This window comes from Amycolatopsis sp. CA-161197 (assembly GCF_050942255.1).
Classification (GTDB): Bacteria; Actinomycetota; Actinomycetes; order Mycobacteriales; family Pseudonocardiaceae; genus Amycolatopsis.
The window spans coordinates 9,729,874-9,786,172 of the sequence record NZ_CP192059.1 but is presented as its reverse complement, the minus strand read 5'-3'; the positions used below and the strand labels follow the sequence as shown (position 1 = coordinate 9,786,172).

Sequence of the window (56,299 nt, the reverse complement as noted above, 5' to 3'; positions counted from 1 at the left end):
CGGGAACGCCGCGACCATCACGACGCCCATCAGCAGCATCGCCGTGCCCGCCCAGAAGAGCGGCACGGTGTCGTACGCGGTGCCCGTGTAGGCGAGGTTCTTCACCGGCCCCTTGGGCGCCGGGCCGCTGGCGGCGGGGGGAGTCACGCCGGTCGTGCCGCAGACGACGCCGCCGGTGGGGGCGTAGGCGCGCGCGACCTGTTCCCCCAGGGACAGCTGCGCCAGGGACGACGGGAGGTTGTCGCCGGCGCCGGCGGGGAGCAGGGTCTTCAGGTTCTTCGTCGGGAGCACCTGGAGGTCGAACAGCCGTGCCGACGCGCCGAGCTGGTAACCCTTGTACGGCGTGGTCGCGGCGGAGCCCTTCTGGTCCAGACCGGCGATGGACAGGCGCAGGACGCCGAGGTCGAGGACGGTGCCCGCGGTGTCGCCGACCTGCTGGATGCCCTTCGTCAGCGTCGACACGAGGCCGCCGACGACGGGGATCGAGTTGAGCTGCCCGAACTTGTCGCTCAGGCCCGCGAGCGGCAGGCCGATCGGGATGTCCTCGGTCGGGTGCGCCGCGTCGAGCGTGTACAGCGTCTTGCCGCCGGCCTGGATGGTCAGCACGGGCGCGGTGTAGTCGACTTTCGAGGTCTTCTCGTCGCCGGTGGAGGTGACGGTGAGCGTCGGCTGGCTGGCGACCTTGATCGACAGCTCCAGCGGCGTGCCCTTGAGGATGTCGATGTCGGCGGCCTGCAGCGTCGACGACGACTGCACCGCCTTGTTCTTCGACCCCGGGATGTCCACGAGCTTCACCTGCGAACGCGACGACAGCGTGTTCGGCAGGCTCAGCAGCGAACCGGTGCCGTCGGCCGCGGTCTGGCCGCCGCCGGACAGCAGGCCGCCGAGGCTCTGCAGGCCCTTGGCCGGGTCGAAGCCCTGGGCGAGCTGCGTGCCCTGCGGCAGGTTCAGTCCACCGTTGCCCAGCAACGGGATCTGCGGCAGCGACGGGATCACGTTCAGCAGCGAAAGGCTCGCCACCGACGTGCTCGCGTCGGCGATCGTGTCCACGCACGGGCCCAGCGAGTCGCTCCAGCGGGCGTGCGCGGTGCCGTTCAGCACGCCGATGTTGAGCAGCGGGTTCGACGGTGCGTTGAGTCCGCCGGACAGCGGCTTGGGGTTGTCCGGCAGCGCGGTCTGCACCACGCTGCCCGGCGTCTGCGGCGCCTGGCCGCCCACGGCCACCCCGAACGGCGACGCCTGCGCGATCGACTTCTCGTACGCCAGGTACGCCTCGGAGTTCGCCGATGCGCTCGACAGGCCCATCCCGGCCTCCAGCGCCGACTGCTTCGGCAACGTCTGCCCGAAGCCGGGCAGGATCGTCGACGTCGGCACGGAGTTCGGCAGCAGGCGCAACACGCCCAGCGCCGTGCCCGCGTCGCCCACCGCGTGGCCGAGCGGCTGCGGCCCGATCGGCGCGGACGCCGGGGCCTGCGTGGGGTTCGCCGGCTGCGGAATCGGCGTCGTCGGGATCTCCTGCGCGCTCGCCGGCGCGGCGATGAGCAGCAGCAACGCCGCTGCCGCGGGCAGGGCCACCGCGCGGGGCAGTCTTCGCCGCATGTGCCGAGTCCTCCAGGTAGGCCGGGCGGGGAGTGAGACCGAGGTCATAGGACCCTAACGACGCGGCCCCCGCAAGGTGACGCCAACGGCCTCCGCTACACTTGTTCCCGTCGGACGGCGCCAGCCACCCGACATGCCGCCTTAGCTCAGTCGGCCAGAGCGATTCACTCGTAATGAATAGGTCGGGGGTTCGATTCCCCCAGGCGGCTCCGCAGGTCAGGGCCCATCCGAGACACCTCGGGTGGGGCCTGACTCGTCTGGTGAGGGTCTAACTAAGTGTCTAAGCTGCCGGGTCGGTGGGCGGAGGAAGCGTCGCCGGTTCACCCGTCAGGGGGAAGACCAGTCCTCGCGACCGCGATGACGCCCCGCTTCCGCGGCGCGAGCGGACACCAAACTTCGAGGATCGGTCGGTCAGCGATGAGCCCGATGACGCCGAAGCCGATCCCAGCAGACGCCGTCCGCTCAGCGTCGCCAGGAGCCCGTGCGCCGCTGAAGCCGCCGGACTCATACAGGCCGACGTCGTCAAGACGATCCAGTGTCTCCACAGCGTGGCGGACAAGTACCTCAGTGGCGCGCAGCTGTCCAGCCTTGTCGGGGCCGGGCGAGTAGATTCATCACGAGCGGGCCGGCGTGGTCAGTCTGCCGAGAGACAGCAGGCCGAGTCCCCGCGCGTCTCTGGAACACGCGTGTTCAGAGTTTCCTTACTTGTTCAAGGCAGCCCGTCTGTTGGTGGCCAGTTTGGACTCCCCGCTGGCGGCCAGTTAGTGGGGAGTTATCTGGCCATGCTCCCGGTTACGTAGCGTGGCTCTCGGCAGGCGTGGCCTTAGCCCGTGGAGAGCTGCCCGCCCATCGGCTGGAGTGGCTTCGATCTGTCGTTGCCAAAGTCGAGGGACGACCACCATGTCGCCAGTCTTGGTACCAACTGACACCGGCGCAGAAGTGGAACGGGTTATTGCGCGGTTCGTTGGGCCGCGGCCGCGTTCCTGAACGCGCGACTCGCGGCATGTGCGGACGTTGGCTGTCCAGAGTCACACCGGTCGTGATGACGATAATGAGGTCATGAGCTTCGATCTGGTGGTCTTGGCCTTGGAGGTCGGCGACGACGCCGGCTCTGCGCGTCGGATGTTCGAGCGCTGCGTCGACGCGGGCACGCACGACGCCGGTGAGCTGGACGCGCGCATTATGAGCTTCTATGAGCAGTTGCAGTCGGTCTATCCCGACCACGGCCCGGCTGGTGAAGCCCCTGACTGTCCGTGGAATTCGATGCCGCTTTCGGTCGGTATCGACCATGTGATCATGCATCTCGGGTCCGGGGCTCGAAGCGTACCGGCGATTGAGACGGTTCTGCGCTTGGCCGCACTGCACGGATTAGCCGTGTACGACCCGCAAGGCGACGACGTCTACCTGGCATGACAACGGACGAACGTCCGCTTGTCGGCAGAAGAGGGCGTTCGCGTCAAGACGAGACTGGCGCGTGGGCGCCGCTAGCGAGAACGTGTTCTTACGACGACGCCGAGCCGCAAGGTAGTCCTATCGCTGGCAACACGGTGGTCCCTTGGCAACTGACGGATCCCTGTGCCACTGCGCCGCGCCGTGCTGGCGGTCGAGGCGCAAGCAACGTCGCGGCATGAGTAGCGCGGCCGCGGCGCCGACGAACCTGCTGCGATCACTGACTGTGAAACTGGCCGCCAGCGGGGAATCGAACTGGCCGTCCGTGGGTGGCCGTCCATGGGGAACGCTCACCGGCTTTGTGCGTTTCTGCCATCACGGTGCGCGCCGCGGCGAAGGCGCGCTCCCAGTCATCCGGCGCGGGGCGGGCGAAGCTGTAGGTGCACTCGGCTTTGCGGAAGTTCCTGGCCATGAACTTCTGGTCGGCCACCGACCGCTGCCATTCGCTGTACACCGCCGAAACCGCGGAGCCGCGAACTTTGTGCTGCTGCCGGACGCTCGCCCAGGCCTGCTCGCCTCGCACCGTAGTTGATCAAGGTCGGTAGGCTCCCAGCGGTTCACAGCGTGCTCAAGCAGGCCGTGCTGATCCACGGCGTCGACACGCCGGCCGCGTTCTACGCCGGGCAGCGCGGGGAGATCTCGCCGAAGGCGGCGAAGCTGACGACGACGATCTCGACCGTCAACACCGCGCCGGCGATCACGCCGTACGCAGTGGAGCCGGAAGAGCCAAAAGACAACCGCTGAGTCGGCCATCCGGCCCGCGGCTTCGGACCGGAAAGCCGATCCTGCCGCGAATGCGCCCGGATTTACTCGGTGGCATGAACGAAATCGGGAAAACCGCGATCTGGTTCGCGGCGATCGCGGCGGCACTGGCGACCGTCACCGCGTGTGCGCCGGACGGGCCGGAGCACGTCAAGAACGTCGCCTACGACACGGGCGCCCTCGGCAAGGCCGACGCCGATGCGCGCCTGCCGGCCTGGGTCCCCGACGACGCGACGGCCGTCACGGAAGCCATCCGCACCACCGGGTCCGAACGGATCCTGCGCTACACGCCGGGCGCCTCGGGCCTGCCCGCGACGTGCGTCAAGGGTCCCGCGTCGGCGACCCCCGCGACCCTGTCGGCCGATTGGTGGCCCGCCCGCCAGGAACGCCGCACCGACCGCGTCTGCGACACCGACTGGCACGTCGTCACCGACCAAGGGCTGATCTACGCGTACAAACCGGAGACGCTCGACCAGCGTCGGTGAAAGACGGATCGGGCTGCCGAGGCGTGGTGCCCGGCAGCCCGATCCGTGGAGTCCGAAGTGGTCAGTCCTCTGGCGGGGTCAGCTCGATCACCGTGGCGGTGGCTTCGCCGCGCGGGGTGCGGTAGGTGATCTTGTCGCCGGCCTTGGCGCCGACCAGGGCGAGGCCCAGTGGGCTGTCCGACGTCACCGAGTCGAGGTCCTCGCCGGGGAGGGTGACGACGTTGAGCACTTCCTCATCACCGTCGGCGAAGCGCAGGGAGACGCGCGTGCCGTCGGGAAGCAGGTTGCTGTTGTAGGCGCCGTGTTCGAGCTTGGCGGCGACGTCGGAGATCTGGCGCTCCAGCCGCGCGGCGGCCTCGGCCCGGTCGATCACGTCGGCCTGGTCGGCCGCGTCCCCCGTGCGTTCCTGCTCGCCGGGCTGCGGCGCGAGCGCCGCCCGTTGCGCGCGCAGGTCGGCTATTTCCTTCTCCAGCTGGCGGCGCGCCGCCTCGCTGAGCCCCTTGTCCCCTGAGATCACCATGCCGGGCATTGTCCGCTGTGCGGACCGGGGTGGCCAATCCGCTTTTTCACCCGAGAGGGCGCGATGGGACGTCTGCCCTAGGATTCGGGGCTGTCGTCCTGAATAACGTAACGAGGATCACCGTGACCGCCGTACCCGGCCGCAGCGCGCAGCTGTCGCCCAACCAGCTGCAGAAGCAGGAGCAGATCGTCGAGGCCGCACGAGTCGTGCTCGCCAGAGACGGGCTCGCCGGTTGCACGGTACGCGCGATCGCCGACGCGGGCCCGCTCACGAAGAGCGCGATCCATTACTACTTCGCCGACATCGACGTGCTCATCGACCGCGCGATGGCCGCCCACATCACCACTTTCGCCACAGACCTGCGTGCTGTCGGGGAGAAGTTCGACGACCCGCGCGAGCGCCTGTTCGAGGTGACCAAGGCGTACCTGGCGGAATTCGCGGAGCGGCCCAACGGCGCGTTCCTGTGGTTCGAGTACTGGATCGCGGCCGGGCGGGCGCAGCACCCGCAGGCCATCGACGCGATGCTGACGTCGATCACCGAGCTGTTCGCGGAACTGCTGGCGCCGCTGGACGTCGACGATCCGCGGGCGCGCGCCCGGGCGTTGCTGAGCTACCTGCTCGGCGCCGTGGTGCAGCAGCGGGTGCGGCCACGGCCGTTCGAGAGCCTGCGCGGTGACGTCGAGGCGCTCTGCTTCGCGGGTTATCGCTGACGCCACTTAGGGTGCTGGCATGCCTCTGTTCTCCTTCGAGGGCGCCAGCCCGCAGGTCCACCCGGACGCCTGGATCGCCCCCACCGCCACCTTGATCGGCGATGTGACCGTCGAGAAGGACGCTTCGGTCTGGTACGGCGCCGTGATCCGCGCCGACTTCGGGCCGATCATCATCCGCGAGGGCGCGAACGTGCAGGACAACTCCGTGATCCACTGCGGCGGGACACTGACCGAGGTCGGGAAGAACGTGACCGTGGGGCACCAGTGCCTCGTGCACGACTGCACCATCGGCGAGCAGGCGCTGATCGGCAACGGGTCCACCGTGCTCGACGGGTCCATGATCGGCGCGCGGTCGCTGATCGCCGCGGGCTCGACGGTCACGCCCGGCACGGAGGTGCCCGAGGAAGTGATCGCGATGGGCAGCCCCGCCAAGAAGTTCGTGCCACTCACCGACTCGGCGCGGATGTGGGTGGAGCACAACGCCGGGATCTACCAGGAGCTCGCGCGACGGCACCGGGAGGGCTCCAAGCCGGTCTGACGTGCACTAAACTTCGGCACGCAGCTGCGACTGGCGCCATCAGAGGTGGAGCACCACCGGGAAGCGACGACGAGGCCGGCACCGCGCGCCTGGGTGCCCCGGCCGGTTCAGAACCGGAGACGTGATGACACACCAGCCCTCCCTTTCGACGCTCGCCGCCGCCGACCCGCAGATCGCCGGGCTGGTCGAGGACGAAGCGAAGCGTCAGCACGACAAGATCCGCCTGATCGCGTCGGAGAACTACGTCTCGCGCGCGGTGCTCGAGGCCACCGGCACCGTGCTGACCAACAAGTACTCCGAGGGCTACGCCGGCAAGCGCTACTACGAGGGCCAGCAGTTCATCGACCCCATCGAGAACCTGGCGATCGAGCGCGCGAAGTCCGTGTTCGGCGTGGACCACGCCAACGTGCAGCCGTACTCCGGCTCCCCGGCGAACCTGGCCGCGTACCTGGCCTTCGCGCAGCCCGGCGACACCGTGCTCGGCATGGCCCTGCCCGACGGCGGCCACCTCACCCACGGCTGGTCGGTGTCCGCGACGGGCAAGTGGTTCAACGCGGTCCGCTACGGCGTGCGCAAGGAAACCGGCCGCGTCGACTTCGACCAGGTGCGCGACCTGGCCCTGGAGCACCGCCCGAAGCTGATCTTCGCCGGCGGCACGGCCATCCCGCGCACCATCGACTTCCCGCGCTTCGCGGAGATCGCGCGCGAAGTGGACGCCGTACTGGTGGCCGACATCGCCCACATCGCCGGCCTCATCGCGGGCGGCGCGCACCCGTCGCCGGTCGGCCACGCCCAGGTCATCACGACCACCACGCACAAGACCCTGCGCGGCCCTCGCGGCGCGATGATCCTTTCGGACGCCGCACACGCGAAGGCGATCGACAAGGCCGTGTTCCCCGGCCTGCAGGGCGGCCCCCACAACCACACGACTGCGGCCATCGCGGTCGCGCTGGGTGAGGCTGCGCAGCCGTCCTTCGCCACCTACGCGCAGACGATCGTGGCCAACGCCGCGGCCCTGGCGTCGGCGCTGCTCGACCGCGGCTACGACCTCGTCTCCGGCGGCACGGACAACCACCTGCTGCTGATCGACCTGACGAACAAGAACGTGGCGGGCAAGCCGGCCGCCCAGGCCCTGGACCGCGCCGGGATCGAGCTGAACTACAACACGGTGCCCTTCGACCCGCGCAAGCCGTTCGACCCGTCGGGCATCCGGCTGGGCACCGCGGCCATCACCACACGGGGGCTGCTGCCGGAGCACCAGGTGCAGGTGGCGGAGTGGATCGACCGGACGGTGGTGGCCGCGGCCGGGTCCTCTCCAGACGCGGAGCTGGACCGGATCGCCGCTGAGATCCGGGAGTTCCTGGAGCCGTTCCCGATTCCGGGTTACATCGCCTGAGTCTGCCTTTCGCTGGGCGAATGGTCCCCTCGTGCTTGGTGGTTGGCGCGGGGGGACCTTTTGCGTTTGTGGGTGTGGTGCGAGGGGACCGTTCGTGCCGTGGTGGTGGTGCGGGGGACTGTTCGCGCCGCGGACCTGGCGCGAGGGGACCGTTCGGGCCGAGGTTTGGTGCGAGGCGTCCGTCGGTGCCGTGTTGACGTCGCGAGGGGACTGTTCGCGCGGCGAGTTAGTTACGAGGGGACCGTTCGAGCTCGAAGGTTTGGCGCGAGGGGTCCATTGGTGCCATGTCGACGCCGCGAGGGGAAATGTTTGTGCGCCGTCGGCGTTGCGAGTGGACCGTTCGCGGAGCGGACGCGGCGCGAGCGGACCGTTCGTACGGTGTCGATGTTGTGAGGGAGCCGTCGTTCCGGCGGGCGCGGGCGTCCAGCTGTGCCGAGCGTTCGGCGGGACCGCTCGTGTCGTGGGCTTGCTGTGAGGGGACCGTTCACGCCGCGGGCTAGGTCCGAGGGGTCCCCTGGCGCCGTGTCGGTGTTGCGAGGGGACCGTTCGTGCTGTGCCGGCGGCGCAAGGTGAGCGGTCGTGGCGGTGGGTAAGAGGGTCGGTCGGGTTGGCGGTCGTAGCTGTCCAGTCGTGCCGAGCGGGTGGTGTGAGGGGACCACTCGCGCCGCGGACCTGGCGTGAGAGGACGGCTCGTTTCGCGGGTTTGGCGCGAGTGGACCGTTCGTGCCGTGGTGGTGGTGCGAGGGGACCGTTCGCGTGGCGAACGGGCCCGCCGGCAGCTGGGAGCGGAGCCGTCAGAACGGAGCGAGTCGGCGGCGGGCCGGGCGATGATGAGCCCATGTCGCCTCTTCGCCTGCCGGCCGTGTTCCTGCCGACGGGGCTCGTCGTGCGGTATCGCGCCGTTGATCGGGAGTTGGTCGGGTCTGCGTTGGTGGATACGCCGCGACACCTCGATGAGCTGGCCGCGGACATCGCGCGGCGCGGGATTCTCACGCCGCTCAGACTGGGGTTCAACGAGGAGTTCGCCATCCTGGACGGCAATCACCGCATCGCCGTGGCGGTGAGGCTGGGGCTGGGCGAGGTGCCCGTCGCGCTGGTGGAGGAGCCGCGGAGTCCCCGGCCGGGTCATGCGCGGCCCATGCGGGAAGCCGACTTCGCCCTGCTCAGAGGGCACCTGTAACTCCCTGCGAGCAGCGTCACACCCTACTTGCTTGCCTCATGCAAGCTTTCCGAGAACAGTTGCGCCCTGAAAGTAGTTGATGGATACAAGCAACTGCTCGACCAGACTTGAGGGAGTACCAAGATGACCGCCACCATCACCGCGGAAGGGGGCACCGGCAAGCTGTCGCACCGGCAGATCCTCACCGTGTTGTCCGGGCTGATGCTCGGCATGTTCCTGGCCGCGCTGGACCAGACCATCGTGTCGTCGGCGATGAAGACGATCGCGGACGAGCTGCACGGCCAGAGCCTGCAGGCGTGGGCCACGACGGCCTACCTGATCACCGCGACGCTCTCGACGCCGCTCTACGGCAAGCTGTCCGACCTGTTCGGGCGCAAACCCATGTACCTCACGGCGATCTCGCTGTTCCTGGCCGGCTCGCTGGCCAGCGGGTTCGCGAGCTCGATGTACGAGCTGGCCGCGTTCCGCGCGTTCCAGGGCCTCGGCGCCGGTGGGCTGATGTCGCTCGCGCTGGCGATCATCACGGACATCACGGCGCCGCGGGAGCGGAGCAAGTACCAGGGCTACTTCATGGCGGTGTTCGGGATCTCGAGCGTGGCGGGACCGGTCGTCGGCGGGTTCTTCGCGGGGCTGGACTCCTTCGCGGGCATCACGGGCTGGCGCTGGGTCTTCCTGGTCAACGTCCCGATCGCCCTGGCCGCGCTGGTCGTGGTGAGCAAGGTGCTGAACCTGCCGCACACCCGCGTGCAGCAGCGCGTGGACTTCCTCGGCGCCGGCGCGCTGACGCTCGGGCTGGTGCCGCTGCTGATCGTCGCCGAGCTCCTTAAGGAGAAGCCGCTTTCGGACAAGTCGGCGATGGAGCAGCGTTCGGAGCAGGAAGCGCTCGCGCTGGCGCACTGAAAAAGATCAACGAAAGGGCCGTTCACCCCAACCCGGGGTGAACGGCCCTTTCGCGTGTTTTCGGTCGCTCTCAGTGAGCGGGACCGTCGACCTCTTCCTTGGCCAGCCGGTCCTGCTCACGCTGGTACGACCGCGAAATCTCGGCCTCGGCCTCCGCGCGGCCCACCCACGACGAGCCCTCGACGCTCTTGCCCGGCTCGAGGTCCTTGTAGACCTCGAAGAAGTGCTGGATCTCGAGCTTGTGGAACTCGTTGAGGTGGTGGATGTCGCGCAGGTGCTCCAGGCGCGGGTCGTTGGTCGGGATGGCCAGCACCTTGTCGTCCGGACCCTTTTCGTCGGTCATGCGGAACATGCCGATGGCGCGGCAGCGGATCAGGCAGCCCGGGAACGTCGGCTCCTGCACCAGCACGAGCACGTCGAGCGGGTCGCCGTCCTGGCCGAGCGTGTCGTCGATGAAGCCGTAGTCCGCCGGGTACTGCGTCGCCGTGAACAGGGTCCGGTCCAGCTTGATGCGACCGGTCTTGTGGTCGACCTCGTACTTGTTGCGCTCCCCCTTGGGGATTTCGATCGTGACGTCGAACTCCACGGCCGTCCTCGCTGCTTCTCGAATCTCGGTATCCCACACGTCGTGGGCGGCAACCGTAATCACCTCATTGACGTCACTAGTGTGGACTACGCGCTGCCGCCGGGTCCCATGGATGTCGGCTAGGCAGCATGTGACCTTGGCCCCTTCCGGGCAGGTGAGAAGGAGTGGTGGGTGCCGGACAACGACCAGCCGATGTGGCCCGAGGGTGACGAGGACACGTCGTCGCGCACCGGTGGCGCGACGGCGCGCTTCCCCATCCCCAAGCCCGGCCAGACCGTCACGGACCGGCTCGCCGTGCCGAACGTCACACCGCCCACGGGTTCTTCACCGGGCTCCGGCGAGCGTCCGCCGGGGTCTTGGTTCAAGCCGAACGTGCCTCCTGAACTGATCCCGGGGCTGAACACTCCGGTCGAGAAGCGTCCCGGGCAGCCGGGTCAGCAGGGACAGCCGAGCCAGCCGGGGCAGTCCGCGCAGATGCGACAGCCGGGACAGCCGCGGCAGGACCTCGCCGACCGGCTGGGGCCACGGCCGGGCGAGCAGCCGCGAGCGCCACAGGCCCAGAACCAGCAGACGCCGGGGCAGCAGCAGGGCGAGCGGAGCCAGACCCAGCAGGGGCAGGGCCTGTTCGGTCAGCAGGATCAGGGCAGCCAGCCCCAACAAGGCCGGCAGTCGCCGCAGGGGCCGGGCCGCCAGCAGCCCGGCAACGCGCCGTGGGGCCAGCAGCAAGGTCAGCCGCAGCAGCAAGGCGCGTCCCAGCAGGGCCGGCAGCAACAGGGTCAGGGCCAGCCGGGACAGGGCCGGCAAAGCCAACAGCAAGGCCTTTGGTCGCAAGGACTGCCACTGGACCGCTCGGAGGGGCAGCGGTCCGAGGGGGAGAACCAGCCGGGGCAGCAGGATCGCCCGGAAGGTCAACGGTCGCAGTCCCAGCAAGGGCAGCAGGACCGTCCAGACGGCCAATGGCTGCAGGGGCAGGCCCAGCGAGGCCGCCAAGACGGCCATGGGCCGCAGTCCCAGAACCAGTTGGGGCAGCAGCAGGATCGGTCGGAGGGGCAGCGGCCGCAAGAGCGGAACCAGCAGGACCGCGCGGAGGGCCTGTGGTCACAGGGTTCGAACCAGTCAGAGCAGGCACAGGACCGCGCGGAGGGCCTGTGGTCGCAAGGTCCGAACCAGCCAGAGCAGGCGCAGGACCGCGCGGAAGGCCAGAGGCCGCACGGGCAGCAAGGCCGGCAGCAGGACCGCACGGAAGGTCAGAACCAGCCGGGGCAGAACCAGCAGAGTCAGGAGCTGTCCTCGTCGGAGCGGTCGCAGCAGGGGCCGTCCGATCAGTCGACTCAGCAGTTGCGGGTGCCGCCGGCTGTGCCCTGGGTGCCGGTGGAGCGGCCGGCGCGTCCGGGTGAGGGCGAGCGGAACCGCGACGAACAGAACCGTGGCGATCAGGGTCGCGGAGAGCAGAACCAGGGCGACCAGAACCAGAGCCAGAACGAAGAGCCGCGTCTGGGCGGGGCGATGTTCCAGGCTGCCGAGCCGTCGAAGGAAGAGGCGGGCGAGGGCGCCGGACCGGCCAACAGCGACAGCGGCACCGAGTACATCGACGTGTCCAAATGGGACGTCTTCCGCAATGAGCAGAAGCGCGAGGAACCCCGGCGCCAGCAACAAGACCGCCAGCAACAAGACCGCCAGCAACAAGACCGCCAAGAACCCGAGCGCCAGAACACCGAGTCCCCGCGTGAAGAACGCTGGGACGTCTTCCACACCAACCAGAGCGGCAAGGAACCCGAAGGCCCGCGCGAAGCACCCCAGTGGGACAGCCTCCAAAACCCAGGCCCCCGCGGCCTGCCGGAGCCACCGCGGGGTGCGGTGCCACCGGCGTCGGGGATGCAGGCGCGCCCCGTGCGGATCGAGCCGTCGGGTGGGCAGTTTCCGGCGGAGGCGACCGTCGGGATCGAGCGCCCCGCCGAAGGGTTCGCCGGCGGCTACGACGACCAGGAAAGCGGTGAGGCGCAGCGGGAGACCCCCGCGGATGAGCCGAAAACCAAGAGGGGCAAGAAGAAGTTCGTCGTCCTCGGGCTGGTCGTGGTGCTGGTGCTCGCGGCGGCCGGGGTCGCGTCCGCGATGCCGCAGGTGTCCAACCGGCTCGGCCTGCCGTGGGCGCCCAACGCGCCGAAGGGCGACAGCCCCGACCCCGCGTCCGTGACGCTCGCGTTGCACGGCCCGGAGACGTCGGGCCAGGGCCCGAGCGCGAGCGGCGTCGCCTCGGCGCTGGCCGGGCCTGCCGGTGCGTCGGCGCTTTCGCAGCTCAGCGGCAGCGTGATCGACCCCGCGACCGGCTCCGTCCTGTGGGACCACAGCTCGGCCGCGCCGCTGACCCCGGCGTCGACCACGAAGATCCTCACGGTGTCGGCCGCGCTGCTGTCGATGGACCCGACGAAGCGGATCGTCACCAAGGTCGTTCAAGGCTCGACGCCCGGCACGGTGATCATCGTCGGCGGTGGCGATCCGTCGCTGACGGCGCTGCCCATCGGCACCGACTCGCCGCTGTACCCCGGTGCGGCCCACGTGGACGACCTCGTCGCCCAGATCAAGAAGGCCGACCCCAGCGTCCAGAAGGTGCAGGTCGACGTCAGCGCCTACTCCGGCCCCACCACCGCCCCGGGCTGGGAGCCCGGCGACGCGCCGTCGACCTACGGCGCGCCGATCGTGCCCGCGATGGCCGACGGCGGCCGCCTCAACCCGTCGGTCGACGAGACGCCGCGGTCGGGCAACCCGGCGACCACGCTCACCCAGCTCGTCGCCGACAAGCTCGGCGCGCAGGCCGCCGGCACCGCCAAAGCGCCCGCCGACGCGAAGGTCGTCGCGCAGGTGCAGTCGGCGCCGTTGCCGGACCTGGCGTACGCGCTGCTGCAGATCTCCGACAACGTCCTCGCCGACGCCCTCGGCCGCCAGGTCGCCATGACCGCGGGCGCCGAGGCGTCGTTCTCCGGCGCGGCCGCGTCCGTGAAAAAGGTGCTGGCCGACCACGGGTTCGACGTCACGGGCCTGCAGCTGTCCGACACGAGCGGCCTGTCCAACCAGAACAAGGTGCCCGCGCGGCTGCTCGCGCAGGTGCTGGCCGAGGCCGCGGCGCCGGACGGCAAGAACCCGGACACCCCGAAGCTGCGCCCGCTGCTCGCGGGCCTGCCCGTGGCCGGCAGCCCCGCCGGCACGCTCGCCAGCCGCTACGCCACGCCGAACTCGGCCGCGGGCAAGGGCTGGGTCCGCGCGAAGACGGGCACGCTCACCGGCGTCAACACCCTCGCCGGCTACGTGCTCGACAGCGACAACCGCGTGCTCGCGTTCGCGTTCATGTCCAACGGCTCGGAGAAGAACCCGGGCCAGGCCGCGCTCGACGTGCTCGCAACCACCCTGCGGAAGTGTGGCTGCAACTAGGCGAATCGGTTGCGGATTCAGTCGGGCAAAGTGCCCTCGTGCAGGTAGCGTCGGACAGGTGAGCCAGGAAACCGAGACCCGACGGCGGCCGATGGTCGACTGGGACCTCGCGGCGTCCACCGGAGCGCGGTTGGTGCGCGGTGGTCCGCAGGTGCCGAAGGAAGAGGCCGCGCGCGCGGTCACCGACCTGCGTGACCTCACGGCCGAGGCCGAGGGCCACGTGCGGGAGCTGACGGGCCTGGGCAGGGACCTGCCGCTGCTGCCGGGCACGGTCGTCGACCGGCCGGGCTGGGTGCGCTCCGCCGCGTCGGGGCTCGAAGCGCTCACGGGCCGCGCGCTGCCCGAAGCGCAGGGCGGCCCGCTCGGCCCGATCCTGGCGTCGGGCGCGGGCGTGCAGACAGGACTGGTGCTGTCCTTCCTCGCTTCGCGCGTGCTCGGCCAGTACGACCCCTTCGGCGGCCCCGAACGCGAAGGGCAGCTGCTGCTCGTCGCGCCCAACGTGGTCGCCGCGGAGCGCGCGATGAAGGTGCACGCGCACGACTTCCGGCTGTGGGTCTGCCTGCACGAGTGCACGCACCGCCTGCAGTTCACGGCCGTGCGGTGGCTGCGCGACTACTTCGCCGACGAGGTCGAACGCCTCGTCACCGGCATCGCCGGCCACTCCGCCGACGGACTGTCCGACCTCGTGGGCCGCCTGCCCGAGGCGCTGAAGCAACGCGGCAAGGGCATCGGCATCGCCGAACTGCTGCAGTCGCCGTCCGAACGCGCGATCTTCGACCGGCTGCTGGCCCTGTCGACGCTGCTCGAAGGCCACGCCGACTACGTGATGGACGCCGTCGGCCCGCAGGTCGTGCCCACCGTCGACGTGATCCGCTCGCGCTTCAGCGCGCGGCGTCAGGGCGGCGGTGTCTTCGACCGCATGCTGCGCGCGTTGCTCGGGCTCGACGCGAAGATCCGCCAGTACGAAGAAGGCGCGAAGTTCACGAAGCACGTGGTGGACGCCGTCGGCATGGAGGGGTTCAACGCGGTCTGGCGGTCGCCGAACACGCTGCCGACCCGGGCCGAGATCAGCGATCCCGCGGCCTGGGTGCGGCGCCTGCACGGGTGAGCGCGCTCGCGGCGGTCCGCCGGGCCGTGCGGGAGTTCCTGACGACGCACACGCCGCCGCCGGAGGTGTGCGTCGCCGTGTCCGGCGGGGCGGATTCCCTTGCCCTGGCGGAAGCCACGGCATACGTCGCGCGCCACCTGAAGCTGCGTACGCGAGCGCTGATCGTCGATCACGGGCTTCAGGACGGCTCCGCCGAAGTCGCCGCGCGAGCCGCTGTGGCCGTGAAGGAGCTCGGAGTGGATGCGACGGAGATCCTCACCGTCGACGTCACCGGCAAGGGCGGCCCCGAAGCCGCCGCGCGCACCGCGAGGTACCGCGCGCTGCGCGAAGCAATGCCCGACGGCGAAGGAGGACTCGTGCTCCTCGGCCACACCCTCGACGACCAAGCCGAAACGGTGCTGCTCGGCCTCGGCCGCGGCTCCGGACCGCGGTCGCTGGCCGGCATGCGCCCGCTCGACCCGCCGTGGGGCCGGCCGCTGCTCGGCGTCACGCGGGAGCAGACCCGCGGCGCCTGCGCCGAGCTCGGCGTCGAACCGTGGCAGGACCCGCACAACGCCGATCCGCGCTTCACCCGCGTCCGCCTCCGCACGGAAGTGCTGCCGCTGCTGGAAGACGTGCTCGCCGGTGGCGTTGCGGCCGCGTTGGCCCGAACGGCCGCACAGCTGCGTGACGACACCGAGGCGTTGGACACAGTCGCGGACAGGATTCTCACCCGCGCGGGCGGGCCCGAAGGGCTGGCCGTGACAGTGCTCGAAGCCGAACCCGCGGCACTGCGGAGACGGGTTCTCCGCAGGTGGCTGCTGGGCTCGGGCGTGCGCGAACTCACCGACGCGCACCTGCGCTCGGTCGACGCGCTCGTGGCGCGCTGGCGCGGGCAGGGCGGCGTCTGGCTGCCGGGCAACTTGGAGGCGCGCCGGTGCCGTGGCAGGCTCTCGCTGTCCGGACCCGAACCCACCACCCGAGGGGAATGACCGTGTACGAGGGCGAGATCGCCTCCGTGCTCATCACCGAGCAGCAGATCAAGGACAAGATCGCGGAGCTGGCGGCCAAGATCGCCGCGGACTACCCCGAAAACGGCCAGGGTGACCTTCTCCTGGTGGGCGTGCTCAAGGGTGCCGTGATGTTCATGACCGACTTCGCCCGCGCTCTGCCGGTGCCGACGCAGCTGGAGTTCATGGCCGTGTCGTCGTACGGCTCCTCGACCTCGTCGTCGGGTGTGGTGCGCATCCTCAAGGACCTCGACCGGGACATCGCGGGCCGCGACGTGCTGATCGTCGAGGACATCGTCGACTCCGGCCTCACGCTTTCGTGGCTGCTGAAGAACCTCGCGAGCCGCAACCCCGCGTCGCTCGAGGTCGTCTCGCTGCTGCGCAAGCCGGAGGCCGTGAAGGTCGACGTGCCGGTGAAGTACATCGGCTTCGACATCCCCAACGAGTTCGTGGTCGGGTACGGCCTCGACTACGCCGAGCGCTACCGCGACCTGCCCTACATCGGCACACTGGACCCGCACGTCTACACGTCCTGAAGCCGGGGCTGAACCTCGCGGGGCCTTCGAACGTGTCAAAGGTGGTAACGCGCAGGCGGTGTTGCGGCGATCACACACAGCGGGGAACCTGGGGTTCGCCGATCGCGTCATAGGTGCCGACCTGGTGCGTTAACCTATGCGAAGACCTACTGCCAAGCGAGCGGGGAGCTCGCGCGGGGGAACGGAGAGAGGGCAATGGGCAACAGCAGCTTGGCCGATGCCAACGCGTTCAAGAGCGCCGCTGTCAACGGCCAGGTCGGCATCGACCCGGACGCCGCGCAGACCGCGCTCAACAAGATCCGCACGGGCAAGGACGCGGTCGAAGCCCTGCTCAACAGCGCGGGTTCGCTGGCGCAGCCGCCGAAGCTCGGCGCGAACCCCGTCGGCCAGGCGATGGCCGAGAAGTTCGTCCAGCGCGCCGACGGCGGTGGCGACTCCTACTCCGCGGCCCTGCAGAACCTGCTGAGCCAGTATGAGGCGGCCGAGCAAGGCATCCTCACCGCTATGGCTCGCTACCACGAGTTCGATCAGTCCGCGGCCGACCCGTTCCGCAAGGCCTGACGAGGGGGATCACGAAGTCATGGCTGGAAACCACGACAGCAGCAGCTACGGCCAGCAGCCGCCGGCGCAGAACGCGCCCGCGAGCGGGTCCGCGGTTCCGCTCGGCGACAACTCGGTCTCGCAGAACATCGTCGACTCCGCGCGCGGTCGCGCCGGCGGGTTCGAGATGGGCGGCGACCGGGCGATCGCCAACCCGCCCAACTGGAACGCGCAGGAGAGCCACCAGCTCTACAACGGCGCGATCACCGACAACGACCCGGGCACGGCCGAGGCCACCGGGCAGCAGTGGACCAAGCACGGCACCGAGCTGAAGACCGCGTCGGACGACCTGTTCAACGCCGTCGCCGAGCTCGGCAACGCGTGGGTCGGCGAAGGTGCCGCGGGTGCGCAGGGAGCGCTCGTGTCCATCGCCAACTCGGGCACGCAGGCCTCCGACGCCGCGCACACGATGGCCGACCGCCTCGCGAAGCAGGCCGCGGCCGCCGCCGAGGTCAAGAAGATGCCGGCGCCGCTCGACTACGACCCGAAGCAGGCCATGTCCGCGGCGCTGGCCGGCGGTCCCGCCGCGCTCGCCGCCGACCAGAAGGCCCAGGCCGACGCCGCCAACGACGTCAAGGCCCAGCAGGTCGCCTTCTTCAACGCCTACACGCAGTCGATGAAAGAGGTCGACAACACGACCCCGAGCTTCGGCCCCGACTCGCTCGGCATGAAGCCCACGCCCACGCACTTCAACGGCAACGACTTCGGCAACGTCGGCGCGGTCTCGGCGCCGGTCGGCGCCGGTGCGCTCGCCGCCGGCAGCTACGGCGTCGGCGGCGGTGGCACGGGCTACTCGGGCCACTCCGGCAGCAGCGCGGCCGCGGGGACGTCCGGTGCGGGCGGCCCGCTGGTCACCGGCAACTCGGGTACCTACGGCACGTCGGGCTTCGACGGCGGCCTGGCCGCTTCGGCAGGCGCGGGTGCCGCGCCCGCCCCGGCACCGGCTCCGGCCGCGCCGGCCGTGTCCGCCGGTGGCGGCGGTGGTGGTGCCGCTTCGGCGCTCGGCCTGAGCGCGCTGGGCGGCGGTGCCGGCTTCGCGAGCGCCAAGCTCGGCCAGGGCTCGCGCAGTGGCGCGCGTAAGAACGAGGAGAGCACGTCGGCGGCCGCCGAGCACCAGAGTGCCCAGGGCGCCGCGCCCGCGCAGCAGCAGGGCGTGGTCTCGGCCGGCGGCACGATCGGTGGCCAGACCCCGCCGGGCATGAACCCGATGGGCGGCGGCATGGGTGGTGGCATGGGCGCCCACGGCGGCCAGGGCCAGGAGGACCAGGAGCACACCCACGCGTCCTTCCTCATCGAGCCGGACCCGGACGACGCCTTCGGTGCCAACGAGGCCACGCCTCCGCCGGTGATCGGTGCCTGGTCGGACGACGACGACAACTGACGGACTTCCCGCGGGCGCGCGGCCTTCCCGGCCGCGCGCCCGCGTCTGTCTCGGACCGTCTGTCTCTGATCGTCTGTCTCGGACACGGCGCAGCACCACCGACAATTTCTTGAACACAACGTCCTGAACACAAGGTGTGACACGGGGTTTGGGGGTTTGGTCGATGCCGAACGCGGAGCTGCTCACCCCGCTCGAGGTGGACTTCCTGTGGGAGTCGGCCGCGCTGGGTGAGCTGCCCTACCCGCTGCGGATCCGTTCGCACGGCGCCACCGTCGACGAGCGCGACGCACTGCGCGCCCGCACGCTCGGCGGCCTGGTCCAGCGGGGTCTCGCCGACGGCCGCGGCCGGCCCGCGCCGCACGTCGAGGAGTACTTCGGCATCCTCGCCGCGCCCGACACGAGCCTCGACACGGTGCAGCTGCTCGATCCCAGCGCCGAACCGCTGCTGGCCGTGGCCGGCGTCGTCGGCGAGCAGGGCCTGTTCGCCGTGCAGGACCAGCGCGGCCTGCACCTGCAGCCGTGCCCGGCCGACGGCTTGGCCACCGCCATCGTCTCGCTCCTGCCGGGCGCGCCGCGCGGCACGGAGAAGTCGATCACGGTGCCGCTGGAGCAGCTCGTGGGCAGCTCTGGCGTCGACTTCATGCAGCGGCGCGGCAACCAGGTCGACGCCTCGGGCCGCGCGAGCGTGGACGAGGACCGCAAGGCACTCGCCCGCCTGCACGCCCAGCCGCGGCTGCGCGGCGGGCAGATCGGTGCCAACGCGCGCAATCGCCTCGGCGGGCGCAGCCGGTCGCCGGTGCTCAGCTGGTTCGACACGGAGACCGGCCGCTACTTCACGCAGGCCACCCGCGGTCGCGACGGGCGCGACTGGATCACCATCGCGCCGGCCGACGCCGCGACCCTGCGGCACCGTCTCGGCGAGATGATGGCCGGCGCGGCGGGGCAGGAGAGCGCGGCAGCGTTCTGAGGAGCTGCTGGTAGTTCAGCACTTCAGGCCGTTTCTGCCCGGGGTTCGCTCGCGCTACGCTGAGCAAGAGATCGATCCTGGAGGGTGAGCACCACCGCATGCACCAAGAGTTCTTCTCGCCGTTGGCGTTCGACTTCCTCTGGGAGTCCGCGGGTCTCGGCGAGCTGCCCTACCCGCTGCGCGTGCGCTCGCACGGTGCCACGGAAGACGAGCGCGTATCGCTGCGGCACCGGGTCGACGTCGAGCTCAAGGCGCGGGGCGTCCGCGACGCGCGCGGCCGGCTCGAACCGCCCGTGGACGAGTGGCTCAACCTGCTCGCCCGCGCGCCGATCTCGCTCGACGCGCTGCACATCCCCGAGTTCCAGGCCCACCCCGTCGCGCTGCTCGCGGCCGGCGACGGGCGGGCCGCCGGCGTCGTCGCGATCCAGGACGCCGACGGAATCTGGCTTCGGGAGACCCCGGCCGACGGCCTGGTCTCCACGATCGTCGACCTGCTGCCCGGCGGCCGCCGCGGCAGCGAGGCGTCTGTCACACTCCCGTTGGACGAGGCGTTGCACACACGCCCGATCCGCGTGCCTGTCGCCGCGGGCGGCCTCGGCGGGGCGGAGGAGAAGGGGCGACGGGCCAAGCGCCAGTCGCTGAGCGAGCGCGCGACGGTCGACCCGCGCGAGACGTACGCGCTGATCTCCGGCCAGCCGCGGCTTCGCGGTGGTCAGCTGGCCGCGAACAGCCGTACCCAGCTCGGAGCCCGGCAGCGGTCCCGCGTGCTGGGCTGGTTCGACACCGCCACGGGCCGTTATCTGAGCCTGTCGCGGGCGGGATCCGATGGCCGCGAATGGGTGACAGTGGCGCCCGCTGACCCGATGACGCTACGGACGCGACTCGGTGAGATGGTGGCTTCAGTGGCCGCCGACACACGCTAGGGTGACGCGAACCGGCACGATCCGGGAACCCTCATGCCGTATTGGCCGTTGACCTGCGTGAGGCTCACAAGGGTCGATCGTCCGGACGGGCGGTACCCTGGTGGGACTGGCCCGGGCACCACGGGTTGTCAACATCGTGATGGCGGGTATCACAGGAGCCGCCCAACCAGGGAGGGTCGAGGCCGCAAGGGCCGAGTCGTATGAACCGGAAGAGCGTGCTCAGGAACCCACTGCTGTGGATCGTCGCAGGGTTGCTGGCGTTGTTCGCCTACAACACGATCTTCGACAGCGATCGTGGCTACACCCAGGCTCCGATCTCCGTGGCAAACGCGCAGATCGACGCGGGTCACGTCAAGGAAGCCAGCATCGAGGACAAGGAACAGCAGGTCAAGCTGTCCTTGACCCAGAAGATCGACGTCAACGGCACCCAGACCGACCAGATCGTCGCGCAGTACCCCGCGAACGCGGCCGTGAACATCTACAACGACCTCGTCTCCGCGAAGGTCAACGGGCAGCCGGTCAAGTTCGACACCAAGGTCACGCAGCAGAGCATCCTGACGCAGATCCTCATCTTCGCCATCCCGCTGGCCCTTGTCCTGGGCCTGCTCATGTGGATGATGAACAACGCGCAGGGCGGCGGCAACCGCGTCCTCAACTTCGGCAAGTCCAAGGCCAAGCAGCTGAACAAGGACATGCCGAAGACGACGTTCGGTGACGTGGCGGGCGCGGACGAAGCCGTCGAAGAGCTGTACGAGATCAAGGACTTCCTGCAGAACCCGGCGCGCTACCAGGCACTCGGGGCGAAGATCCCGAAGGGCGTGCTGCTCTACGGGCCGCCCGGTACCGGTAAGACGCTGCTCGCGCGAGCCGTCGCCGGTGAGGCGGGCGTGCCGTTCTACACGATCTCCGGTTCCGACTTCGTCGAGATGTTCGTCGGTGTGGGTGCGTCCCGCGTCCGCGACCTGTTCGAGCAGGCCAAGCAGAACGCGCCGTGCATCATCTTCGTCGACGAGATCGACGCGGTGGGCCGCCAGCGTGGTGCCGGCCTCGGCGGCGGGCACGACGAGCGCGAGCAGACGCTGAACCAGCTCCTCGTGGAGATGGACGGCTTCGACGCCCGCGGCGGCATCATCCTGATCGCGGCCACCAACCGGCCGGACATCCTCGACCCGGCGCTGCTGCGCCCGGGCCGGTTCGACCGCCAGATCCCCGTGTCGGCGCCGGACCTGCGCGGCCGCAAGGCGATCCTCGAGGTGCACTCGAAGGGCAAGCCGATCGCGCAGGGCGTGGACCTCACGAGCCTGGCCAAGCGCACCGTCGGCATGTCGGGTGCGGACCTGGCCAACGTGCTCAACGAGGCCGCGCTGCTCACCGCCCGCCAGAACGGGCACGTGATCACCGACGTGGCGCTCGAAGAGTCGGTCGACCGCGTGGTCGGCGGGCCGGCGCGCAAGAGCCGCATCATCTCCGAGAAGGAGAAGAAGATCACGGCCTACCACGAGGGTGGGCACGCGCTCGCCGCGTGGGCGATGCCGGACATCGAGCCCGTGTACAAGCTCACGATCCTCCCGCGCGGACGCACCGGCGGCCACGCCCTGCTCGTGCCGGAGGACGACAAGCAGCTGATGACCCGGTCGGAGATGATCGGCCGCCTGGTCTTCGCGATGGGTGGCCGCACGGCGGAGGAGCTCGTGTTCCACGAGCCCACCACCGGTGCCTCCTCCGACATCGAGCAGGCCACGAAGATCGCCCGCTCCATGGTCACCGAGTACGGCATGAGCGCGCGGCTCGGCGCCGTGAAGTACGGCCAGGAGCAGGGCGACCCGTTCCTGGGCCGCTCCGCGGGCCGGCAGGCCGACTACTCGCTCGAGGTGGCGCACGAGATCGACGAGGAGGTGCGCAAGCTCATCGAGACGGCGCACACCGAGGCGTGGCACGTGCTCAACACCTACCGCGACGTGCTCGACAACCTGGTGCTGGAGCTGCTCGAGAAGGAGACGCTGCAGCGCAAGGATCTCGAGCGGATTTTCGCGACCGTCGAGAAGCGCCCGCACATCACCGTCTTCAACGAGTTCGGTGAGCGCACCCCGTCGGACAAGCCGCCCATCAAGACCCCGGGCGAGCTGGCGATGGAGCGCGGCGAGCCGTGGCCGCCGCCGGAGAAGGAGAAGCCGGTCCTGCAGCCGGCGCCGACGCCCGTCGGCACCGCCGCGGGTGCGGGTGACCTCCCCGGTGGTCCGCCGTACGCGCCGCCGACGCCGCCCGACCCGAACGCCAACCCGTACGCTCCGCCGCCCAACGGCGGCCGTCCGAACGGTGGGCCGAACGGCACTGGTCGCTGGCCCCAGTCGTATGGTGGTCAGCAGCCGGGCGGTCCGGCAGGCGGCTACAACCCAGGTGGCCCGAGCGGTGCGCAGAGCGGTCCGCCCAACTACGGGGCGCCTCCGGGCTGGACCCCGGCGACGTCCCCGGGCAGCCAGCCGTGGCGCCCCGCCGAAGACCGTCCGCGTGAGCAGGGCTGGTTCGCCGACGGCGCGAACGGCCAGCAGCCGGACGAGGGGCAGCAACGGCGTGACGTGGACGGACCAGACAAGCACTAGCGACGACGGCCTCCGCCCGGTCCCGGTCTTCGACCAGGACCGGGCGGAGCGCGCTGTCCGGGAACTTCTGCTGGCCTGCGGCGAGAACCCCGACCGCGACGGCCTGCGCGACACGCCGGCCCGCGTGGCCCGCGCCTACCGCGAGATGTTCGGCGGCCTCTACACCGACCCGGACGAGGTGCTCGCGAAGACGTTCGACGAGTCGCACGAGGAGCTCGTGCTCGTCACGGACATCCCGATGTATTCGAACTGCGAACACCACCTCCTCCCGTTCCACGGCGTCGCCCACGTCGGGTACATCCCCAACGCCAACGGCAAGGTCACCGGGCTGTCCAAGCTCGCCCGGCTCGTCGACCTCTACGCGAAGCGGCCGCAGGTGCAGGAACGGCTGACGTCGCAGGTCGCCGATGCGCTGGACCGCAGGCTGGAGCCGCGCGGCGTGATCGTGGTGATGGAGGCCGAGCACCTCTGCATGTCGATGCGCGGGATCCGCAAGCCCGGTTCGCTGACGGTCACGTCGGCGGTGCGGGGGCTGATGCGGACTTCGGCGACTTCGCGCGCGGAGGCGATCGAGCTGATCAAGGGCCGGCGCCCGTGATCCCGGGCCTGCCCCGGCCCGGGCGGTGCGCCGTGATGGGCGTGCTGAACGTGACGCCGGATTCGTTCTCCGACGGCGGCCGCTACCTCGACCTCGACCAGGCGCTGGAGCACGCGCGCGACATGTGGGCGCGCGGGGCGGACCTGATCGACGTCGGCGGCGAGTCGACGCGGCCGGGCGCGCTGCGCGTGGACGCGGAGACCGAGGCGGAGCGGGTGCTGCCGGTGATCCGGCAGCTGGCGTCGGAAGGTGTCGCGCTGTCTGTGGACACGACGCGTGCTTCCGTCGCGGAGGCGGCCGTCGAGGCCGGGGCGCGGGTGATCAACGACGTGTCCGGTGGGCTGGCCGACGCGAACATGGGGCGCGTCGCCGCGGAGTGCCGCGTGCCGTGGGTGCTGATGCACTGGCGCGGGCACAGCAAGGACATGACCAAGCTCGCGACGTACACCGATGTCGTGGCCGAGGTGCGCAGCGAGCTTCAGTCCAGAGTGGACGAAGCGCTCGCCGCGGGCGTGGACGAAAGCGCGATCGTGCTCGACCCCGGGCTCGGGTTCGCGAAGCACGCCGAGCACGACTGGGCGCTGCTGCACGGCCTGGATTCGGTGCTGTCGCTGGGTTTCCCGGTGCTCGTGGGCGCTTCGCGCAAACGGTTCCTCGGCCGGCTGCTGGCCGAAAAGGACGGTGAGCCGCGGCCGCCGGACGGGCGGGAGAACGCCACCGCAGCGATTTCCGCGCTGGCCGCCGCGGCCGGGGCTTGGGGAGTGCGCGTGCACGAGGTGGGCGCGTCACTCGACGCGGTCGCCGTCGCGGCCGCGTGGCGGAAGGGGCGGGCCGATGGCTGATCGCATCACGTTGACGGGGTTGCGGGTGTTCGGCCGCCACGGCGTGTTCGAGCACGAGAAGCACGACGGTCAGGAGTTCATCGTCGACGTCACCGCGTGGCTCGACCTCGGTCCGGCCGCCGCGTCCGACGACCTGACCAAGACCCTGCACTACGGCCAGCTCGCGGAGCTGGCCGCCGGGATCGTGGCGGGCGAGCCGTACGACCTCATCGAGAGCGTCGCGGGCAAGATCGCCGACGAGGTCATGCGCGACCCGCGGCTGAACGCCGTCGAGGTCACCGTGCACAAGCCGTCGGCACCGATCCCGCTGACGTTCGACGACGTCGCGGTCACCGTCCGGCGCGAGCGGTGAGCCGCGCCGTCCTCTCGCTGGGCTCCAACCTCGGCGACCGGCTGGCGTACTTGCGCATCGCGCTGGACACCGTCGGGCCGGCGCTGGTGGCCGTGTCGAGCGTGTACGAGACGAAGCCGTGGGGCGTCGAGGACCAGCCGGACTTCCTCAACGCCGTCTGCCTCGTCGACGACCCCGCGCGCGACCACTGGGCGTGGCTGGAGGTGGCGCAGGCCGCGGAGCAGGCGGCCGGCCGCGTCCGCGAGCTGCGCTGGGGGCCGCGGACCCTCGACGTGGACGTGGTGACCGTCGACGCCGTGGTTTCCGACGACCCTCGGCTGCTGCTGCCGCACCCCGGCACCCCCGACCGCGCCAGCGTGCTGATCCCGTGGCTGGAAATCGAACCGGACGCGGTCCTGCTGGGCCACGGTCCCGTAGCGGATCTCTTGCGGGCTCGGCCGGAGGACGACAAAGCGGGTGTCGTCCTCCGGCCGAACCTGCGGCTCGCTTAGACCCGTCGAGCTCCCCGCGGGCGTGGTGCCCCGCCTGGGGCGAGGTTCCAGGCTCGCCGACGCAGCGGCTGTCGCCGGATTGGGGCGGTGGCCACTGCGCCGGTGTGTGTCGCGCCGGAGGACTCAGCATTCGCCGGACCTGCGGCTCGCCTAGACCCGCCGGGGGCGAGCGACCCGCGGGCATGGTGCCCCCGCCTGTGGCGAGGTTCCAGGCTCGCCGCAGTGGCCGTCGCCCGGTTGGGGTGGCGGCCATCGCGCCGATGGGTGTCGCGGGTGGACGCCGGACCTGCGGCTTTGGTGACTCGGCGCCGTTCACCGGCCGTTCACCGATTCGGCGGTAACGCAGTCGGGCCCGCCCTTACTCAGACCGCAGCGCCGCCAGCAGGAAACCCACCTCGGGCTGGGCGCTCGGGATGGGCGGCCAGCCGTTGATGATCGCCAGCAGCTGCCAGTAGCGCTCGGCCCTGGGGTCGCCGCCGGAGGCGAACTTGTCGGCCAGGGCGCGGCGGAAGGCCGGGTCCGCGGGGTCGTCGCCGGTGCCGGCCGAGGCCGTGGCGATGGTGTCGGCCAGTTCTCGGCCCTGTGGTGAGTCGGGGCCGAGACCCGCGTCGAGGGCGGCGCGGGCGGCGGTGGACCAGGCGAGCCAGTTGTCGCGCTGGGCCTGTGTGACCTCGGTGGCGGCGCCGGCGTCGCGGTCGGCCGCGTGGCGTTCGCTCATGCCGCGGATCAGGCGGCGGAACTGCGGGTCCTGCACGAGCTCGGCGAACTCGAGCCAGGCCTCCAGCTGCTCGGGCGACGGGTCGTCCGGCAGCTCGGGCTTGGCCGAGCCCATGCGCTCGTAGAACTCGGGGTCCACGTCGAGGCCCTCGGTCATCTCGGCCCAGAAGTCGTCGACCAGGCGTTTGCGCTCTTCGTCGGACATCTGTGCGAGGCGGTTCATCAGCTTCACTTCCTCCAGTTCGGAATCTCTCTTCGCCACCGCCCGCAGCACGGCCCGGCGCAGCCGGAGCCTGCGGATCTGCTCGTCGAGGGCCTCGACGTGGCGCACGGCCAGGTCGCGCACCGACGACTCGCGTTCCAGGACGCGAGCGACGTCGGCGAGGCCGAGCCCCAGCTCACGCAGCGTCCGCACCAGCTCCAGCCGGGCGAGCGCGTGGGCGTCGTACAGCCGGTAGCCGGCGTCGGTGCGCTCCGTGGGCGGGAGCAGGCCCTCGTCGGAGTAGAAGCGGATGGTCTTGACCGGCAGCCCCGTCCGCCTGGACAGCTCGCCGATCGTGAAGACCGCGGTGGCACCCACACGACGCATGGTGGAGTCTCCAGCCACTGGAGGGTCAAGAGCTCTCGGTACGGTAGACCCCATGCACTTCACCCGGCCCCGTGAGCTGGTGGTGGCCGCGGTTCTCGGCCTCGTCCTGGTCTACGTCGTCTTCCAGCTCGCCTACGGTGACCTGCCCCGACTCCCGACACTGGCAGGAGTCACGTTCGCAGTACTCGCTGTGATCGAGGCGATCATGGCTTACACGATCAGGTCGAGAATCAAGGCCGGACGGGTGACGGCGTCGATCGGCATCGCACGCTCAGTAGCGCTCGCGAAGGCGTCCTCGTTGGCCGGATCCTTCATGACAGGGGGTTGGCTGGCAGCGTTCGCGTACGTTTTTCCCCGACGTGACGAACTCGTCGCCAGCGTCTTCGACACCCGTGCCGCGGTGGTCGGCGCGGTGTGCTCAGCGATGCTCGTAGCTGCGGCTTTGTGGCTCGAGCACTCCTGCCGGACCCCTCCCGGTGACGAGCGGCCTGACAACCGTTCGACGACCGGTTAACGACCAGATCCTGCCGCTCGAAGTACCGACTAGGTCTCGTTCGGATCACTAGAAGGTACGGTGTCTGTCATGACCGGCGTGGGTGACGACTCGCGCGGCCGCCTTCTGGGCAGGCCGTGGCTCGTCGTCGGATTCGTCCTCGCCATCGGAGCCACTCTCGCACTGGTGCTCAGCGACGACCTCCGGTTCCTCCGGTTGGGAATCGTCGCAGCCCTTTGGGCCGCCTTGATCGGCGCCTTCCTCGCCGTGAGGTATCGCAAGCACGCGGCGCACAGCGAGGACGCGGTCGCCGAGGCGCAGGCGGTATACGAACTGGAACTGGAACGCGAGATCGCGGCTCGGCGTGAGTACGAGCTGGAGATCGAAGCCGAGACGAGGGAGTCCGCGGAGGCCAAGTCGCGCGAAGAGCTCGACGCGCTGCGCGCCGAGGTGTCGGCGCTGCGCGAGAGCCTGCAGTCGCTGTTCGGCGGCGAGGTGCTGCTCGAACGCGTCGCGCTCACCGCGCAGGCCACGCGCATGCGCTCGCTCAACGACGACCAGCGGCTCGTGTCCGCCGGCTCGGAGTCGAAGAACGGCAACGGCAAGAAGCCCGCGCAGCTGATGGCCCCGAAGAAGCCGGTGGTCGAGGTCAGCAACGACCGGCCCACCGAGCTGATGGACCGCGTGCTCGACACCCCCGGCACCGACCGGCGGCGCAAGCCGGCCAACGGCACGGGCCAGCACGGTCCCGGGCAGGGCCAGGGGCCGAACGGCAAGCCGCCCGCTTCGCTGAACACCCAGCGCACGCAGCAGCTCGCGCGGCCGAAGCAGAACCGGCCGAAGCCGGCTCCGCAACCGTCGCCCCAGCCCCAAGCCGAGCCCGAGTCGGCCGCCGCGCGCGCCGTGAAGGCCGCCGAGCTGCGCGCCGAAGCCGCACGCCGCCAGGCCGCCGCCTCCGAGTCGCAGCCGACGCGCACCGTCGCGCCGGTCGCGAAGCCCGATTCGCTCGAGGAGACGCGCCAGGTGCCGCGGGCCGAGGTTTCGCGCCCGGGGATGCGCCGGGTGGAGCCGCCGGTGTCGCGCGCCGAGGCGTCTCGGCCGGATCTGCGTCGCGTCGAGGCGCCGGTGTCACGGGCTGAGGCCTCTCGGCCTGACTTGCGCCGGGTGGAGCCCCCGGTCTCGCACGCTGAGGTGTCTCGGCCGGACCTGCGCCGCGTCGAACCGCCGGTGTCGCACGCCGAGGTGTCGCGCCCCGACCTGCCCCGCGTGGGCCGCCAGGACCCGCCGACCGGAGAGTCGACGGCCGCGTGGAAGCCGGCCTGGGACGCGTCCGCCGACTTCGGCGACCGCCGCTCCTCCGGCGACACTCCGCCGAAGCCCCGCGAGGCCACCGCTTCGCGCACCGACCTCCCGCCCGTGGCGGAGCCCACGGAGCCGTCGCACGGGGAACCGGGCCAGCGCAAGCCTTCGCGCCTGGAACAGTTCTCGCGCACGGACCTGTCACCCCTGGCCGACTCCGCCCCCGCGACGAGGCACGGCGCCCACTCGAACCCGGGCGACGAACCCGAGGAGCCGGTCAACCCGACCCTGCCGGAATCGGTCCGCAGCACCGTCACCAAGAGTTCCGGCGGCCGCCGCCGCCGTTCCGACGACGAACCGGCCGAAACGCCCGGCAGCGGCCGCCGACGTCGCCCGGACGGCGAGCCCCCTGCGTGGGAAGGCATGGTCACCGAGCGGGCTTCGCAGAGCCGCCGCAACGTGCCCCCCGTCGACGCCCCCGAGGACACCTCCTCTCGCGGCCGCCGCTCCGCCGACCCCGCACCGGCCAGCGGCTCCCACGCGGCGGGTCGGTCAGTCACGGAACTCCTGGCCGCCAACGGCGCCGCCGAATCCGCCCCGCGCCGCCGCCGTCGCGCGGAGGACTGAACCGCACGGACAGCCCCGGCCCAGCATGAATGGGCCGGGGCTTTTCGCTGTGTACAAGCCTTCTGACGCCCCGCACCGCTGCACCGCCTCGCGGGCTCGCCGCTTGGCAAGCGCGGGGGTGATGGCAGCGCCGCCTCACTACGCCCGCGGGACCGGGGTCGTACGGCCGGTTCGACCCGAGCCGGAGGCGTCGCCGCCGGTAGCTGCCGGCCCGCCGCGCGGCAGGCGACGACAGCAGCGCCACTGCGCAGTCGTCGGTGACCCGAGAACGGCACCGAAACACTGGCCGGGCAGCGTCCCTGCGCTGGGCCGCTCGGCTGCTGTGGCCGGAGCAGGAGAGCGCGTCGGTTAGCGGCGCATTCGTCGCTGCGCCAGGAGCCAGTGGCCGGAGCCCGAAGGAACTCGCGCGGCAACGGCGGCCGGAGTCGAAGAGCGCGGTCGCTCTTCGAGCCGGATTCATCGTTGAGCCAGACGCCTGGGCCTAAAACCTGCGGCGCTTGCGCGGCAATCGCACCCGAGGCCGGTGGGGGCGGGCTGAGCCGGGTTCTTCGCGGAGCCAGAAGTCTGGAGCGGGGCTTGTGCGGCAACGGCGGCCGGTGCCGGAGCCGGGTGCGCTGGCCGAGCCGGATTCGTTGTGTGTGTGGCCTCTCCAGCCGAAACACCGAGCCCCGAGATCATCGGTGCGGTCGTCGCAGCCGAGGCCACGGCGGGGAAACCGTGGCCTCGAAGAGCCACAGCCAGCACCGCACACCTCACCCCCGTATGGTGACCGCTCGTGAACGGAACCCTCCCCACCACGAAGGGCTCAGCGGCGAGACCCGGTGCTCGCCTTCCGCGTCGGGTGACGGTGTTGTTGCCCGTGGTCGGGTTGATCGTCGTGGCGTTGTGTGGCCTGTTTCTGTTCGGGCTGGCCACGGCGCGCGTCGGGGTGGGGGCGGTCGCGATCGGGGTGCTGGCGGCGCTCGTGCCGGTGGCGGTGGTGGTCGCGGGGTTCCTGTGGGTGGACCGGTGGGAGCCGGAGCCCGCGAAGTTGCTGTTGCTGGCCTTCGCGTGGGGGGCGTGCATCGCGACGATCACCGCGTTGGTCATCAACAGTGGCGCCGAGGCCGTGGGTGACATCCTGCTCGGCAGTGGGAACGGTTCCAAGGTCAGCGCGCTCGTCTCCGCGCCGCTGGTGGAGGAAGCGGCGAAGGACGCCTTCGTGCTGCTCATCTTCTGGCGCCGCAGCGCGGAGTTCGACGGGGTGGTCGACGGGATCGTCTACGCGGGCTTCTCGGCGGCCGGCTTCGCGTTCACGGAGAACATCTACTACTTCGGCCGCGCGTTCGCCGAGTACGGCTTCGGAAACGGCGCCAACGCGGGTGTGCTCGCCGCGTTTTTCCTGCGTGGGGTGCTGTCGCCGTTCACGCATCCGTTGTTCGCCGTGATGGCGGGCATCGGGTTCGGGGTGGCGGCGCGCACGCGGCAGCGGTGGCTGCGGGTGGTCGCGCCGCTGGCCGGGTATCTGGCGGGCGTCTTGCTCCACGCGTTGTGGAACAGCGCCGCCACGCTGGGCGGCTCGAAGGCGTTCCTCACCGTGTACTTCCTGATCATGGTGCCGTTGTTCATCGGCGTGGTCTACGTGATCGTGCTGCAACGGCGGCGCGAACAGCGCATCGTGGCGGCCGCGCTGCCGAAGATGGTGGCCGACCGGTGGATCGCGAAGTCGGAGGTCAGCCTGCTGGCGAGTCTCTCGGGGCGCCGCGCGTGGCGCAGACAGGCCAGACGCGAGTCCGGCAGAGCGGCGGCGCGGGCGGTCGGGCTGTACCAGGCGAGCGTTTCGGAGCTCGCGTTCCTGGGGCGCAACAGAATCCGCAGCGAAGAGGACCAGCAACGCCAGGACGAGCTGCTGCGCACCCTCAAAGCAGCTCGCGCCGACGCCGTGCGCCTCGCCACCACGGCCGAGCCGCGATGATCGTCATCCCCCCGGCGGGGTAGCTCGATCGAGCCGAAAAACCCGTGCTCAGCGGGGGTGCGGCGGCCCTCCGCCGCACAGATCTCCGAGACGCGATTAAATTACTTCCGCGATTGAACGACCGGGTGAAGCTCGTCACCAGAGCTCCGCGATCCGGACGCGACGGGGCTACTCTCGCGCCGTCGTCTGGTACCCGCGCCGTAAGAGCGGGACTGGAACGAGCCAAGGAGTTTCAAGCCATGAGCGTCCACAGGCGCACGCCATGAACCGACCGGCCCGCCTCGCGGTGGGCGTGGTCTCGGCCGGCCGGGTGGGCAGCGTCCTCGGCGCCGCACTGGCCAGGGCCGGCCACACGGTCGTCGCCGCTTCCGGCCTGTCGGCCGAGTCGCTGGCGCGGGCCGAACGCCTGCTGCCCGACGTCCCCCTGCTGCCGCCCGACGAGGTCGTCCGCCGCGCCGACCTGGTGCTGCTCGCGCTGCCCGACGACGCCCTCGAAGGCATGGTCCGCGGGCTCGTGGCGACGGAGTCGCTGCGGCCGGGCCAGATCGTCGTCCACACCTCCGGCGCCCACGGCGTCGACGTCCTGCAGCCCGCCGCACAGGCCGGTGCGCTGGCGCTCGCGCTGCACCCCGTGCTCACGTTCACCGGCCGCGCCGAAGACCTCGAACGCCTCAGCACCGCCAGCATCGGCGTCACCGCGGCCCCCGACGACGAGGTGGCCTGGAACGTCGGCGAGGCGCTGGCCGTGGAGATGGGCGCCGAGCCGGTGCGCATCCCCGAGGCCGCCCGCGCGCTCTACCACGCGGCCCTCTCGCACGGCGCCAACCACCTGATGACGCTCGTCGCCGACTGCACGGAGCTCCTGCGCGAAGCCGGAATCGGGCATTCGGAACGACTCGTCGCACCACTGCTGTCGGCCGCACTGGATAATGTGCTGCGCCACGGCGACCGCGCCCTCACCGGCCCGGTGGCGCGTGGTGATCTCGGCACCGTCCGCAAGCACCTCACCGTGCTCTCGGGAACGGAGCCGGCGATCGCCCCGGCCTACCGGGCACTGGCCCGGCGCACGGCCGAGCGGTCCCACGCCGCCGGCCTGCTCGACGCGGCGACCGCCGCCGAGCTGACCGACCTCCTCGACGACCCCGCCGAAGGGCAGACCCCGTGACCACACCGAAGTTCCAGCGCGCGACGCTCAACGCGTACCAGCCGCCCGAACACATCAGCCAGGTGAGCCGCGCGCTGCGCAGTGTCGGCCACAAGGTGGCGCTCGTGCCCACGATGGGCGCGCTGCACGACGGCCACCGCGAGCTGATGCGCCGCGCGAAGCGCCTGCCGAACACGATCGTGGCCGCGTCGATCTTCGTGAACCCGCTGCAGTTCGGCGCGGGCGAGGACTTCGAGGCGTACCCGCGGCGCATGGAGGAGGACCTCGCGACGCTGGGCGAAGCCGGCGTCGAGCTGGCCTTCACGCCGAAGGCGAGCGACCTGTACGCCGAGAACGCGATGGTGACCGTGCACCCCGGCCCGCTCGGCGACGAGCTGGAGGGCGCCGCGCGGCCCGGGCACTTCACCGGGGTGCTCACTGTCGTCGCGAAGTTGTTCAACCTGCTGCGCCCGGACTACGCGTTCTTCGGGGAGAAGGACTACCAGCAGCTGGTGCTGATCAAGAAGATGGTGGCCGACCTGAACATCGACACCCGGGTGATCGGGGTGCCGACGGTCCGCGAGCGCGACGGGCTCGCACTGTCTTCCCGCAACGTGTACCTGACGCCGGAGCAGCGGGAGGACGCCGTGGTGCTTTCCGCGGCGCTGACCGCAGGGGCGCACGTCGGCCGCGAAGGGGCCGAAGCGGTGCTGGACATGGCTCGCCGGACGCTCGCCGAGCGTCCGCAGGTGGAGGTGGACTACCTGGAGCTGAGGGGAACCGATCTCGGGCCGGCGCCCGTCGACGGTGAGGCACGGCTGTTGATCGCCGCCCGGGTGGGGAGCACCCGGCTGATCGACAACGTGGGAGTGCTGCTCGGACGGGCTGTGGACCATCCGAGCGTGGATCCGGACGCAGGGGAATAGGGAGAGTCCACGATGTACCGCACGATGCTGAAGTCGAAGATCCACCGGGCCACGGTGACGCAGGCGGATCTGCACTACGTGGGGTCGGTGACCGTCGACGAGGACCTGATGGAGGCCGCCGACCTCCTGCCGGGTGAACAGGTGTCCATTGTGGACGTCACGAACGGCGCCCGGCTCGAGACCTACGTGATCAAGGGTGAGCGCGGCAGCGGCGTGCTCGGCATCAACGGCGCCGCGGCGCACCTGGTGCACCCCGGTGACCTCGTCATCCTCATCTCCTACGGCCAGATGGACAGCGTGGAGGCGCTGAACTACGAGCCGCGGGTGATCTTCGTCGACGAGGACAACCAGATCGTCGAACGCGGGACCGATCCGGCCCACGCGCCGGAGGGGTCGGGGCTGCTGAGCGGCACCGTCACGCTGCCCGAGGAGGACACGATCGCCTTCCCGGTGGCCGAAACCGCCGACGCCCGCCGGCTCGACGCGTTGCTGCACGCGGAAAGCTGAGCCCGTAACCCACCGAGTCGGCGGCGAAACCGGGCCGCAGTAAAGGAAGTCCGCGTTGCTGCTCACCGTCGACGTCGGCAACACCAACATCGTCCTCGGCCTGTACGAGGGCCAGCGGCTCGTCGGCGACTGGCGCATGCGCACCGACGCGCGCATGACCGCCGACGAGCTCGCGCTCACCATGCGCGGCCTGCTCGGCCCGCACGCCGACGCGATCACCGGCATCAGCGCACTGTCCACAGTGCCCGCCGTGCTGCGCGAACTGCGCGTGATGCTGAGCCGCTACTACGCGCGGCTCCCGAAGATCGTGGTGGAACCCGGCGTGCGCACGGGCGTGCCGCTGCTCGTGGACAACCCCAAGGAGGTGGGCGCCGACCGGCTCGTGAACACCCTCGCCGCCCACCACCTGCACGCCACCGCGTGCGTGGTGGTCGACTTCGGCACGTCCACGAACGTCGACGCCATCTCCGCCAAGGGCGAGTTCCTCGGCGGCGCGTTCGCCCCCGGCATCGACATCTCCGTGGACGCGCTCGCCGCCCGCGCTGCCGCGTTGCGCAAGGTGGAACTCGTGCGGCCGCGGTCGGTCATCGGGAAGAACACCGTGGAATGCCTGCAGTCCGGCATCCTCTACGGCTTCGCGGGCCAGGTCGACGGCCTCGTCAAACGCATTGTGCGGGAACTGCGCAGCGAGGAAACCGAGCCGGTCGCGGTGATCGCGACCGGCGGCCTCGCGCCGTTGGTGATCGGCGAATCGGAGACGATCAAGGAGCACGTCCCCGATCTGACGTTGCTGGGGCTGCGGTTGGTCTACGAACGAAACGTGCGCTAGTTCTGCGCGAGGAATTCCTCCCAGGTGCGGGTGCCGGTTTCCGCGTCGAGGTTGAGGTTGTCGCCCGCGCGGTAGGCGCGGCCGGCCTTGCCGGGCAGGCGGACGGGCAGCTTGGGGCGGCGCTTTCCGTTGGCCCGCAGGTAATCCTCCACGAGTTCACGCATGGTGTAGACCTTCGGGCCGGCCAGGTCGGGGACGCGGCCGGCGGGCGCGCCGAGGGTCAGTTCGGCGAGCCGGGCCGCGACGTCGTGGGCGTCCACCGGCTGAAACCGCATGCCGCCGGGCACGGGGACGACGGGCAGTTTCGCGGCGGCGCGCACCGCGTCGAGGCAGAAGCCGTGGAACTGGGCGGCACGCAGGATCGTCCACGGCAGACCCGAGGCGATCACCGTCTTCTCCGCCTCGAACTTGCGCGTGAAATAGCCCAGCGGCACGCGGTCGGCCGCGATCACCGAGATGAGCACGAAGTGGCCCACGCCCGCGCGTTCGGCTGCTTTGACCAGGTTCGCGGTGGCCACGTCGTCACCTTTGGGTCCGCCGGCCAGGTGCAGCACCACGTCGACGCCGTCGACGGCGGCTTCCAGCCCTTCGCCGCTGAGCAGGTCGCAGGCGACGTGCTCGGCGGCGCCGGCGGGTGCGTGGCGGCTCAGAATGCGCAGCTTCCCGTCCCGCAGCAGCGGGGTGACGAGGGTGCCGAGCGTGCCGGTGCCGCCGGTGACGAGGATCGTGCTCATTTCTTCCTCCGTTCCGGTCACGTGACCGGGATTGTCGGTGTGTACTTCGGTGAACCCGCGCGACGGAGGAATGTGACACGTGGACGAAAAGGCCTGGTTGGCGCAGCAGTTCGAAGAGAACCGGCCGCGGCTGCGCTCAGTCGCGTACCGGATGCTGGGCTCGTTGAGCGAAGCCGAAGACGCCGTGCAGGAAGCCTGGCTGCGGCTCGACGGCGTGGACGCGCGGGAGATCGAGAGCCTGCCCGCCTGGCTCACCACAGTCGTCTCGCGCCAGTGCCTCAACCAGCTGCGCACGCGCGAACGCCGGCGTGAGGACTCGCTCGAGGCGCAGGTCTTCGAACGCGGCGACGACTTCGACCTCGAGGCGGAAGCGCAGCTCGCCGACTCGGTCGGGCTGGCGCTGCTGGTCGTGCTCGACTCGCTGGGGCCGGCCGAGCGCATCGCGTTCGTGCTGCACGACATGTTCGCGGTGCCGTTCGAGGACATCGCCGTGATGCTCGACCGCACCCCGGCCGCCGTGCGCCAGATCGCCAGCCGCGCCCGGCGCCGCGTCCGGGGCGAGCAGCAGCCGACGGCCGACGTCACGCGCAGCCGCCAGGCCGTGGAGGCCTACCTGGCGGCCGCGCGCGGCGGCGACTTCGAGGCGCTGCTGCAGCTGCTCGACCCCGACGTGGTGCTGCAGGCCGACGCCGCCGTGTCCGGGGCTCCGGCGCCCGTCGTGCTGCGGGGCGTCCGCAGCGTGAGCAAGGGCGCGCTGCTCGCTTCGGCCCGCGCGCGGGGCACGCAGGTGGCGCTGGTCAACGGTGCGCCTGCCCTCGTGCTCGCACCGCGTGGCCGGCTCGAAGTGGTGCTCACGTTCACCTTCGACGGCGACCGCATCACGGCGATCGACGTGGTCGGTGATCCCGAGCGGCTGCGTGCGTTGGAGATTTCAGCTTTCTAGTGCAGCACCTTCAACCCCACGACCCCCGCGACGATCAGCACCAGGCACGCGATGCGGCCGATCGTCGCGGGGTCGTGGAGGGCGAAGATGCCGTAGACGGCGGTCCCCACGGCACCGATGCCGACCCACACCGCGTAACCGGTGCCGAGGGGAATGCTGCGCAGGGCGTACGAGAGACCACCCATGCTGGCGATGAGGGCGACGAGGAAGACCACCGTCGGCCACAGTTTCGTGAAGCCCTTGGTGGCCGACAGCGCGGCCGCCCAGACGGTTTCGAGGACGCCGGCGACGACGAGAACGAGCCAAGCCATGATCAGAACCTTCCGCAGTGAGATGGAGATCCACTGCGCCGTCTTGTCCTGACCGGGTACGACGCTCTCGTCCGGGACGCCGCGAACGACGTCACCACTCAAGCTAGCACCGACCCGAACGCCCGGCCGGTGATCTTCGTCGCCAGGGAACTTCAGCTCTTGCGAGCCCGGAACACCGTCGTCACCAGCGGGTAGTCGAACTCGCCCGCGCCCGCTTCCGGCACCGCCAGAAGGTACTCGCGCGCGGCGGCCAGGGCGGCGTCGCGTTCGGCCGGTTCGGCGACCAGGAAGTTGGAGTGCGTACCGACGGTGGCGAGCAGCGTGTCGATCGTGCGGCGGTGCGTGTGCGGGAACTCGCTGTCTTCAAACGGCTCGAAGCCGGCCGCCGACAGGCCCTCGTTCTCGTCGCGGAACACGCGGCTCACGCCCGTGCGCACGATCTTCGCGAACTCGACGACCCAGTTCACCGTCAAGTCGTCGTGGTTCCACAGCGCGACGACGACCCCACCCGGGCGCAGCACGCGGTGGATCTCCGCGAACGCCGGCTCCAGATCGAACCAGTGCAGCGCCTGCCCGACGAACACGGCGTCGACGGACTCGTCGGCCAGCGGGATGTCCTCGGCCTTGCCGGTGAGCGCCCTCGTGTCCGGCAGGAGCTGGGACAGCTGGGCGAGCATGCCCTCGTCGGGCTCCACCGCGGTCACGGTGAGGCCGAGGTCGACCAGCCCCTGCGTGAGCTTTCCGGTGCCGGCCGCGAGGTCGAGCACCTCGCGCGCGTCGTGCGCGGCGCCGGCGAGCCCCCATTCGACGGCGGCCTGCGGGTAGTCGGGCCGGTGCTCGGCGTAGGCGGCGGCGTGGCCGCCGAACGACGAGGCGCGGCGGGCGTGGAGTTCCTGGTCATACGTGGGATCGGTCACGAGAACCGAGACTAATACGGGAAAAGGCAGTGCCGGTGCCGCGAAGGGTAATCCGGTTGGCGTAGCCGACCAGCGGGTTCGTACGCTATGGGCCATGACCGAATTCCCCGCGCCCGACGCGCTGCCCGAAGACGACCTGCCCGAACAGATGCGGGTGCGCCGGGACAAGCGCGACCGGATAATCGCGGAGGGTGTCGATCCTTACCCCGTAGAGGTTCCCCGTACCCACTCGCTCGCCGAGGTTCGGGCCGCGCACACAGATCTCGAACCCGACACCGCCACTGGTCAGACGGTCGGCGTCACCGGCCGGGTGATGTTTCTGCGCAATACGGGCAAACTGTGTTTCGCCACTCTTCGTGAGGGTGACGGCACGGAACTGCAGGCGATGCTCAGCCTCGCGAAGGTCGGTGCGGAGTCGCTCGCGTCGTGGAAGAGCGATGTCGATCTCGGTGACCACGTATTCGTCTCCGGCGAGGTGATCACTTCCAAGCGCGGTGAGCTTTCCGTGATGGCCGACAAGTGGCAGCTCACGTCGAAGGCGCTGCGGCCGTTGCCCAACACGCACTCCGACCTCGCCGAGGAAACGCGAATCCGGCAGCGTTATGTCGACTTGATTCTGCGCGATCGGGCCCGCGATGTGGTGCGCACTCGCGCCGGCGTGGTGCGCTCGCTGCGTGAGTCGTTCCACCGCCGCGGATTCACCGAGGTCGAGACGCCGATGCTGCAGACGCTGCACGGCGGCGCCGCGGCCCGGCCATTCGTCACGCATTCGAATGCGTTCGACCTCGAGCTGTACCTGCGCATCGCGCCGGAGCTCTACCTCAAGCGCTGCGTGGTCGGCGGGATCGAGAAGGTTTTCGAGATCAACCGCAACTTCCGCAACGAGGGCAGCGACTCCTCGCACTCACCCGAGTTCGCGATGCTGGAGTACTACGAGGCCTACGCCACGTACGACACGAATGCCGTGATGACCCGCGAACTCATCCAGGAGGCCGCGGAGAACGTGCTCGGCACCCAGGTCGTCACCCTCGTCGACGGAACGGAGTACGACCTTTCCGGCGAATGGACGACGCTCGGCATGTACGAGTCGCTGTCGGAGGCATTGGGTGAAGAAGTGTCACCCGAGACTCCCGCCGAGCGGTTGCACAAGATCGCCGAGGCGCGCGAGATCGAGGTGGACCCGAAGCTCGGCCACGGCAAACTGGTCGAAGAACTGTGGGAACACCTCGTGGGCGACGATCTCTCCGCTCCCACATTTGTGCGTGATTTTCCGCTCGAGACATCCCCGCTGACCAGGCAGCATCGCAGCCGGGCCGGGGTCGCGGAGAAGTGGGACCTCTACGTGCGCGGTTTCGAACTCGCCACGGGTTACTCCGAGCTGGTGGATCCGGTCGTGGAGCGGCAGCGCCTCACCGAACAGTCCCTCCTGGCGGCACAGGGTGATAGCGAGGCCATGCGTCTCGACGAGGATTTCCTTCGTGCCCTGGAGTACGGAATGCCACCCAGCGGCGGTGTCGGAATGGGAGTCGACCGGCTGCTCATGGCGCTGACCGGTCTCGGTATCCGGGAGACGATCCTCTTCCCCCTCGTACGGCCGGAATAACCCACCCGTCGGTAGGAACCGGCCGGGTTTATCTCAAACGAGATTTGCACGCGGCCGGATGAGCGGGTATTAATGTGAGTGACAAAGACTTCTGTCCCGGGGCTCGCCCCGTAACCAGATCATTCGCGTAAGCCCCGCAGGAGGAATCAGATGGCACAGAAGGTGCTCGTCTCCCTGGTCGACGACCTCGACGGCAGTGAGGCCGAAGAGACCGTCGAGTTCGGTTTGGACGGTGTGACCTACCAGATCGACCTGTCCTCGGAAAACGCCGAGGAGCTGCGCGACGCACTGGCCCAGTACGTGGAGCACGCCCGCCGCGCCGGTGGCCGCAAGCGCGCCGCGCTGCGTCCGGTCGCGGGTGCGAAGGCCTCGGCCCGCCCGGCGACGGTCGACCGCGAGCAGAACCAGGCCATTCGCGCCTGGGCTCGCAAGAACGGTTTCGCGGTTTCCGACCGGGGCCGGATCCCGTCGGAGGTCGTGGAGGCCTACCACCAGAAGAACTGAGGGGCAACAACGAGGAGGCGGCCGCCGGGGATATTTTCCGGCGGCCGTTTTGCTGTCCGGTTTCTGTCCGGTCGCTTGTGCTGGGTCGGCTTGCGTTCAGCGCGGCTTGTGTGCGATCGGCTTGTGTTCGATCGGCTCGGCCGAGACGGCGCGGCGGGCCGAACGGGCGAACTCGCCGGGCGAGCATCCGGTCACCGCTCGGAAATCGCGGGTGAAGTGCGGTTGATCGCTATAGCCGAGCCGGGCGGCGAGGTCCGCGAAATCGGGACTGCCGGCGTCGGCGAGCGATCGTGCGGCGTCGTTCAGGCGGTATATCCGGATCGCCCACTTGGGCGTGCAGCCGACGTGTTCCGCGAAGAGCCGCTGAAGCGCTCGTGCGGACAAGCCGGCCCTCGCGGCGAGTTGATCGACGCGCGTGATTTCCGGATCCTCCGCGATTGTTTCCACCGCCGCGGCGGCCGTCCGCGCGGCGGGTGCAAGAGCCGACTGCTTTGCGATCAGCAAGTTGTCGACTGCAGCGATCATTTCCTGATCGCCACTCGCATTTCGCACCGATTCGGCCGCTTCCGCCCCGCCGCCGCCGAAGACGTCCTCCAACGGCACGGATCGGTCCGCGAGGAGCCGCACGGGGGCGCCGAGAAACGGGCGGAAGCACCCGGGCCGGAACCGCACGCCCAGCCCGTGCGCGCGGCCCTCGAGCCGGTGCGTGAACAGTGTGTGGCCCGGGCCGTAGACGCCGCACGCGCCGGGGAAGAAGGTCACGTGCACGGCGACGTTGGGCAGCACGTGCTGGTCGTGGAAACCGTCGAGGTCCCAGTTCAGGACCCAGTGGTAGTCGACGAACTCCGCGAGCGCGGGCGCCGGGGCGTGGCGGGCGAGCGTGAACTTCGTGCGGGCCACGTGCTCGTCGACGATGCCGCGAGGGATCCGGCGCATGCGCTTCACGCTAATGCGTCGCGTTCGTTCAAGACGCGTGTCGCGCGCGGCTGCTTGGCTTCGCGCATGACCGATCACTCCGCCCTGCTGCGACCGGCCGCGGCCGAGTTCTTGCGCGTGGCGGCGGCCGCGCAACCGCTCACGGCGCCCACCCCGTGCACCGGCTACGACGTGCGCGGCCTGCTCAACCACTCGGCCGCGGCCGAGTTCTTGCGCGTGGCGGCGGCCGCGCAACCGCTCACGGCGCCCACCCCGTGCACCGGCTACGACGTGCGCGGCCTGCTCAACCACCTGCTCTACTGGGGCCCCTGGCTCGCCGCAGCCGGCCGGCGCGAGACGTACCTGGCGACCGGCACCGAAGCCGATGCGGACCTCGTCGGCGAAGGCTGGCTCGCGACGCTGGAGAAGCAGACCCAAGACCTGGTCGACGCCTTCGCGCCCGCAGCCGCGTGGGACGGCCTGGCGACGCTCGGCTCGGCCACGATGCCCGCGGCGATCGTCGGCGACATGGTGCTCGGCGAGTTCGTGATCCACGGCTGGGACCTCGCCCGCGCTGTCGGGGTGACGCTGAACTGCTCCGAAGAAGCCGCGGAAGCCGTGCGCGCGTCCGCCGTCGCCATGGGCGAGCAGGCGCGCGCGATGGGCGTCTACGGCCCCGAGGTACCGGTTGCGGCCGGCGCTCCGGCCCTCGACCGCGCGCTGGGCGCATCCGGCCGTGACCCGGCCTGGACGGTGTGACCTGCGCTCACCGCGAGCAGACGCGCGGGCATTCCTCGCACTCGGCCTCGCCCGGTAGGAGATAGGAGAAGCAGCAGCTCTCCCGCCGGCGTTCCCAGGCGCGGTGCCCTTCGGCGTCCACGGCCATGCGCAGCGTCGACGCGGAGGTCAGCGGCCGGTAGCGGTCGTCCAGCACCAGCGCGGCGTCGGCGACTCCGGCGCCTTCCGCGTCCGGCGTCCCGCCCTGGCGGCCCGCCCACCACAGCGAGTTGTCCAGCGCGTCGGTGGCCGCGGCCCACAACATGCGGCGGCCCAGCCGGCTGTTCGGCGCGTACGACCGAACGAAGCGTGTGGCGTGCGCCACGAACTGGGCGCGCAGCACGGCGGCGAGTGCGCGTTCGTCGGCCACGACCGTGGCTTCCGGGCGAGCGGAGCCGGGGTCGGTGGGCAGGCAGTAGAAGCTGTCGCCCAGCACGGCCATGCCGTCCGGGTGGGGACGGTCGTCGCCGAGGCCGAAGGCGAGCTGCTCGGGTTTGAGCGAGGGCACCCGGCGTTCGTGGTGCAGCAGCAGCGCACCGACGTAGGCGGGCACGTGCAGGTACCACGACATGACGTAGCTCGCGGCCGTGCGCTCGGGCGCGGCGCCGTGGTTGTGGAGAAGCCACTTTTCCAGCCGTTCACGCCATTCGGTGAAAAGCTCGGGGTGTTCGAGCAGCTCGGCGCAGTGGAACCACCCGGTCGGGACGTCTCGCCGCAGCTCACCGCGCTCCTGAAGCCCCCCGACCCGCAGGAGCGAACTGGCGAGACCGTCGCCGACGTCACGGGAAGACCGCTGCTGGTTCACGCGGCCCTCCTCAACCGGTCGAACTGATTAGGCGTGCCTAACCTTACAGGCGTTTCGCCGTTGCGCCAATCGGGTGCCCACCTGGTGGAAACGGGCAGCTCGCGGATGTGTTCGCGCTGAGCGGACAGGGGGGTGCGAGCGGAATCCGAACGCGGGCCCGTACGTTCGACAAGAGGTAAAAGTGCAGGGCAACCGGATGTTGGATGGTGACCGGAGCGGTCACCGGCCGGGTGCCAAAAGGCCACCGCAAGCCGTAGTGGTACGCAAGCGCGACCGCTTGGCTACTACAGTGGTCTCACGGTGCTGTCCGTCGCGGGTGAAATCCGTGGCGGGAACGGGCCGCCGACGCAGCAGTCGAGGGAGTGCGCATGTTTGAGAGGTTCACCGACCGCGCGAGGCGGGTGGTCGTCCTGGCCCAAGAAGAGGCCCGGATGCTCAACCACAACTACATCGGCACCGAGCACATCCTCCTGGGTCTGATCCACGAGGGTGAGGGTGTCGCCGCCAAGGCGCTCGAGTCGCTGGGCATTGCCCTCGAGGGAGTGCGCCAGCAGGTCGAAGAGATCATCGGCCAGGGTCAGCAGGCGCCGAGCGGGCACATCCCGTTCACGCCTCGGGCCAAGAAGGTGCTTGAGCTGTCGCTGCGCGAAGCGCTTCAGCTCGGCCACAACTACATCGGAACCGAGCACATCCTGCTCGGCCTGATCCGCGAGGGTGAGGGCGTCGCCGCACAGGTGCTCGTCAAGCTCGGCGCGGACCTCAACCGGGTGCGCCAGCAGGTGTTGCAGCTTCTGTCGGGTTACCAGACCGGCGAGAAGTCCACCGAGAGCGGCTCCGGCCGTGGCGAGGGCACCCCGTCGTCGTCGCTGGTGCTCGACCAGTTCGGCCGCAACATGACCGTGCTCGCCCGCGAGGGCAAGCTCGACCCGGTCATCGGGCGCGGCAAGGAGATCGAGCGGGTCATGCAGGTGCTGTCCCGCCGCACCAAGAACAACCCGGTGCTCATCGGCGAGCCCGGCGTCGGCAAGACCGCCGTCGTCGAGGGCCTGGCCCAGAGCATCGTCAAGGGCGAGGTGCCCGAGACGCTCAAGGACAAGCAGCTCTACACGCTGGACCTGGGCTCCCTGGTCGCCGGCTCCCGCTACCGCGGTGACTTCGAAGAGCGCCTGAAGAAGGTGCTCAAGGAGATCAAGACCCGCGGCGACATCATCCTGTTCATCGACGAGCTGCACACGCTTGTCGGCGCGGGTGCCGCCGAGGGTGCCATCGACGCGGCTTCGATCCTGAAGCCGATGCTGGCCCGCGGTGAGCTGCAGACGATCGGTGCGACCACGCTCGAGGAGTACCGCAAGTACATCGAGAAGGACGCCGCGCTGGAGCGCCGCTTCCAGCCGATCCAGGTCGGCGAGCCGTCGCTCGAGCACACCATCGAGATCCTCAAGGGCCTGCGCGACCGGTACGAGGCGCACCACCGCGTCTCGATCACCGACTCGGCGCTGGTCGCGGCCGCCACGCTGGCCGACCGCTACATCAACGACCGGTTCCTGCCGGACAAGGCCATCGACCTCATCGACGAGGCCGGCGCCCGCATGCGCATCCGCCGCATGACCGCGCCGCCGGACCTGCGCGAGTTCGACGAGAAGATCGCCGACGTCCGCCGCGACAAGGAGTCCGCGATCGACGCGCAGGACTTCGAGCGGGCCGCACGCCTGCGTGACGAGGAGAAGACCCTCCTCGGCCAGAAGGGCGAGCGCGAGAAGCAGTGGAAGGACGGCGACCTCGACGTCGTCGCCGAGGTGGACGACGAGCAGATCGCGGAGGTGCTGGCCAACTGGACCGGCATCCCGGTGTTCAAGCTCACCGAGGAGGAGACCACCCGGCTGCTGCGCATGGAGGAAGAGCTCCACAAGCGCATCATCGGCCAGGAGGACGCGGTCAAGGCCGTCTCCCAGGCGATCCGTCGTACGCGTGCCGGTCTGAAGGACCCGAAGCGCCCGTCGGGCTCGTTCATCTTCGCCGGCCCGTCCGGTGTCGGTAAGACCGAGCTGTCCAAGGCGCTGGCGGCCTTCCTGTTCGGCGAGGACGACGCGCTCATCCAGATCGACATGGGTGAGTTCCACGACCGCTACACCGCTTCGCGGCTCTTCGGTGCCCCTCCGGGCTACGTCGGCTACGAAGAGGGCGGGCAGCTGACCGAGAAGGTGCGGCGCAAGCCGTTCTCGGTGGTGCTCTTCGACGAGATCGAGAAGGCGCACCAGGAGATCTACAACACGCTCCTGCAGGTGCTCGAAGACGGTCGCCTCACCGACGGCCAGGGTCGCACGGTCGACTTCAAGAACACGGTCCTGATCTTCACCTCGAACCTGGGCACCTCGGACATCTCCAAGTCCGTGAGCCTCGGCTTCTCCTCCGGAGCGGACGTCACGAACCGCTACGAGAAGATGAAGCAGAAGGTCAACGAGGAAATGAAGAAGCATTTCCGGCCCGAGTTCCTGAACCGCATCGACGACATCATCGTCTTCCACCAGCTCACGCAGGAACAGATCATCCAGATGGTCGACCTGATGATCGGGCGCGTGGAGACGCAGCTCAAGGCGAAGGACATGGAGCTCGAGCTCACCGCGAAGGCCAAGGCTCTGCTGGCCAAGCGTGGCTTCGACCCCGTGCTCGGCGCCCGGCCGCTGCGTCGCACGATCCAGCGCGAGATCGAGGACCAGCTGTCGGAGAAGATCCTGTTCGGCGAGGTCGAGCCCGGTCAGATCATCCTGGTCGACGTCGAGGGCTGGAGCGGCAACCCCGAGGACCGCGACGACGAAGCGCACTTCACCTTCCGCGGTGAGAAGCGCCCGTCCTCGGTTCCGGACGCGCCGCCGGTCAGCATCGGCGCCTCGGAGCACGACACCGAGAACGACTGATCGCTTGACGAGCTGAGAAGGGCGGTTCCCCACGGGGAGCCGCCCTTCTCCGTATTGTCGAGTCCATGGGGGACTCACGGCTCACGGACCACCTGCGCGTGGCCACGTCGCTGTCATTGCTGAGCGACCGGCAGCTCACCGAACGCCTCAAGACGGCCGAAGTCGTCTCCCGTGGCATCGGCGGCACGGGTGCGCGGCTCGACATCGATGGCATTCCGGTGTTTGCGAAGCACCTGCCGCTCACCGAGCTCGAACGGCAGCACCCGCACTCCACCGCCAACCTCTACGAGCTGCCGCTGTTCTGCCACTACAGCTTCGGCGGCTCGCCCGAGGGCTCGGCGTGGCGCGAGCTGGCGCTGCACACCATGGCCACCGGCTGGGTCCTCGGCGGCGAGTGCGAGTACTTCCCGCTGCTGCACCACTGGCGCGTGCTGCCGCTGCGGGCCGGTCGCGTTCCCGATCGTCCGCTCGAAGAGGACGTCGAGTACTGGGGTGGCTCCAGCGCCGTGCGCCGGCGGCTGGAGGAGCTCGAAGCCGCCGAGTCGAGCGTGGTGCTGTTCTGCGAGTACTTCCCGACGACGCTGCACGAGTGGCTGCCCACGCACCTCGACGAGTCGGAACGCGTCGAGCAGCAGCTGTTCGAGACGGCCGCTTTCCTTCGGGCGCAAGGCGTTCTGCACTTCGACACCCACTTCGGCAACTACCTCACCGACGGCTCGCGGATCTACCTGACCGACTTCGGCCTGGCGTTCGCGACCCGCTTCGACCTCACCGCCGAGGAGCGCGCGTTCGCCGCGGCGAACGTCGAGCACGACGAGGCCTACCTGGCGATGTACGCGACGCAGTGGCTGGTCACGGAGGTCTGCGGAACCTGGGACCGGGCCGCACGGATGGCGGCCATGCGCCGCGCGGCCGCGGGCGACCTGCCGCTGCCGGAACCCGTGGCGTCGGTGGTCGCGCGGCACGTGAAGAGGGCCGTGGTGTTCACCGACTTCTACGACCGGCTGCGAGAGGACCACGAGGCGCCGTTTCCGAAGTTGCCTAGTTGAGCGTGCCGGCCGACTCTTTCAGGTCCTCGCGGGTGGTCAGGGCAGTGTCGATCACGGCTTCGACCGCGTCGGCCGACTGCTCCACCGCCAGCGCCGGTCCGCCGCGCCCGCTCTGCGCCGGTGCCGACGGCACGTGCACGAACCCGCCCCGCAGGCCGGGGAAGTCCGTGGCGATGAGGTGCATGATGCCGTAGAACACCTGGTTGCAGACGTAAGTGCCCGCCGTGTGCGACACGGCGGCGGGCACGCCCTTCGCCTGGATCGCCGCCACGGCCGCCTTGACCGGCAACGCCGTGAAGTACGCCGCCGGTCCGTCCGCGATCACCGGCTCGTCGACGGGCTGGTCGCCGGCGTTGTCGGGAATCCGCGCATCGATCAGGTTGATCGCCACCCGCTCGGGGGTGACCGCACTGCGGCCACCCGCTTCCCCCACGCACACCACCAGGCTCGGCCGGTGCTGCTCGATCGCCGCCCGCAAGGCCGGCAGCGACGCGCCGAACTCGACCGGCAGCTCCACCGCGACCACGTCGTCCCGCCGCGCAGCCACCAGCGAAGCCGCCTGCCACGACGGGTTCGTGCTCGATCCACCGAACGGCGCGAACCCCGTAAGTAAGACAGTCATGCCGCAAGACAATCATGAACCTGAACCACGCGGCGAGATCGCGCCGGTTTCTTCTCACCCGATGTGGGCGGCCCCCCGGGCCGACCGTGTCGGGTGGGAAGGAGCCGGCTCAAAGGCGATCTCGCACGCGTCGGCGGAGCCGACGCAGATCACGGAGTTTTCAGGTCACCCGGGTAGAGGTACTGGTCCGACGGCTTGCCGGAGCCGTAGATCCAGGCGTCGAAGAAGCCCTGCAGATTCTTGTGCGACACCGATTCGCAGTACTTCTGGAACTCCTGCATGCTGGCGTTTCCGTTGCGGTGCAACGAGTTCCACGTCTTGAGCACCTTGTCGAACGCGGCCTCGCCCATGTACTTGCTCAGGGCGTGCAGCGCGACCGGGCCCTTCGAGTACACGTAGGTGAACTCGTTGCCGGCGCCCATGTCGTAGAGCTTGCCGTTCCAGAACCGGTCGGACGCGGTGGCGACCTGCTGCCGGTACTGGTCGTCGAGGTTCACGCCGTTCTTGGCTTCGTCCCACAGCCATTCGGCGTAAGAGGCGAAGCACTCGTTGAGGCAGACGTCCTTCCAGTGGTCCACGGCCACGGTGTCGCCGTACCACTGGTGGGCGTTCTCGTGCACGATCGTGTCGACGTTGCCCGCGCGGCCCGAGTAGATCGGCCGGCTCAGGGTCTCCAGCGAGAACCCGATGGGCTCGGCGAGGTAGATGCCGCCGGCGGCGTCCACGGGGTACTTGCCGAACTTCGACTCCAGGAAGTCGAGGATCTCGGGCAGCCGCGCGTCGGCCTGCTTGGTCGAGTCGGGCGTGCCGGGCGCGAACGCGCTGACGATCGGCGTGCCGTCCTTGCGCTTGCGCTTGTCGAACGTCCACTTGTCTATGGCGACCGTGGTCATGTACGGCACGGCGGGCGTGGTCTCGGCCCACACGTGCGTGGTGCCCTTCGCCGTCTTGTGCGTGGCCTGCTCGCGGCCGTTCGCGATCACGCCCCACTCGTCGGGGACGGTGATGGCCAGGTGGAACGTGGCCTTGTCGAGCGGGGTGTCGTTCACCGGGTACCAGGTGCTGGCCGACTTCGGCTCGCCGGCGACGAACGCACCGCCGGTCTTGGCGTACTGCCAGCCGTTGTTGCCCAGCAACGGGTCGCTGATCGGCGCGGGCACGCCGTGGTAGTTGATCACGGTGCGGAACGGCAGGCCGCGCAGCAGCGGGAGCAGCGGCGTGATGGTGAGCTCGTGGTCGCCGCTGCGGGTGAACTTGGCCTTGAGGCCGTTGACCTTCACCGAGTCGACGGTGAGGCCGTTGAGGTCGAGGTTGAACGAGCTCAACGTCTGGGTGGCTCGCGCGCTGATCGTCTGCACGCCGGTGAGCTGGTGGCTGTCCGGTGCGTAGGTGACGGCGAGGTTGTAGTCGCCGACGTCATAGCCGCCGTTGCCGTCCTGTGGGTAGTAGCTGTCGCCGGCTCCGTCGGCACCCGGGGTGCCCCAGCCGTACCCGTCCTGTCCCGCGGACGCGATGCCGCCGCCCAGGCTCAGTGCGGCCAGCGTGGCGACGACCGTCACTGCCGGGCGGCGCCAGCGGTGCTGCAGTCTCATGAACGCTCCTGTCTGCTGCTCGGGAAACCGTTTGCAACGTATCGCCGCGAAGGGCCGTTGACGGCACCTGAAGGGCTTTTGTCCTGAAAGTCCACACTTACGTCGGTTCCCCTGCGGCCGTTCGGACCCGTCCTCAGCATCCGTCTGGAAAGCTGGTGGCATGCGCGTGGCGCTCCTGGGTCCGCTGCGGGCGGCCTGCGACGACGGCACCCCGGTGGAGATCGGCGGTGCGCGTCTTCGCATGCTCTTGGCCCGGCTCGCGCTCGACGCCGGTCACGCGGTGCCGGCCGAGGTGCTGATCGACGGCCTGTGGGGCACCGAACCGCCGGCCGATGCCGCCAACGCGTTGCAGTCGCTGGTCTCGCGGCTGCGTCGCGCGCTGCGGCCGGCCGCGGCCGAGCTGGAGTCCGGCGCCGGCGGCTACCGGCTCGCGCTGCTCGCGGACGCGGTCGATGCGCACCGGTTCGAGCGGCTCGCGGCGGAGGGCCGTCGGGAGCTTTCGGCGGGCCGCGACTCGCGCGCGGCCGAGCTGCTGCGCACTGCTCTGGACCTCTGGCACGGCGCCGCGCTGGCGGACGTGCTCGACGCGCCGTTCGCCGCCGCCCCCGCGGCGCGGCTGGAGGAGCTGCGCACGGAGGCCGCCGAGGACCGCTTCGACGCCGAGCTGCGTCTGGGCCGCCACGCCGACGTGCTCGCCGACCTCACCGCCGCCGCCGAGGCCCACCCGCTGCGTGAGCGGCTCGCCGGCCTGCGCATCCGCGCGCTGTGCTCGGCCGGACGGCAGGCCGACGCGCTCGCCGCGTACGGCACGATCCGCGCGACGCTGGCCGACGAGCTGGGCGTGGACCCGTCGGCCGAGCTGCAGGAGATCCACCTGCAGGCCCTGCGCGGTGAGCTCGCGCCCGCCGCGCCAGTCACCGACCGGCTGCCGGTGCGCATCACGAGCTTCGTCGGCCGTGGCGACGAGCTGAAGCAGCTGTCCGAGCTGCTCGACAGCTCCCGGCTCGTCACGCTCGTCGGACCGGGTGGCGCGGGCAAGACGCGCCTGGCGACCGAGGCCGCGGCGCGCCACCCCGCGCACGGGCCCGGGCGCGTGTGGTTCGTCCCGCTCGCCGGCGTCCGCGACGCCGACGACGTGCTGGGCGCATTGCTCACCGCGTTGGAGATCCGCGACGTGCGCGCCACCGACACCGAGGTGCGGCGCAAGCCGATCGACCTGTTCGAGCACGCCGTCGAGGCCTTGAGCGGCAGCGAAACCCTGCTGGTGCTGGACAACTGCGAGCACGTGATCGACGTCGCCGCGCAGCTGGCCGACGACCTGCTGCGCCGCGTGCCGGCCCTGCGCATCCTGGCCACCAGCCGCGAACCACTCGCCATCACGGGTGAGGCGCTGTGCCCGCTCGGCCCGCTGCCCGTGCCGGCCGAGTCCACGCCGGCGGGCGAGGTGGGCGCGCTCGACTCCGCGCGCCTGTTCCTCGACCGCGCCATCGCCGTGCGGCCGGACTTCAGGCTCGACGAGTCCACAGTGGACGCCGTGACGCAGATCTGCCGCCGGCTCGACGGCATGCCGCTGGCCCTCGAGCTGGCCGCGGCGCGCCTGCGTTCGATGCCCGTCACGAGCATCGCCGAACGCCTCGACGACCGTTTCCGCCTGCTCACTTCCGGCAGCCGCACGGCCTTGCCTCGGCAACGCACGCTGCGCGCCGTCGTGGAGTGGAGCTGGGACCTGCTCACCGACGCGGAGCTGGCCCTGGCCCGGCGGCTGGCCGTGTTCGCCGCGACGTTCGACGAGGACGCCGTGACCGCCGTCTGCGCGGACGACGACCTCCTGCCCGCCGAAGACGTGGTGTACGTGCTGGGGTCCCTCGTCGAGAAATCCATTGTGGACACCGTCGGCGGCCGGTACCGCATGCTGGAGACGCTGCGGGTGTACGCCACCGAACGGCTCACCGCGTCGGGGGAGACCGAGCGGCTGCGCGTGGCCATGGTGGGCTACTTCGTCGATCTCGTCGAACGCACCGAGCCGCTCCTGCGCACCCGCGATCAGCTCACGGCGATCGAGGTCTTCGAGAACGAGAACGACAACCTCACCGCCGCGCTGCGCACCGCCATCGAGGCGGAGGACGTCGATTCCTCCGGCCGCCTGCTCTACGGCATGTTCTGGTACCTGTCGATCCTGGGCCAGGGTGAACGCGCCGAGCGGTTCGTGATCGACGTGCTGGCCTTCGGCGACCGCCTCGCGCCCGACGTCGCGGCGGCCCTGCGGCTGAGCCAGATGATGATGCACATGATGACCGGGCCGCAGGCGATGTCGGGAGCGCCCGACCTGATCGGGGAGTGCGTGCGCACCGGCGCCGTGAACGGCAACCCGTGGCTCTCGCTCGCGCTGCCGATGGTCGCCTTCCTCAGCGGCCACCGCGAGCTGGCCCGGCGCGAGATCAAGCGCGCGGTCAGCGTCGGGGACCCCTGGAGCCGGGCCGCGGCGCACTGGGCCGAAAGCTTCGTGCTCGCCGACGAGGGCGACCTGGACGGATCCGCCCGCGCCCGCGAGGAAGCCCACGCCGGTTTCCTCGAGATCGGCGACCGCTGGGGCCTGGCGATGACGTTCAGCTTCCGCGCCATGAGCCTGTCACAGCGCGGTGACCACACCGGGGCGATCGCGGCGTACACCGAAGGACTGCGGCTGGCCCTGGAGCTGCGCTCGCAGGACGACGTCGTCCAGCAGTGGTGGCGTCTCGCCGTGGAACGCTCGCGCGGCGGTGACCGCGAGGGCGCCTGGCGGGAGCTGACGGCGGCCGAACGGTACGCGGAGAACAGCGGCAAGCGAGAGCTGAGCCTGATCCTCATGTTCGGCCGGCTCGAACTGCTCATCCGCGAGGGCCGGCTGGCGGAGGCCCGCACCGTCGGCGAGGCGATCCTGCGCGGCCGCGACGACTGGCCGTTCCCGGGCAGCTTCGAGGACGAGTGGTTCGGCATGGTCCACGCCAGGATCGCGTTGGCGGAAGGAAAACCGGACGAGGCGCTGCCGCACGCGGTGGCCGCCGTCCGGTCGGTCAGCGAGCGGATGGACATGCCCGACCTGGCCCAGATCGCCGAGGTCGTCGCGGAGATCCGCTACGCGCAGGGCCGGCTCGAGACGGCGGCGCGCGTGCTGTCACTGAGCGCGTTGATCCGCGGCGAGTTCGACCTCGGCAACCCGGAGGTCGTCGCGCTGATCGACGGGCTGCGGGAACGGCTGGGCGCGGACCGGTACGAGAAGCTCGTGGCGGCCACCCGGGCGCTGGACCGGGCCGAGGGAATCGCCTGGCTCACCGAGGAAATCAACGGCTGACGAGCTCGGTCCCCTCCACCACCCCCGCGGTGAAGGGGACCGAGTGCCCCCATCTTCGTTGTGGTCCGTTTTGGACAGTCGCTCAGACGCGGCGGCGGTAGGCCCAGGTCGCGAGCGGGAAGAACACCACCACGGCCCCGACCATCCACGCCAAGGCCCCGCCGAGCGGCCCGGCGACCGCGCCGCCGTTCATCAAGCCCCGCAACGCGTTGGCCATCAGGCTCACGGGACTGATGTCCGCCCAGGCCCGCAGCCACCCCGGCATCGTCGCGGTGGAGACGAACACGTTGCTGCCGAAGGTGAGCGGCATGATGAACACGAACATCAGGCCCTGCGCGGCACCCGGCGACTTCATCAGCATCCCGACGAACACCGAGCCCCAGCAGAAACTCAGCCCGAACGCCAGCACCAGCAGGATCGCGGCCAGAAACTGCATCGGGCCGGTCTCGATGCGGTAGCCCATGACCATCGCGACGACCATCAGCACGACCAGGCACACGACGTAACGCACGAGGTCCGCCAGCACCGCGCCGACCAGCGGCGCCGACCGCGCGATCGGCATGCTGCGGAACCGGTCGAACACACCCTTGGTGACGTCGGTGTTCAGCTGCACGCCCACGGTCAGGCTGGCCTGCAGGATGTTCATCACGACCAGGCCGGGCACCAGGCTCTGCAGGTAGTTCGAGATCGACCCGCCCAGCGCGTTGCCGAACAGGTAGGTGAACATCAGCAGGAAGATGATCGGCATCAGCGTCACATCGGCCAGCTGCTCCGGGTTCTTGCGGATCTTCAGGATTCCGCGCCAGGCCAGGGAAAGCGCGTGCTGCGTGCCTTTCACCGGGCTGATGCGGCGGGGCGGATCGAGCGCGAGCGTGGTCACGCGAGGCTCCCTTCGAGCTGGGCGTCGGCAGTGGTCGGTTCGGCGGAGTGGCCGGTCAGGGCCAGGAACACCTCGTCGAGGCTGGGCAACCGCAGCGCGAGCTCGTCGGAGGTGATGCCGGCCTCGTCGAGCTTGCGCACGAGCGTGGACAGCAGCACCGGGTCGGACACCGGTGCGGTGAGCAGGCCCGTGTCGTTGTCGCGCGTCGGCCGGACGCCGGTGAGCTCGCCCAGGATGCGGGCGACGGCGTCGAAGTCGGCGAGCGACGTCGGGCGCACCTGCAGCGTCTGGCCGCCGACGCGGCGCTTGAGCTCGTCGGCGCGGCCGTCGGCGACCACGTGGCCGTGGTCGAACACGGTGATCTTGTCGGCCAGCTGGTCGGCTTCCTCGAGGTACTGCGTGGTGAGCAGCACCGTCGCGCCGTCGGCAACGAGGCCGCGGACCACGGCCCACACCTCGTTGCGGGCGTGCGGGTCGAGCCCGGTGGTGGGCTCGTCGAGGTAGAGCACCTCGGGCCGCCCGACGAGGCTCGCCGCGAGGTCGATCCGCCGGCGCATGCCGCCGGAGTAGGTGCGGATCGGGCGCTTGGCGGCGTCGGACAGCTCGAAGCGCTCCAGCAGCTCCTTCGCCCGGGCCTTCGCGTCGGCGCGCGACAGGTCGAGCAGCCGGCCGATCAGCACCAGGTTCTCGGTGCCGTTGAGGTCCTCGTCGACGGACGCGTACTGGCCCGTGAGCCCGATCAGCGACCGCACCCGCACCGGGTCCTGCACCACGTCGAAACCCCCGACCGTGGCGTGGCCGGCGTCGGGCTTGATGAGTGTGGCCAGAATGCGCACCGCCGTGGTCTTGCCCGCGCCGTTGGGCCCGAGCAACCCCACCACCTTGCCGAACGGGACCTCCAGGTCCACCCCGTCCAGCGCCTTCGTCTCCCCGAACTGCTTGACCAGGCCCTCGGCCTTGATCGCAAACGACATGTCGGTCTCCTCCTGCTGTCGCCCTCCGAGCAACACAGTGGACGGCCGACCTGTCAGAGTGCGCACAGCACGCTGACAGCGCCTGTCGCGGACCTGTCCCGCGCTGTCAGGAGTTGCGGAGGTGTTGTGGAGGTGCGGTGTCCGGGGCGCGCTCACCCGGGGAGAGTCGGCATACTCGGCCCATGGTGATCAACGACCAGGTGCGGGCGCGGCCGCGGAACCGGCTGGTCACGGGCGTTTTGCTGCTGTTCGGCGTGCCCTTGCTGGCCGTCGCGGCGCTGCGCACGATCGGGTACGACGGTGGCTGGTACACGCTGGTGCTGCTCGCGCTCACTCCGTACGCGGTCGTATACGGAGCGCTGCTGGGCGGTGTTTCGCTGATGCTGCGGCGCTGGTGGACCGGAGGAATCGCGCTGGCGCTGGCGATCCTGCTGGCCGTGTTCGTGGCGCCGCGCGTGATGGCCGACGAGCAACCGGCCGTGTCCGGGAAATCGCTGCGGGTGATGTCGGCGAACCTGTACCTCGGCCGGGCCGACGCCGCCACGGTCGTGAAGCTGGTGCGGGACAACCGGGTCGACGTGCTGAACCTCGTCGAGATGACCTCGGCCGAAGTGTCCGCTTTGGACAAGGCGGGGCTGTTCGGTCTGCTGCCGTACCGGGTGCTGCACGCGGCGCCGGGCGCGGACGGGTCGGGCATCGCGTCGCGCTACCCGCTCACGGAGGAGAACTACACGGGCGACTCCACCGCGAAGCAGCCCAGCGCGGAAGCCGACCTCGGCGGCGGCACGGTGGTGGAGCTCGTCGCCGTGCACCCGCAGTCGCCGGACACGGGCGTGGACCAATGGGAACGGGAGACGAAGGACCTTTCGCGCGCCGCCGGTGAGCACGGCCTGCGCATCCTGGCCGGTGACTTCAACGCGACCCTCGACCACGCGGCCCTGGCCACCGTGCTGTCACGCGGCTACCACGACGCCGCCGACGAACGCGGCGACGGCCTGCAGCCCACGTGGCCCGCGGATGCCACGCCGCTCGTTACGCTCGACCACGTGCTGGTGGACAAACGCGCGGCCGTCGAGGACTACCGGGTGTTCGACGTGCCTGGCACCGACCACCGCGCCGTGTACGCGGAGGTGCGGTTGCCGTGACGATCTCGCTGCGTCCGGTCTCGGGCCCGGACGAATACCCGGAGCTGCTGGCGATCTGGCGCAGTGCGGTCGAGGCGACGCACGATTTCCTGACGGCCGAGGACGTCTCGTTCTACGCTTCGCGGGTGCCTGGGTACTTCGCGCAGGTGGACCTGACGGTGGCCACTGTGGACGGTGCCGCCGCGGGGTTTTGCGGAATTGCTGCCGGGAGTTTGGAAATGCTGTTCGTGCACGCCGACCACCGCGGTTCGGGGGTCGGGTCCGTGCTTTTGCAGGCCGCTTTGGCGGAGTTTCCGTCGCTGACACTGGACGTCAACGAGCAGAACCCACAGGCGCTCGGGTTCTACCTGCACCACGGGTTCGTGATCGCCGGCCGCTCGGCGACGGACTCCGAGGGCCGGCCGTTCCCGTTGCTGCACCTCAGGCGAGCTTGACCAACGTCTCCGCCGCGCCGGCCGCGATCGACACGCCGCGGCCGTGACGGATGTGCGGCTCGCGCGGGTTGATGCGCACGAGCGCGCCCGTCGCGGCGCTGGCCAGCTCCGCGTAGCGGCGGACGGTGGGCACGGCCTGGCCCGCGCCGAGCTCGACCACGGTGAGGTCGCGCTGGTCGCGGCGCCACGCGGTGAGCTCGTCGAGCTGGGCCTGGCTGCGCGTCGGGATCCACTCGAAGTCGCCGAACATCAGGATGTTGGGCCGGGCGAGGCCGCCGCAGCGCGGGCAGTTCGGCAGGGGCGGCCGGGCGCGCATGGTCGTTTCGTCGAGGTCGACGTGGACGTCCGTGGCCGGCCAGATGTCGTCCGTGCAGCCCTCGAGGCACTGCAGGTGGTGGATGGAGCCGTGGGCCTCGGCGACGTGGCCGAAGCCCGCGACCTGGAACTGGCCGTCGACATTGGACGTGAAGACGCGGACGCCGCCGGGCTTCCGCTCGCCCCATTCGCGCAGCAGTTCGAAACCCCGGTGCGGCACGGTTTTCCGGTACAGGTCGAGCCGGTGGCCGTAGAAGCCCCAGGCCAGCTCGGGGTCGTCGGCGAAGTGGCGCGGGTCGGCCAGCTCCTCGAAGCTGAGGCCGAGCCCGGCGTACGGCGGGTACGCGCGCCAGAAGCCCTCGTTGCCGCGGAAATCGGGCAGGCCGGAATCGACGCCCATCCCGGCGCCGGCGCACACGAGCAGCGCGCCGGCACCGTGGATCAGTTCGGCCGCGCGGGCGAGTTCGTCACTCACCCGGCTTCGAAGCCTGGACGACCTCGAACTCGAGCAGGCTCGCACCCGACGACACCGGCTTCGCGCGCTCGCCCGCGTGGGCCTCGCGCGCGGGGCCGGCCGCCCACGCCTGGTAGTGCTCCTCCGACTCCCACTTCGTGTAGACGAAGTAGCGCGTCTCGCCGGAGACCGGGCGGAGGAGCTCGAAGCCGAGGAACCCGGCCTGGCTGTCGACGGCGTGCAGCCGCGCGGCGAACCGCTTCTCCAGCTCGGGGCCGGCACCTTCGGGGACTTCGATCGCGTTGATCTTCACCACTGCCATGGCTCCAGCCTACTTCCGTCTTCCGCGGAAGAAAGTGGTAGTAACTGTCAAATAGTTGTGACTATCATGTTGGGGCAGGTTCGTGAACGGGGGGCACACCATGCGGGTTCTGATCTCGGGGGCGAGCATCGCCGGCCCGGCGCTGGCGTTCTGGCTGCACCGCTACGGCATCGAGGCGACGGTGGTCGAACGCGCGCCCGCGCCGCGGCCGGGCGGGCAGGCCGTGGACCTGCGCGGCGTGGGGAAAATCGCCGCGGAGCGGATGGGCCTGCTGGACCAGATCCGCGCCGCCTGCACCGACACGCGCGGCCTGTCCCTCGTCGACGCGGGCGGACGGCGCCGCGCCACCCTCACCGTCGACCAGTTCGACGGCGACGGCCCGATCGCGGAAATCGAAATCCTCCGCGGGGACATCGCGCGGGTTCTTCGGGAAGCGACGGATTGCGAATACCGCTACGGCGACCGGATCGTCGCGCTGGACGAGCAGCCCGACGGCGTCCACGTCACCTTCGAGTCCGGTTCGCCCCGGGTCTTCGACGCCGTGATCGGCGCCGACGGCCTCCACTCCGGCGTCCGGTCCCTGCTGTTCGGTGACGTGCCGCTGCAGCACCTGGGCCGCTACCTGGCGTTCTGGACCGCACGCAATCACCTGGGCCTGGCGAACTGGTCGCTGGTGCACAACGCGCCGGGGCGCGGCGTCGGCGTCCGCACGATCAACTCGAACCAGGCCTTCA

At 70.3% G+C, this 56,299-nt stretch carries 53 protein-coding genes, 1 tRNA gene, 2 pseudogenes and 2 riboswitches (2 of these 58 running past the window's edge); of the genes and pseudogenes, 39 read left to right on the top strand and 17 right to left on the bottom strand.

Features of this window, described 5'->3' with window-relative positions; all coding sequences use genetic code 11:
- Positions 1-1,599 carry the 5' portion of a hypothetical protein gene (locus ACQPXB_RS46480; RefSeq protein ID WP_432848388.1) on the bottom strand. 81 nt of this gene lie to the left of the window's left edge, so the window shows 1,599 of its 1,680 coding nt (coding positions 1-1,599); its start codon is at positions 1,597-1,599; its stop codon lies beyond the left edge, outside the window.
- 135 nt (positions 1,600-1,734) lie between these two features.
- Between ACQPXB_RS46480 and ACQPXB_RS46475 the strand changes: the two genes are divergently transcribed.
- Positions 1,735-1,808 (top strand) — tRNA-Thr (locus ACQPXB_RS46475).
- Positions 1,809-2,658: 850 nt separating this feature from the next.
- Positions 2,659-3,012 (top strand): hypothetical protein, encoded by a 354-nt coding sequence (locus ACQPXB_RS46470; RefSeq protein WP_432848386.1) that lies wholly within the window; start codon positions 2,659-2,661, stop codon positions 3,010-3,012.
- 253 nt (positions 3,013-3,265) lie between these two features.
- Here ACQPXB_RS46470 and ACQPXB_RS46465 read toward each other — a convergent pair whose 3' ends face one another.
- A complete protein-coding gene (locus ACQPXB_RS46465) occupies positions 3,266-3,571 on the bottom strand; it encodes a hypothetical protein (protein ID WP_432848384.1) in 306 nt (101 codons plus the stop codon).
- 41 nt (positions 3,572-3,612) lie between these two features.
- Here ACQPXB_RS46465 and ACQPXB_RS46460 point away from each other — a divergent pair, with 41 nt between their 5' ends.
- Both ACQPXB_RS46460 and ACQPXB_RS46455 read left to right on the top strand, forming a co-directional pair.
- Positions 3,613-3,792: a hypothetical protein gene (locus ACQPXB_RS46460; protein ID WP_432848382.1), complete on the top strand. Its 180-nt coding sequence runs from the start codon at positions 3,613-3,615 to the stop codon at positions 3,790-3,792.
- 74 nt (positions 3,793-3,866) lie between these two features.
- Positions 3,867-4,295 carry a hypothetical protein gene (locus tag ACQPXB_RS46455; RefSeq protein WP_432848380.1) on the top strand — a complete coding sequence of 143 codons (429 nt, stop codon included), beginning with the start codon at positions 3,867-3,869 and terminating at the stop codon, positions 4,293-4,295.
- Between the two features lie 61 nt (positions 4,296-4,356).
- Here ACQPXB_RS46455 and ACQPXB_RS46450 read toward each other — a convergent pair whose 3' ends face one another.
- The gene (locus ACQPXB_RS46450; protein WP_366588776.1) at positions 4,357-4,815 is read right to left on the bottom strand and encodes a GreA/GreB family elongation factor; all 459 of its coding nucleotides are present in this window, start codon (positions 4,813-4,815) and stop codon (positions 4,357-4,359) included.
- A gap of 122 nt (positions 4,816-4,937) precedes the next feature.
- On the opposite strand from ACQPXB_RS46450, the gene ACQPXB_RS46445 reads away from it, so the two are divergent.
- From ACQPXB_RS46445 to ACQPXB_RS46425, 5 genes and pseudogenes are all read left to right on the top strand, one after another.
- Entirely contained in the window at positions 4,938-5,525 is a 588-nt protein-coding gene (locus ACQPXB_RS46445) for a TetR/AcrR family transcriptional regulator (protein WP_285971906.1), read from the top strand.
- A gap of 19 nt (positions 5,526-5,544) precedes the next feature.
- Positions 5,545-6,063, top strand: coding sequence for a gamma carbonic anhydrase family protein (locus tag ACQPXB_RS46440; RefSeq protein ID WP_366588773.1), 519 nt, complete (start codon positions 5,545-5,547; stop codon positions 6,061-6,063).
- Positions 6,064-6,079: 16 nt separating this feature from the next.
- Positions 6,080-6,165: riboswitch (ZMP/ZTP riboswitch) on the top strand.
- A 22-nt stretch (positions 6,166-6,187) separates the two neighbouring features.
- Positions 6,188-7,459: a serine hydroxymethyltransferase gene (glyA, locus tag ACQPXB_RS46435; protein ID WP_432848377.1), complete on the top strand. Its 1,272-nt coding sequence runs from the start codon at positions 6,188-6,190 to the stop codon at positions 7,457-7,459.
- A gap of 862 nt (positions 7,460-8,321) precedes the next feature.
- Positions 8,322-8,639, top strand: coding sequence for a ParB N-terminal domain-containing protein (locus ACQPXB_RS46430; protein ID WP_366588769.1), 318 nt, complete (start codon positions 8,322-8,324; stop codon positions 8,637-8,639).
- Between the two features lie 123 nt (positions 8,640-8,762).
- Positions 8,763-9,470: pseudogene (locus tag ACQPXB_RS46425) on the top strand (MFS transporter); the annotation flags it as partial.
- A gap of 139 nt (positions 9,471-9,609) precedes the next feature.
- On the opposite strand, the gene ACQPXB_RS46420 reads toward ACQPXB_RS46425, so the two are convergent.
- Both ACQPXB_RS46420 and ACQPXB_RS46415 read right to left on the bottom strand, forming a co-directional pair.
- Entirely contained in the window at positions 9,610-10,125 is a 516-nt protein-coding gene (locus tag ACQPXB_RS46420) for an inorganic diphosphatase (protein WP_326566764.1), read from the bottom strand.
- A gap of 324 nt (positions 10,126-10,449) precedes the next feature.
- Positions 10,450-11,124, bottom strand: a complete 675-nt coding sequence (locus ACQPXB_RS46415) for a hypothetical protein (protein ID WP_386944747.1) — start codon at positions 11,122-11,124, stop codon at positions 10,450-10,452.
- A gap of 357 nt (positions 11,125-11,481) precedes the next feature.
- Between ACQPXB_RS46415 and dacB the strand changes: the two genes are divergently transcribed.
- The 13 genes from dacB (at position 11,482) to folK (ending at position 24,938) form a co-directional block, all read left to right on the top strand.
- A complete protein-coding gene (gene dacB, locus ACQPXB_RS46410) occupies positions 11,482-13,551 on the top strand; it encodes a D-alanyl-D-alanine carboxypeptidase/D-alanyl-D-alanine endopeptidase (protein ID WP_432848374.1) in 2,070 nt (689 codons plus the stop codon).
- Positions 13,552-13,642: 91 nt separating this feature from the next.
- Positions 13,643-14,659, top strand: coding sequence for a zinc-dependent metalloprotease (locus tag ACQPXB_RS46405; protein WP_366588839.1), 1,017 nt, complete (start codon positions 13,643-13,645; stop codon positions 14,657-14,659).
- Positions 14,656-15,630, top strand: coding sequence for a tRNA lysidine(34) synthetase TilS (gene tilS / locus ACQPXB_RS46400; protein ID WP_366588761.1), 975 nt, complete (start codon positions 14,656-14,658; stop codon positions 15,628-15,630). The genes ACQPXB_RS46405 and tilS overlap by 4 nt, the downstream gene beginning before the upstream one ends.
- Positions 15,631-15,632: 2 nt before the next feature.
- Positions 15,633-16,184 (top strand): hypoxanthine phosphoribosyltransferase, encoded by a 552-nt coding sequence (hpt, locus tag ACQPXB_RS46395; RefSeq protein ID WP_220247209.1) that lies wholly within the window; start codon positions 15,633-15,635, stop codon positions 16,182-16,184.
- Positions 16,185-16,379: 195 nt separating this feature from the next.
- Complete coding sequence (locus ACQPXB_RS46390; protein ID WP_285971916.1) at positions 16,380-16,745, top strand: hypothetical protein; 366 nt, start codon at positions 16,380-16,382, stop codon at positions 16,743-16,745.
- Between the two features lie 19 nt (positions 16,746-16,764).
- Positions 16,765-18,165, top strand: a complete 1,401-nt coding sequence (locus ACQPXB_RS46385; RefSeq protein ID WP_386944750.1) for a hypothetical protein — start codon at positions 16,765-16,767, stop codon at positions 18,163-18,165.
- A 163-nt stretch (positions 18,166-18,328) separates the two neighbouring features.
- Positions 18,329-19,132 (top strand): ESX secretion-associated protein EspG, encoded by an 804-nt coding sequence (locus ACQPXB_RS46380; RefSeq protein ID WP_366588757.1) that lies wholly within the window; start codon positions 18,329-18,331, stop codon positions 19,130-19,132.
- 98 nt (positions 19,133-19,230) lie between these two features.
- Positions 19,231-20,055 carry an ESX secretion-associated protein EspG gene (locus ACQPXB_RS46375; RefSeq protein ID WP_366588755.1) on the top strand — a complete coding sequence of 275 codons (825 nt, stop codon included), beginning with the start codon at positions 19,231-19,233 and terminating at the stop codon, positions 20,053-20,055.
- A 200-nt stretch (positions 20,056-20,255) separates the two neighbouring features.
- A complete protein-coding gene (gene ftsH / locus ACQPXB_RS46370) occupies positions 20,256-22,655 on the top strand; it encodes an ATP-dependent zinc metalloprotease FtsH (RefSeq protein WP_366588753.1) in 2,400 nt (799 codons plus the stop codon).
- Positions 22,627-23,253, top strand: a complete 627-nt coding sequence (gene folE / locus ACQPXB_RS46365; RefSeq protein WP_366588751.1) for a GTP cyclohydrolase I FolE — start codon at positions 22,627-22,629, stop codon at positions 23,251-23,253. The genes ftsH and folE overlap by 29 nt, the downstream gene beginning before the upstream one ends.
- 35 nt (positions 23,254-23,288) lie before the next feature.
- Positions 23,289-24,095, top strand: a complete 807-nt coding sequence (gene folP / locus ACQPXB_RS46360; protein WP_366588749.1) for a dihydropteroate synthase — start codon at positions 23,289-23,291, stop codon at positions 24,093-24,095.
- Complete coding sequence (gene folB, locus ACQPXB_RS46355) at positions 24,088-24,447, top strand: dihydroneopterin aldolase (protein ID WP_432848370.1); 360 nt, start codon at positions 24,088-24,090, stop codon at positions 24,445-24,447. The genes folP and folB overlap by 8 nt, the downstream gene beginning before the upstream one ends.
- Complete coding sequence (gene folK, locus ACQPXB_RS46350) at positions 24,444-24,938, top strand: 2-amino-4-hydroxy-6-hydroxymethyldihydropteridine diphosphokinase (protein ID WP_386944756.1); 495 nt, start codon at positions 24,444-24,446, stop codon at positions 24,936-24,938. The genes folB and folK overlap by 4 nt, the downstream gene beginning before the upstream one ends.
- A gap of 358 nt (positions 24,939-25,296) precedes the next feature.
- On the opposite strand, the gene ACQPXB_RS46345 is transcribed toward folK, so the two are convergent.
- Positions 25,297-26,235, bottom strand: coding sequence for a MerR family transcriptional regulator (locus ACQPXB_RS46345; RefSeq protein WP_432848368.1), 939 nt, complete (start codon positions 26,233-26,235; stop codon positions 25,297-25,299).
- A gap of 61 nt (positions 26,236-26,296) precedes the next feature.
- Here ACQPXB_RS46345 and ACQPXB_RS46340 point away from each other — a divergent pair, with 61 nt between their 5' ends.
- The 7 genes and pseudogenes from ACQPXB_RS46340 to ACQPXB_RS46310 all read left to right on the top strand — a co-directional run bounded on the left by ACQPXB_RS46340 (position 26,297) and on the right by ACQPXB_RS46310 (position 34,023).
- Positions 26,297-26,758, top strand: coding sequence for a DUF3180 domain-containing protein (locus tag ACQPXB_RS46340; protein ID WP_366588741.1), 462 nt, complete (start codon positions 26,297-26,299; stop codon positions 26,756-26,758).
- 69 nt (positions 26,759-26,827) lie between these two features.
- Positions 26,828-28,663, top strand: a complete 1,836-nt coding sequence (locus tag ACQPXB_RS46335) for a DUF6779 domain-containing protein (protein WP_432848366.1) — start codon at positions 26,828-26,830, stop codon at positions 28,661-28,663.
- 847 nt (positions 28,664-29,510) lie between these two features.
- On the top strand, positions 29,511-30,617 hold the full coding sequence (locus tag ACQPXB_RS46330; RefSeq protein WP_386944867.1) for a PrsW family intramembrane metalloprotease: 1,107 nt from the start codon (positions 29,511-29,513) through the stop codon (positions 30,615-30,617).
- Between the two features lie 250 nt (positions 30,618-30,867).
- Positions 30,868-31,782, top strand: a pseudogene (locus ACQPXB_RS46325) (Rossmann-like and DUF2520 domain-containing protein); the annotation flags it as partial.
- A complete protein-coding gene (gene panC, locus ACQPXB_RS46320; protein ID WP_432848365.1) occupies positions 31,779-32,687 on the top strand; it encodes a pantoate--beta-alanine ligase in 909 nt (302 codons plus the stop codon). The pseudogene ACQPXB_RS46325 and the gene panC, both read left to right, overlap by 4 nt.
- 12 nt (positions 32,688-32,699) lie before the next feature.
- A complete protein-coding gene (gene panD / locus ACQPXB_RS46315) occupies positions 32,700-33,194 on the top strand; it encodes an aspartate 1-decarboxylase (protein WP_220244802.1) in 495 nt (164 codons plus the stop codon).
- A 55-nt stretch (positions 33,195-33,249) separates the two neighbouring features.
- Complete coding sequence (locus ACQPXB_RS46310) at positions 33,250-34,023, top strand: type III pantothenate kinase (RefSeq protein WP_432848362.1); 774 nt, start codon at positions 33,250-33,252, stop codon at positions 34,021-34,023.
- On the opposite strand, the gene ACQPXB_RS46305 is transcribed toward ACQPXB_RS46310, so the two are convergent.
- Entirely contained in the window at positions 34,020-34,757 is a 738-nt protein-coding gene (locus tag ACQPXB_RS46305; RefSeq protein ID WP_432848360.1) for an SDR family oxidoreductase, read from the bottom strand. The two genes, ACQPXB_RS46310 and ACQPXB_RS46305, sit on opposite strands and share 4 nt — an antisense overlap.
- Positions 34,758-34,836: 79 nt before the next feature.
- On the opposite strand from ACQPXB_RS46305, the gene ACQPXB_RS46300 reads away from it, so the two are divergent.
- Entirely contained in the window at positions 34,837-35,700 is an 864-nt protein-coding gene (locus ACQPXB_RS46300) for a sigma-70 family RNA polymerase sigma factor (RefSeq protein ID WP_432848358.1), read from the top strand.
- Here the strand turns inward: ACQPXB_RS46300 and ACQPXB_RS46295 are convergent.
- Complete coding sequence (locus ACQPXB_RS46295) at positions 35,697-36,011, bottom strand: DMT family transporter (RefSeq protein ID WP_432848356.1); 315 nt, start codon at positions 36,009-36,011, stop codon at positions 35,697-35,699. The genes ACQPXB_RS46300 and ACQPXB_RS46295 overlap by 4 nt on opposite strands.
- 32 nt (positions 36,012-36,043) lie before the next feature.
- Positions 36,044-36,107, bottom strand: a riboswitch (guanidine-III (ykkC-III) riboswitch).
- Between the two features lie 56 nt (positions 36,108-36,163).
- Complete coding sequence (locus ACQPXB_RS46290; RefSeq protein WP_432848354.1) at positions 36,164-36,928, bottom strand: class I SAM-dependent methyltransferase; 765 nt, start codon at positions 36,926-36,928, stop codon at positions 36,164-36,166.
- 94 nt (positions 36,929-37,022) lie between these two features.
- Between ACQPXB_RS46290 and lysS the strand changes: the two genes are divergently transcribed.
- Both lysS and ACQPXB_RS46280 read left to right on the top strand, forming a co-directional pair.
- The gene (gene lysS, locus ACQPXB_RS46285; RefSeq protein WP_366582536.1) at positions 37,023-38,531 is read left to right on the top strand and encodes a lysine--tRNA ligase; all 1,509 of its coding nucleotides are present in this window, start codon (positions 37,023-37,025) and stop codon (positions 38,529-38,531) included.
- 150 nt (positions 38,532-38,681) lie between these two features.
- Positions 38,682-39,035: a histone-like nucleoid-structuring protein Lsr2 gene (locus tag ACQPXB_RS46280; RefSeq protein WP_285971935.1), complete on the top strand. Its 354-nt coding sequence runs from the start codon at positions 38,682-38,684 to the stop codon at positions 39,033-39,035.
- Positions 39,036-39,131: 96 nt separating this feature from the next.
- On the opposite strand, the gene ACQPXB_RS46275 is transcribed toward ACQPXB_RS46280, so the two are convergent.
- The gene (locus ACQPXB_RS46275; RefSeq protein WP_432857122.1) at positions 39,132-39,971 is read right to left on the bottom strand and encodes an AraC family transcriptional regulator; all 840 of its coding nucleotides are present in this window, start codon (positions 39,969-39,971) and stop codon (positions 39,132-39,134) included.
- A gap of 66 nt (positions 39,972-40,037) precedes the next feature.
- Between ACQPXB_RS46275 and ACQPXB_RS46270 the strand changes: the two genes are divergently transcribed.
- Positions 40,038-40,709 carry a TIGR03086 family metal-binding protein gene (locus ACQPXB_RS46270; protein ID WP_432848352.1) on the top strand — a complete coding sequence of 224 codons (672 nt, stop codon included), beginning with the start codon at positions 40,038-40,040 and terminating at the stop codon, positions 40,707-40,709.
- A gap of 7 nt (positions 40,710-40,716) precedes the next feature.
- Here ACQPXB_RS46270 and ACQPXB_RS46265 read toward each other — a convergent pair whose 3' ends face one another.
- On the bottom strand, positions 40,717-41,532 hold the full coding sequence (locus tag ACQPXB_RS46265; RefSeq protein ID WP_432848350.1) for a (2Fe-2S)-binding protein: 816 nt from the start codon (positions 41,530-41,532) through the stop codon (positions 40,717-40,719).
- Between the two features lie 368 nt (positions 41,533-41,900).
- Here ACQPXB_RS46265 and ACQPXB_RS46260 point away from each other — a divergent pair, with 368 nt between their 5' ends.
- Both ACQPXB_RS46260 and ACQPXB_RS46255 read left to right on the top strand, forming a co-directional pair.
- A complete protein-coding gene (locus ACQPXB_RS46260; RefSeq protein WP_366582341.1) occupies positions 41,901-44,447 on the top strand; it encodes an ATP-dependent Clp protease ATP-binding subunit in 2,547 nt (848 codons plus the stop codon).
- Positions 44,448-44,512: 65 nt separating this feature from the next.
- Positions 44,513-45,496 (top strand): hypothetical protein, encoded by a 984-nt coding sequence (locus tag ACQPXB_RS46255; RefSeq protein ID WP_432848348.1) that lies wholly within the window; start codon positions 44,513-44,515, stop codon positions 45,494-45,496.
- Here the strand turns inward: ACQPXB_RS46255 and pcp are convergent.
- Both pcp and ACQPXB_RS46245 read right to left on the bottom strand, forming a co-directional pair.
- Positions 45,489-46,118 (bottom strand): pyroglutamyl-peptidase I, encoded by a 630-nt coding sequence (gene pcp, locus ACQPXB_RS46250; protein WP_366582343.1) that lies wholly within the window; start codon positions 46,116-46,118, stop codon positions 45,489-45,491. The two genes, ACQPXB_RS46255 and pcp, sit on opposite strands and share 8 nt — an antisense overlap.
- A 149-nt stretch (positions 46,119-46,267) precedes the next feature.
- Positions 46,268-47,710 (bottom strand): M1 family metallopeptidase, encoded by a 1,443-nt coding sequence (locus ACQPXB_RS46245; RefSeq protein WP_386944776.1) that lies wholly within the window; start codon positions 47,708-47,710, stop codon positions 46,268-46,270.
- Positions 47,711-47,870: 160 nt separating this feature from the next.
- Between ACQPXB_RS46245 and ACQPXB_RS46240 the strand changes: the two genes are divergently transcribed.
- Positions 47,871-51,041 carry a BTAD domain-containing putative transcriptional regulator gene (locus ACQPXB_RS46240; protein ID WP_432848346.1) on the top strand — a complete coding sequence of 1,057 codons (3,171 nt, stop codon included), beginning with the start codon at positions 47,871-47,873 and terminating at the stop codon, positions 51,039-51,041.
- An 82-nt stretch (positions 51,042-51,123) separates the two neighbouring features.
- Here the strand turns inward: ACQPXB_RS46240 and ACQPXB_RS46235 are convergent, their stop codons facing one another.
- Positions 51,124-51,921: an ABC transporter permease gene (locus ACQPXB_RS46235; protein ID WP_432848345.1), complete on the bottom strand. Its 798-nt coding sequence runs from the start codon at positions 51,919-51,921 to the stop codon at positions 51,124-51,126.
- Positions 51,918-52,895, bottom strand: a complete 978-nt coding sequence (locus tag ACQPXB_RS46230) for an ATP-binding cassette domain-containing protein (RefSeq protein WP_432848343.1) — start codon at positions 52,893-52,895, stop codon at positions 51,918-51,920. Before ACQPXB_RS46230 ends, ACQPXB_RS46235 begins: the two co-directional genes overlap by 4 nt.
- A gap of 182 nt (positions 52,896-53,077) precedes the next feature.
- On the opposite strand from ACQPXB_RS46230, the gene ACQPXB_RS46225 reads away from it, so the two are divergent.
- A complete protein-coding gene (locus tag ACQPXB_RS46225; RefSeq protein ID WP_432848341.1) occupies positions 53,078-54,040 on the top strand; it encodes an endonuclease/exonuclease/phosphatase family protein in 963 nt (320 codons plus the stop codon).
- Complete coding sequence (locus ACQPXB_RS46220; protein ID WP_366582349.1) at positions 54,037-54,474, top strand: acetyltransferase; 438 nt, start codon at positions 54,037-54,039, stop codon at positions 54,472-54,474. Before ACQPXB_RS46225 ends, ACQPXB_RS46220 begins: the two co-directional genes overlap by 4 nt.
- On the opposite strand, the gene ACQPXB_RS46215 is transcribed toward ACQPXB_RS46220, so the two are convergent.
- Together ACQPXB_RS46215 and ACQPXB_RS46210 are read right to left on the bottom strand one after the other, a co-directional pair.
- Positions 54,461-55,264 carry an SIR2 family NAD-dependent protein deacylase gene (locus ACQPXB_RS46215; RefSeq protein ID WP_432848339.1) on the bottom strand — a complete coding sequence of 268 codons (804 nt, stop codon included), beginning with the start codon at positions 55,262-55,264 and terminating at the stop codon, positions 54,461-54,463. The genes ACQPXB_RS46220 and ACQPXB_RS46215 overlap by 14 nt on opposite strands.
- Positions 55,257-55,565: an antibiotic biosynthesis monooxygenase family protein gene (locus ACQPXB_RS46210; protein ID WP_220244783.1), complete on the bottom strand. Its 309-nt coding sequence runs from the start codon at positions 55,563-55,565 to the stop codon at positions 55,257-55,259. The genes ACQPXB_RS46215 and ACQPXB_RS46210 overlap by 8 nt, the downstream gene beginning before the upstream one ends.
- Before the next feature lie 100 nt (positions 55,566-55,665).
- On the opposite strand from ACQPXB_RS46210, the gene ACQPXB_RS46205 reads away from it, so the two are divergent.
- Positions 55,666-56,299, top strand: partial view of an FAD-dependent monooxygenase gene (locus tag ACQPXB_RS46205; protein ID WP_432848337.1) — the 5' portion only. The gene runs 554 nt beyond the window's last position; 634 of the gene's 1,188 nt are visible here — the first part of the coding sequence; its start codon is at positions 55,666-55,668; its stop codon lies beyond the right edge, outside the window.

Coding starts and splice junctions, on each gene's coding strand:
- ACQPXB_RS46470 (WP_432848386.1), top strand. CDS start 2,659: ATGAGCTTCGATCTGGTGGTCTTGGCCTTGGAGGTCGGCGACGACGCC.
- ACQPXB_RS46455 (WP_432848380.1), top strand. CDS start 3,867: ATGAACGAAATCGGGAAAACCGCGATCTGGTTCGCGGCGATCGCGGCG.
- ACQPXB_RS46450 (WP_366588776.1), bottom strand. CDS start 4,815: ATGGTGATCTCAGGGGACAAGGGGCTCAGCGAGGCGGCGCGCCGCCAG.
- ACQPXB_RS46440 (WP_366588773.1), top strand. CDS start 5,545: ATGCCTCTGTTCTCCTTCGAGGGCGCCAGCCCGCAGGTCCACCCGGAC.
- glyA (WP_432848377.1), top strand. CDS start 6,188: ATGACACACCAGCCCTCCCTTTCGACGCTCGCCGCCGCCGACCCGCAG.
- ACQPXB_RS46415 (WP_386944747.1), bottom strand. CDS start 11,124: ATGGCCGTCTTGGCGGCCTCGCTGGGCCTGCCCCTGCAGCCATTGGCC.
- ACQPXB_RS46405 (WP_366588839.1), top strand. CDS start 13,643: ATGGTCGACTGGGACCTCGCGGCGTCCACCGGAGCGCGGTTGGTGCGC.
- ACQPXB_RS46390 (WP_285971916.1), top strand. CDS start 16,380: ATGGGCAACAGCAGCTTGGCCGATGCCAACGCGTTCAAGAGCGCCGCT.
- ACQPXB_RS46385 (WP_386944750.1), top strand. CDS start 16,765: ATGGCTGGAAACCACGACAGCAGCAGCTACGGCCAGCAGCCGCCGGCG.
- ACQPXB_RS46380 (WP_366588757.1), top strand. CDS start 18,329: ATGCCGAACGCGGAGCTGCTCACCCCGCTCGAGGTGGACTTCCTGTGG.
- ACQPXB_RS46375 (WP_366588755.1), top strand. CDS start 19,231: ATGCACCAAGAGTTCTTCTCGCCGTTGGCGTTCGACTTCCTCTGGGAG.
- ftsH (WP_366588753.1), top strand. CDS start 20,256: ATGAACCGGAAGAGCGTGCTCAGGAACCCACTGCTGTGGATCGTCGCA.
- folP (WP_366588749.1), top strand. CDS start 23,289: ATGGGCGTGCTGAACGTGACGCCGGATTCGTTCTCCGACGGCGGCCGC.
- folB (WP_432848370.1), top strand. CDS start 24,088: ATGGCTGATCGCATCACGTTGACGGGGTTGCGGGTGTTCGGCCGCCAC.
- ACQPXB_RS46340 (WP_366588741.1), top strand. CDS start 26,297: ATGCACTTCACCCGGCCCCGTGAGCTGGTGGTGGCCGCGGTTCTCGGC.
- ACQPXB_RS46335 (WP_432848366.1), top strand. CDS start 26,828: ATGACCGGCGTGGGTGACGACTCGCGCGGCCGCCTTCTGGGCAGGCCG.
- panD (WP_220244802.1), top strand. CDS start 32,700: ATGTACCGCACGATGCTGAAGTCGAAGATCCACCGGGCCACGGTGACG.
- ACQPXB_RS46305 (WP_432848360.1), bottom strand. CDS start 34,757: ATGAGCACGATCCTCGTCACCGGCGGCACCGGCACGCTCGGCACCCTC.
- ACQPXB_RS46295 (WP_432848356.1), bottom strand. CDS start 36,011: ATGGCTTGGCTCGTTCTCGTCGTCGCCGGCGTCCTCGAAACCGTCTGG.
- lysS (WP_366582536.1), top strand. CDS start 37,023: ATGACCGAATTCCCCGCGCCCGACGCGCTGCCCGAAGACGACCTGCCC.
- ACQPXB_RS46280 (WP_285971935.1), top strand. CDS start 38,682: ATGGCACAGAAGGTGCTCGTCTCCCTGGTCGACGACCTCGACGGCAGT.
- ACQPXB_RS46275 (WP_432857122.1), bottom strand. CDS start 39,971: ATGCGCCGGATCCCTCGCGGCATCGTCGACGAGCACGTGGCCCGCACG.
- ACQPXB_RS46270 (WP_432848352.1), top strand. CDS start 40,038: ATGACCGATCACTCCGCCCTGCTGCGACCGGCCGCGGCCGAGTTCTTG.
- ACQPXB_RS46260 (WP_366582341.1), top strand. CDS start 41,901: ATGTTTGAGAGGTTCACCGACCGCGCGAGGCGGGTGGTCGTCCTGGCC.
- ACQPXB_RS46255 (WP_432848348.1), top strand. CDS start 44,513: ATGGGGGACTCACGGCTCACGGACCACCTGCGCGTGGCCACGTCGCTG.
- pcp (WP_366582343.1), bottom strand. CDS start 46,118: ATGACTGTCTTACTTACGGGGTTCGCGCCGTTCGGTGGATCGAGCACG.
- ACQPXB_RS46245 (WP_386944776.1), bottom strand. CDS start 47,710: ATGAGACTGCAGCACCGCTGGCGCCGCCCGGCAGTGACGGTCGTCGCC.
- ACQPXB_RS46240 (WP_432848346.1), top strand. CDS start 47,871: ATGCGCGTGGCGCTCCTGGGTCCGCTGCGGGCGGCCTGCGACGACGGC.
- ACQPXB_RS46230 (WP_432848343.1), bottom strand. CDS start 52,895: ATGTCGTTTGCGATCAAGGCCGAGGGCCTGGTCAAGCAGTTCGGGGAG.
- ACQPXB_RS46225 (WP_432848341.1), top strand. CDS start 53,078: ATGGTGATCAACGACCAGGTGCGGGCGCGGCCGCGGAACCGGCTGGTC.
- ACQPXB_RS46210 (WP_220244783.1), bottom strand. CDS start 55,565: ATGGCAGTGGTGAAGATCAACGCGATCGAAGTCCCCGAAGGTGCCGGC.